This window comes from Achromobacter sp. NFACC18-2 (assembly GCF_900108985.1).
Taxonomy (GTDB): domain Bacteria; phylum Pseudomonadota; class Gammaproteobacteria; order Burkholderiales; family Burkholderiaceae_B; genus Achromobacter.
In genome coordinates this window covers 1-55174 of record NZ_FNYM01000024.1, presented here as the reverse complement: position 1 = coordinate 55174, position 55174 = coordinate 1, and the positions used below count along the sequence as shown (strand labels likewise).

The window sequence follows — 55174 nt, the reverse complement described above, 5'->3', positions numbered from 1 at the left end:
CTGATGAATTCGTAGTCAGCCATATTCGTGCTCCGTCGTTGTGGGCCAGCCGCTGCGCATCGCGGACCATCGCGGACCATCTCGGACTTGGCGGCTGGCAATGACGACACGGTAGGCGCTACAGTGCGCAAATACACCGTCCCATTTCCACGGAGTGGAATTGCATGAATACGCCCCCCAAGCCCTCAACGCCGTCCGGCGACAGCCGGCGCTTTACCGGCGTCAGCCAGAACCGATCGCTGGAGCGCGGCCTGGAGATTCTTCGCGCGTTCAAGCCCGGCACGGATCTGCTGGGCAACGGCGAGCTCGCCGAACGCACCGGCCTGTCCGCCGCCACGGTCAGCCGCCTGACCCAGACCCTCGTGACCAGCGGCTTTCTGGAACACGACCGGCGCGCGCGCGCCTACCGCCTGGCCGCGCCCGTGCTCAGCCTGGGGCACGCCATGCGCGCCGCCTCGCCCGTGCTCCGGGCGGCCACGCCCCTGATGCGCGATCTGTCGGTCAAGCTGCGGATGAACGTGGGACTGGCCAGCGCCGACCGCGCCGAGATGGTTTACCTGGAATCCATCCGCTACAACCGCAGGGCGTCGCTACGCACCATCGTCGCGGGGCAGCGGGTTCCGATCGAACTGACCTCGCTGGGCCGCGCGTACCTCGCCACGCTGCAGGCCGGCGCGCGCGAGACGTTGCTGGACCAGATCCGGCGCACCTATCGCAGCGCCGCCTGGAAGCCCATCCGCGCGGATATCGACGCAGCCATCGCCACGGTGGCGGCGCAGGGATATTGCGTCGCGTCCTGGCAGCCCGGCGTGGTGGCGATGTCCACGCCGCTGCGCGGCCAGGGCGAACTGGCGCTGGCGCTGAACATCAGCCTGATCACCGACGATGCGCCGTCCGTGGTCGCGCGGCAGCACGCGCAGGACCTGCTGGCGCTGAAGGCCAGGATCGCGCATCAACTGGAAATCCAGGCGCCGGCCGATTGAGGGCGGCCGGATTCGCCTGGCGCGGGCGCCGACGGCGGCGGACCCGCCCGCCATCCGCGCCGCCCTCCCTCAAGGCGCCGCCGGCCTGATGTTCTGGTTGTGCCGGAAGAGGTTCTGCGGATCGTAGCGGGTCTTCACCTGCACCAGCCGGTCGTAGTTTTCCCCGTAGGCCGCGCCCACTCTTGCGGTCTCGTCCTGGGTCAGGAAGTTCACGTAGACGCCGCCCTGCGAGTACGGCTCCGTGGCCTTGAAGATGTCGCGCGTCCAGGCGATGCAGCGCTCGTCGTCCTGCGGATCGTCCCAGCGTCCGTGCACGTTCATGGCGAACTGCGCCGCGCGGTGCGGATACGCCATGGCGGTCACGGGCACGCGCATCGCCGCGCCGGCGATGTGGCCGAAGAAGATCTCGCACTGCGGCGAAGGCACGTCGCGCACCGCCGCCACGACCGCGTCGATCAGGCCGTCCTCCAGCACGCCCAGGTTGTGCGATTTCCAGTAGTTGCGGGCGCCGGGCGTCAACAGGGGATCGAAGGCCTTTTGCCAGGCCGCGTAGGGCATCGGGCCGAGTTGTTCGCCGTAGGGTTCGCCCAGCGCGCGCACCGCCTCGACGGCCTGCGCTCCCTGGTCCAGGCTGCCGGTGTAGCAGGCGGCGAAGGCGACGATGGGCTTGCCATGCGCGGAGGGCGGTAGGAACGGCAAGGGCGGGGCCTGTCTCAGGACCGCCCACACCGTCAGTTCCTCGGGCATGGATTGCAGCGCGTCGCGGTATCTCGCCAGCGCCTGCCTGCCCTGTTCGAGCGGCACCACGACCAGCCCGCCATAGACCTGCGGACCCACCGGATGCAGCTGGAACTCGAACATCGTGACCACGCCGAAATTGCCGCCGCCGCCGCGGATGGCCCAGAACAGGTCCGGATTTTCCGATTCGCTGGCCCGCAGGAGCTGGCCGTCCGCGGTCACCACGTCGGCGGACACGAGGTTGTCGATCGTCAGGCCGAACCTGCGCGTGAGCCAGCCGAAGCCGCCTCCCAGGGTCAGGCCGGCCACGCCCGTCGTCGAATTGATGCCCAGGGGAACCGCCAGGCCGAAAGCCTGGGCTTCGTGGTCCAGGTCCGCCAGGGTCGCGCCGGGTTCCACATACGCCCTGGCGCGCTCGGGGTCGATCCGCACCGACTTCATCGGCGACAGGTCGATCATCATGCCGCCGTCGCAGACGGCGGTCCCGGCGATGTTGTGGCCGCCGCCGCGCAGGGACACCGTCATCCGGTTTTCACGCGCGGCATCGACAGCGCGCCGCACATCGGCCACGCCCGCACAACGGACGATGACCGCAGGGCGGCGGTCGACCATCGCGTTCCAGATCTTGCGGGCCTCGTCATAGCCGGCGTCGCCCGGCAACAGGACCTGGCCTCGCGCCGTCGCCTGCAGGTCGGCAATGCGCGCCGCATTCGCCTGCGGGTCATCGTTACTACTGCTGGACAGTTTGTTCATCACACATCTCCTTGAAGGCGATGCATTCACAAACAGCGTCTGAAGCTCCGGAATGGGTCCGGAGCGAGCCGTCTATCGGATCGGGCGCGACATGGGATTTGCCTCCTGTGAAAGGGGCCATGACCCTAGGCACGTGATTGCCCGGCGTACGCCGCGCGGGGGAAGGCGGCAGACGCCCTGTTTCGTGCGCCGGAGCGTGCGTGATGAAAAAAGTATAGGCCTTTGGCCGCGAGCCCAGCAGCCCCTAGGCCTCGTTTTTCAGGACGCCGCGCACATTGAGCGCCGCCAGGCCCAGTTGCAGTGCAATAAGCGCCCAGGCGCCGTCATGCAGGCCCCACGCCACCCACAGCACGTTGCTCAGCAGAAAGACCCAGAAGCCCGCCGTGCGCCGACGGGCGCTGCGCGACGCGACCAGCCACGCGGCGCCCAGCGACGCCGCCATGGCCGGCCACTGCAGGAAGTCCCATAGCGCGTCCAGGGTCATAGCCTGCCGTCCTGCGATGCGCTAGGGGACGGGCTCAAGGCTTGGACCGGGCGCCCTGCCCGCGATTGCGCTGGCTCTGCTGGTCTTGCCCGGTGCCTATCTGCGAGACATGGCCCTCTTTCTTGCTGCGGTTCTGCGTGTCGCCATGACTGGCCTGGGCCTGGCGGGGCGTGTCGTCTTCGCTGCGGTTCGGGGCGTCCTTGTCCCGCGTGGTGTCCTTTGGCTTGGTCATCGTCTGCTCCTGTCATCGGGGCCGTATCGGCCCATGGGGTTTTGGGGGCTGCTGTGTCCGGGCGCGCCGGTCATGCCGTCTTCCCGGGGACGCCGCCGGCCCCCGCGGCGCTGGCGCCCGGGCTCGCAACGCGGATGCGGTTGTCGACGTCATTCACGCCGGCGCATTCCACGGTGCAATCCTCCACGTCGTGTTTGGTGCGGCGTTGCGGCACGGTGCCTTCCAGCACGACCCGGCCGTCGGTCACCGACACCGACACATCGCTCACGTCCAGGCCGCTGTGGGCCAGGGCCTCGCACACATTCTCGCGAACCCGTTCGTCCGAACGGACGTAGCCCTTGGGATCGGTCCGGCGCGAGCCGCGGTCGCGCCACGCCGTTGGTCCGCGGTTGTAGCCGCCGCGCTCGGCGGTCTCGAACGACATGGGCTCCTCGCTCCACGCCGGACGGTCCCCGTAGTACCCGCCTTCGTCGTCGCCGAACGATGTAGGGCCGTCATAACCCGGGTCGCGGCCGCCGGGGTCCCGGTTGCCGCCGCGCGGGCCCCGTCCGGAGCCGCTGTCACGGTCCCAGCCTCCGGCTGCCCGGTCGCGTCCGCTGTAGACCTGCTGGCGCTGGAACGCGGGGTCTTCGTTCGAAAAGCCGCCATAGCTGCTCTGGCCAGGATCGTCGCTGCGGCTGCGCACCGGCTCGCGGGTGTTGCGCGCGCCGCCCTGGCGCGTGCCGGCGCCCTGGTATCCGAAGGAGGGCGCGGGGTCCTGCCATGGCTCCCGGTCGCCGCGATATCTCGACGTGTTCCTCGGATCTCTGCTCATGTCGTGTCTCCCGTTGCAAGTTGCAAATCCTGCGGGTCCGGCCTGGGCCATCTGCCGCGTTGCCGGCCCGCCCCCTGCACGCAGCAAGTGCTGTGCCGGATTTGCGCGCCGGGACATGCGCCATTGGGGTCCCATGCTGAATGGCCGATAGGCCAAATGCGGCCGCGGTGATAAGAATGGGGAACCATGCGGTGACGAAGGCGCGGTCAGGCCGCCCCCCCGCATCCGGCACAACGACACACGACATTCAGGAGATGAACAATGGCTTCGGGATCCAGGCTGTCCGATGTAATCGTAAAACTTCCCGATCGATCGACATGCCGCGTACAACGGCGTTTGATCGCAAAACGGACCAAGGAAGCTTCTGGCGTTCCCATCTACGTCTGCACCCTGCCCACGGGCGAGCCCGTCACATGGCTGGGCGGTGGAAAGTACCGCTTGCCCTGCGGCGCGGTGGGCGTGGCCGTGGCGCACAAACCGCCGGACAGATAGGCCGATATCCGGCCGGCACACGGCTTGCTGCGCACCCGGGCGATGCACCAGGAGGGACGGACATGAATGCCATCGAACGGGTCGCCGCCTGCATGCACGCGCATTCGCTGACACGCGTGACGGCCGAATCATGCATGGCCGGCCTGATCGACTATCACAGGCAGTGGCGCGAGGGCGCGCGGCCATCCGCAACGCGTTCCGGCTGAACGCCGGGGCCTGCCGCGCGCTCGTCGCGGCCCTTGCGCAGCGCACTGGCGAATCCGCCTTCGACGCGCGAGTGCGGCCGCGCACTGGTCGTCACGCGCGGCAGGCAACTCCATGCGATGCGCGCCCCGCCCTGCTCCAGCCGGTCGACCAGGGCCTGGTCCTCGCTGCACGCCAACGCGGCGAACCCGCCGATCCGCCGGTACGCCTGCGCCGCAACGCCCAGGTTGGCGCCATGCACGTGACGGTGGCCGTCGCAGTCCTGGTAGTGCCGCACGAAAGCGCGTTGGGCGCGCTGCGCGAGCGCCCCATGGGCCTCCCACCCGGTCACCGATACGGTTCCGCACACCACTTCCGCATCCAGCGAGAGCTGATCGGCCAGCCAGGCCGGCGACACGCGGCTGTCGGCGTCGGTGAAGGCGAGCCAGCGCGCACCGGCCCGCAGCAGATGCTGCGCGCCCGCAGCGCGCGCCATCCCCACATTGCGCGCCTGGATGGCCACGCAATCCACGGGCCACGCGGCCGCAAAGGGCGCCGTCCGGTCCATGCAGTGATCGAGCACCACGACGATCTTCACCGCTTCCCGTCCCAGCCGCCGATGGCGCGCGGCGCGCGTGACCGCGCGCAGGCAGTCTTGGATGTGGCGCTCCTCGTTGTGCGCCGGAATGCATACTCCGATCATGGCTCGCTTCCTTGGGGTTGTCTGCGCCAGAGATCCAGGCGGAACTCGGCCTCTTCGTGATGGACCCGGCGCGTCAGGCCGGGCAGCGCGCCGATTGCGGCATGCAAGGTGTCGGTGGGCTGCAGGCGATCGTCGAAATCCGGCCGCCAGTGGCAGGCCACGATCTCGCCGCCGGGCGCGAGCGACGCGTCCACGCCGCGCAGGAACCGGGCCAGCGCGGCATCGTCCAGGTAATACCCGACCTCGGACAGCACGATGAGATCGAATCCGCGCGCCGGTGCGGCGGGCCATTGCCGCGGCAGGTCCAGCAGCAGCACGTCCACGTGGTCCAGGCCTTTTTCCGCCATGCGTGCGCGGCAACGCGCGGCGGCGGCGGGCGCAATGTCGGCCGCGCTGACGCGCGCGCAGCGCAGGGCCAGGCACTGCGTCAATTGCCCCGCGCCGCAACCCGGCTCGAAGGCATGGCGGTAGCGTTGACGGCCCAGCGCCGCCAGCAGCAGGCGGCGCTTGCGACGTTCGTACCAGGCGCTCGACACGCGCCAGGGGTCGGGATCGGCGCGGTACAACTGTTCGAAATGGTCTGCCGCTACAGGGCCCATGGCGCGCCTTCCCGCTTGAGCACCGCCTGTCCGTGCGAGGCCTGGTCGCGCTCCGCATGGCTCTGCCGGATGTAGACGGGCAGATCGGCCATCGCTTGCGCAAAGCCCGCGTCGCGGCACAGCGGCCCGGCGCCCAGCGCGCGCGCGGCGCGCTCCATCACCTGCGCCGCGGCGGATTCCACGGCCAGGCGTGCGCGCACACACTCCAGCGCGCACGCCTCGCGCGGATGCGCATCGATGACCGCGGCGGTCTCGCGCAGCACGGCCCGCGCCATCGCCATGGCCACGTCGATGGCGCCCAGGTGCGCCAGCCGGTGCGGATCGGCGCCCGCTGCTGGCAACGCGCCGCGCAGGGTTTGCGCGATGCGCTCCAGGCCCCCGTACCAGCACGCCGCGACGCCCGCGCCGCCATGATGAAAGCCGGGGCGATGCACGTACGCGCCCGGCTCGCCGACGAGCGTGCAGGGCACGTCGTCGAACACCACATCGACGCTGGCCGACGCACGCATGCCCACGGCATGCCAGCCCGCGTCGGTCACCGCGACGCCCAGTTGATCCAGCGCCACGGCGGCAAGACAAGGCTCGCCCGCCGGATTCCATCCGCTCACCAGGGCGTGCGTCACCGACGCGGCGCCGGAACACCAGCCCTTCACGCCGCGCAGCCGCGCGGCGCCGCCTGGCTGCGGCACGATCTCGACACGCTGGTCCGGCGGTTCGGCGCACCACACGCCCCAGCGGCTATGCGCCGGTGGCGCGGACGCGCGCAGCTCGGCCAGGATCGCCAGCGCGTCGGTGTGCCCCTCATACAGCTTGGCCAGGCTGAGGTCCGCCGCGGCCACACGGGCCAGCGCCCGCCAACGGTCCAGCGTGCGGCCGGACGCGGGCAGCGGCAATCGATCGCACCCCTGGTCGACCAGGACGCGCAGCCATCGACCAGCATCCATCGCGCTGCGCACGCCGCCCACGGCCTCGCCCAGCGCCTGATGCAGCGGCGGCAAGGGGGATGCGAAGCCTTGAGAATGGGTCATGGAAAGGTCGATGGCGCGGCGTGGAGAATGCCCCGCATGCAGCAAACGCCGTGCCCATCGTCACGCCGGTCGCGGCGTCCATCCCAGCGGCAACGCGTCGCCTTCCACGCACGCGACCAGCGCCGCGCCCTGCCCGCCCTGCACCGCGTGTCCGCCCGTGAAGTCGGAGAACGCGGGCAGGACGGTCATCGCGGGTCGCAGCCAGAAGGCGGGCCAGCTTCGCGGCACGCCGGGCACGCGCGTCTTGGGATGCACGTGCCCGGCGATCACATGGCGTCCCTGCGCGTCCGCCTGCGGCAGGTGCCGGAACAGGAACGGACCGTCGGCCCACGCCTGGCCCAGTTGGCGCATGCCCAGGGCCGCGCCGTCCAGCGCGCGATCGTGATTGCCCGCCAGCACGGCCACGTCCAGTTCGGGATGGGCCTGGCGCCAGCCGATCCACGCATCGCGCCAGGCGGCCTGCGCGGCCGGGCCGTGCAGCACGTCGCCCACGATCAGCAATTCGCGCGCTGCCGTTGCCGCCACCAGGTCCGACAGCCGCCGCAAATCGTCCAGGGTGGCGCCGCGCGGGACCGCGATGCCGGCCTGTCGAAAGACATGGCTTTTGCCCAGGTGCAGATCGGCAATCACCAGCCTGGCGCGCGCCGGCCAATGCAAGGCGCGCGCGCCAAGCAGGACGACGCGCTCGCCCGCCAACGTCATCGCCAGTCCCGCATCAGGCGTCGCGGGCATAGCGCTTCTCCAACTGTTCGGCCGCGCGCCGGACGCGCGCCTGCCAGGTTTCGGTGCTGAGCTGCCCGCGCAGGCTTTCCGTCCAGAGCGGAAACGACAGCGGCGTCAGCGCCCCCGGTTCGCGCAGCGCCAGTTCGCGGCGCTGGCAGTCCTGCAGCGCCGCCATCAGGCGCGGCGCTTCGAGCTGCAGTTCGAAGACCTCCCGTTCCGCCTGCGCCAACAGCAGATGGTCGGGGTCGTAGCGGCGCAATACGTCGTAGAGCAGGCCGCTCGAGGCCTGGACCTGCCGCAACGAACGCGCCGCCTGTCCGGGCAGCGACGGCGTCAGCAGGCCCGCCACGCGCGCGATCTCCCGGAACTGGCGACGCGCCATCTCGCCCAGGTTGACGCCGTCGCGCAGGTCGTCGGCCATGCCGTCGGGACTGAGCAGCGCGCGTAGCAAGGCGTCGTCCAGCGCGGCGGGCTCGGCCAGCGTCAGCATCAGTCCGTAGTCATTGACGGTGTAGGAAAACGTGTTGGCCTGCCGCCTGCCCCAGCGCAGCGCGACCATGGCGGCGATGCCCTCGTGGACCGCGCGGCCCGCGAACGGAAACAGGAACACGTGCATGCCGCGCCGCGTGCCGATACGCTCGGCCACCAGCCGTCCCCGGTCCGGCAGCGCGCTGGCCCGCGCCTGGATCCGCAGCAGGGGCTCGACGGCGCGCATTTCCGGATGCGTGCCGGGATGGGAGTACAGGCTTTCGACTTCGCTTGCGAGCTGCGTGGACAAGGGCATGCGCCCGCCCTGCCAGGTGGCGACCGGACCGTCGCCGCCCTTGGCCCGCCGCACGTAGGCGGTCATGCCTTCCAGCCGCACGAGCTCAAGCGTGCGGCCGGCGAACTGGAAGCGGTCGCCGCGCCGCAGGCGGGCGAGGAACCCTTCCTCGACCGAACCGAGGCCGCCGCCGCGCAGGTACTTCACCGCCACCGCGCCGTCGGCGGTGATGGTGCCGATGGAGAGCCGGTGCCGGAACGCGATGCGCCGGTCATGCACGCGGTAACAGCCGTCGTCGTCGCGCACCACACGCCGATAGTCCGGGTATTTCTCCAGCGCCCGGCCGCCCTGGACGATGAAGTCCAGCACGGCCTGCCACGTCGCGGCATCCAGCGCCGCATAGGCATGGGTGCCGCGCACTTCCTGGTAGAGCGCATCGCCCTCGAATCCGCCGCCCAGCGCCAGCGTCACGGCATGCTGCGCCAGCACGTCCAGGCTGCCGACCGGCGGCGGCCGCGACTCGATCTCGCCGCGCGCGATCGCCTGCCGGGCCGCGGCATACTCGATCAGTTCCAGCGCCTGCGCGGGCACGCAGACCACGTTGCCGGACTCGCCCGGCCGGTGCTTGGACCGCCCGGCGCGCTGCAGCAGGCGCGCCACGCCCTTGGGGCTGCCGATCTGCAGCACCTGATCCACCGACGGGAAGTCCACCCCCAGGTCCAGGCTCGACGTGGCCACCGCGCAGCGCACGGTCCCGTCGCGCAAGCCCTGTTCCACTGCGGCGCGCAGCTTGGGATCCAGCGAGCCGTGATGCAGCGCCAGCGTGCGCGGGTCCTCGGGCCAGATCGACTCCAGCGCGCGGTGCCACAGCTCGGCCTGCGCGCGCGTGTTCGTGAACAGCAACGTCGTGGGCACGTCGAAGAGGCGCTTGAACACCCGTTCCAATTGCGACAGCCCCAGGTGCCCGGCCCACGGCAGCGCGCGGCTGCGTTCGGGCAGCAGGGTCGATATCTGTATTTTGCGCGGCCGCGCGCCCGCCACCAGCGCGCTGGCGGGCGCATGCGGCAGCAGCACCGCGCGCGCCTCGTCCAGATTGCCCAGCGTGGCGGACAGGCCCCACGTGCGCGCGCGGGGCGACAGCCGCCGCACGCGCGCCAGGCACAGCTGCAGCAGCACGCCGCGCTTGTTGCCCAACAGCTCGTGCCATTCGTCCACCACGATGCAGCGCAAGGCGCGAAAACGCAGCGACGCGTCGGCATAGGACAACAGCAGCGCCAGCGATTCCGGCGTGATCACCAGCACATGCGCCTTGCCTTGCCGTGCCAGCCGCTTGTCGCGCGCGCTGGCGTCGCCCGTGCGCAGCGCAACCGTCCACGCCAGACCCGCTTCCTGCACGGTCTGCGTCAGCGCCCGCGCGGTGTCCGCGGCCAACGCCCGCAGCGGCGTCACCCACAGCACGCGCGGTCCTTCGCCCGTGGCCGCGGCGGCCGGCGCCGCGTCGGCCAGCGCCTCCAGCAGCGGCCCGCCAAACGCCGCCAGGGTCTTGCCGCTGCCCGTCGGCGTGTGCAAGAGGCCCGACTCGCCCTGCAGATAGCGGCGCCACGTCTCGCGCTGGAATGCCGCGGGCTTCCAGCCGCGCGCCGCGAACCACGCGGCAAGCGGCGCATCCCAGCCCCGGGCCGCGCCGCTCATCGCGCCAGCGCCTTCAGGGTCTCGAGCTGGTCGGCCTGGTCGGCCGGCTTGTCATGCCGCCAGCGCAGGATCCGCGGAAAGCGCACCGCCACGCCCGACTTGTGCCGCTTGGACAGGTTGACGCCTTCGAATCCCAGTTCGAACACCTGCACGGGATCGACCGAGCGCACCGGACCGAAGCGCTCGCGCGTGTGCGCGCGCAGCCAGCGGTCGAGTTCCAGGATTTCCCGGTCGTCCAGCCCGGAGTAGGCCTTGGCGATGGGCACCAGCGCATCGCCATCCCACAGGCCGAAGGTGTAGTCGGTGTAAAGCGTGCTGCGGCGTCCGTGACCGGACTGCGCATATAACAGCACGGCGTCGATGGTGAGCGGATCGATCTTCCATTTCCACCAGTCGCCGCGGCGCCGCCCGCTCTGGTAGGGCGCGCTGCGCCGCTTGAGCATGAAGCCTTCCACGCCGCGTTCGCGCGACTCCGCGCGCAGCGCCTGGGCTTCGTCCCAGCCTTGCGGCGCGATGACGGGCGACAAGCGCAGGCGCGGATCCGGATGCCTGCGCAACAGCGATTCCAGCCGCTCGCGGCGCTCGGATTGCGGCAGTTCACGCAGGTCGGCGCCCTCCAGTTCCAGCAGGTCGTAGGCCAGCAGCCGCACCGGCGCCTCGGCCAGCCACTTGGGACCGGGCTTGAGCCGCTGGATGCGGGTCTGCAGGGCGGAGAACGGCATCGGCCCGGCGTGGTCGTCGTGCCAGGCCAGCAGTTCGCCGTCCACGACGCAATCGACGTCCAGCGCGGCCGCCGCCGCCTCGACTTCCGGAAACCGGCCATCCAGCCGCTCTTCGCCGCGCGACCACAAGGCCACCTCGCCGCGCCGCCGTATCAGTTGCGCGCGGATGCCGTCCCACTTCCATTCGATCAGCCAGTCGTCGATCGCGCCCAGCAGGACGGGTTCGCCTTCCAGCGGCGACGCAAGAAAGAAGGGATAAGGCTGCTGGCGGTCGCCGGGCAGCTCTTCGGCGCTGAGCAGGTCGCGCAGGAACGCGGGGCTGGGCGACCACGCGCCGAGCATGCGCTGCGCGATGCGCGCGATGGGCACGCCCGACATCTCGGCCAGCGCCTGCTGCACCATGCGCTGCGACACGCCGACGCGCAGCGCGCCGGTCAGCAGTTTGTTGAAGACCAGCCGTTCGGCATACGGCAGGCCCCGCCACGCCGACACGATGACCTCGCGGCGCTCGGCCTCGTCGCGATTGGCGACGGGCACGAGGATCTCTTCGATCCAGTCGGCCAGGCCGCGATCGGGCGCGGGCTGGCCGGGGTCGGGAATCAGCAGGGCCAGCGTCTCGGCCAGGTCGCCGACCTGGTCATAGCAGGCGTCCACCAGCCACGGCGCGGTGTCGCTGGCCGTTGCGACCCAGGCCCGCAGCTCTCCGACGCCCGCGATCTTGCGCCGCGCGCTGGTGATCTTGCCCCCCGCCAGCAGGTACAGCGCCCACACCGCGTCACGCGGCGGCGCTTCGCGGAAGTACGCCACCAGCGCCGCGCGCTTGTCCAATGTGGCGGTGCTGCGGTCCAGCTCCTGATACAACGCCGCGAATCGCTTCATGCCTGCGTCCGTTTCCCTGTCTTGGCCTGTCATCCCCGCCGCGCGGGTTCAATCGTCCTCGCCGTACTGCGTGACGAGCGTCTCGGCGGCGATCCCCGACTCGTTCAGCGTGCGCACCAGCGCCTCGGTATCGCCATGCGTGGCGATGACGCGGCGCGCGCCGCACTCATGGACGGTGCGCAGCAGATCGGGCCAGTCCGCATGGTCCGACACGACAAAGCCGCGATCCATGTTGCGCCGGCGCCGGTTGCCGCGCAGCCGCATCCAGCCGGATGCAAAGCCGTGCTGCGCCTTGCGAAAGCGCCGCAACCACGCGCTGCCGGCCGCCGAAGGCGGCGCCAGGATCAGCTCTCCAGCAAATCCCGTGCCCGAGGCGGCGGGTGCGGCGTCGGCGTCGATGACCAGGCGGGTGTCCGCCATCGCCACGCCCGCCTTGCGGTACACGTCCACGCCCGCGGCAATCGCGCCATGCAGATAGACGGGCCGGTCCACGAAAGGCATCAGCTCGGCCAGCACGCGCTGCGCCTTGCCCAGCGCATAGCAGTACAGGATGGCGGCCTCGCCGCGCGCGGCGCAGTGATCGCGCCATTGCACGATGTCGCGCGCCACCTCCGCCGCGCTCGGCCAGCGATAGATCGGCAGGCCGAAGGTGGCCTCGGTGATGAAGGTGTCGCAGGGCACGACCTCGAACGGCGTGCAGGTGGGATCGGGCTGGCGCTTGTAGTCGCCCGACACGACCCAGACCTGGCCGTCCGCTTCGATGCGCACCTGCGCGGATCCCAGCACGTGGCCCGCCGGATGCAGCGACACGCGCGCCTCGCCCAGCGTGAAGGTCTCGCCGTAGTCATGGACGCGATAGTCCTGGTCTCCCAGCCGCCATTGCAGGATGGGCAATCCTTCGGCGCTGGTGTGATAGCGGCCCATGCCCGAGCGCGCATGATCGCCGTGGCCATGGGTCAGCACGGCGACGTCGACGGGCCGCCAGGGATCGATATGAAAGCCGCCGGCCGGGCAATACAGGCCTTCCGGACGCAATTGCACGATGTCGCGCATGGCATCTCCCGATAGGCGCGGCGCGAGGGCTTCGCGGCCGCATGCCTACTCTTATACCTTGAAGGTCCGTCCGGTCCGCAAGTGCAATGCCCAGCCCTCGATAACATCCGATGAGGAATTACATCTTCAGTTGCAGACGGCGCATTCGTTGTCAAAGTACTGTCGACGAGTGCCCATTCAAGGAGAAAATATGCGTACGAATCACATCCTCGCGTTGATTGTCCTGGTCGTCGTCGTTTCGGTCGCCGTGTCGGTCGTTCCCTGGTAGCGCGTTCCGGGGGCAGCGAGTCCAGCCATGCCTCGGAACCTTCATGCCCCTGCCCTTTGCGCTTTCCCTGCTCGACCAGACCTTGCGCGGCGTCGCGCGCCGCTATCGCTTGCAGGAAACGCCCGAGGCGGCGAGCGGGCCTGAAGCTTCCGATCCGGCGACCGCCCTTGCCGTCGCCATCGAACATGCCCGCGCCGCGCTGGGCGCGGGCAGCGCGCCCGCCGAGGACACGCGCCGCGGGTTCATCGATGCGCTATCGCGCCTGATCCACGGGGCGTTGCGCGCCGATCCCGCCTTTCAGGCCATGGTGCTGCGGCACCGCTCGCCGCAGGTCCGGGAATATGCGTCGCTGTGCGCGCATGCCTCGCCGGACCACCGCGGCGTACGCACCGCGGTCGATGCGCTGGCCCATCCCGGCAAGCGGCGCGGCATGCCCGACGGGCCGCTGCGCGACGCGCTGGCGCAACTGCATGCGGCCGCCGCGGCCGGCGACTGGTCCGCCCTGGCGCACGAGGCCGCCCGTCTCCTCGCCACGCTGGCGCCGCGCGATGACGCGGGCCCCAATGGTTCGCCACTTACCTGCGGTCTTCAGCGGCTGCTCGACGACCCCGCGCTGACGCGCCTGCGCCGGCTTGACGGGCTGGCGTCCGATCCGCTCGTGCAGCGCTACCAGATGCTTTGGGCGCGGCAAGGTCCCCGCCCCGGCACCGCCGAGGCCGCCGCGCAGGGCTTGGCTTCGCGCCGCCGCGGCATCGCGGTCGAAACGCTGGCCGAACGAACGATCGCGGCGCTGGCCGATCGCCTTGCCGCCACGACCGGCGATGGCTTCCGTGTGGCCACCTCGATGCGCGTCCCGGCCTCGATGCCCGGCAATGCCGAGCGCGCCAAGACCGAATGGGACGTCGTGTTGCTCCGCCAGTCGCCCGGCGAGGACGCGACGCCTGCCTGGGACGTTTGCCTGCTGGTGGAGGCCAAGGCGTCGACGGACGCCGCGTCCACGGACCTGCCTCGCCTGCAGCGCGGCTTGCGCCTGCTGGCGCACGCCGACGCGCAGACGGTCTACCCATTCGATAGCCACCAGGGACCCGTGCACCTGCGCGGCGCCTCGCTCGCCGCGCTGGCGACGGACGAACCCAGCCTGATGCGGACCGTGCTCTATTTCTCCGACGCGCCCGCGGAGTCCGCGCCCCGGCTTCTTGGCGCCGCCAGCCGCATGCAACTGCTGTCCGCCCAGCCCAGCCTGGACTACGCCAGCCTGCTGCTCGACGGCGAGGCGCCGGATCCGCAACGGCTGGAATCCGTCTGGCATCAGTTGCTGGCGTCGCCGCGATGGGGCGCGGTACGCGAGCAGTATCCGCTGCTGCGCCAGGTGCGAGCGCTGATGGTGCACGCGGACGATCTGCAGGCCGCCATCGGACACATCGGCGTGCCAGCGGCGTAGCGCCGCGCCTTACCCCGCGGCCGTGACGGTCCTGCCCCAATCCTGCGCATGGCGCTCGATGTGCGCGCGGAGGAAGTCGGCCAGCACGCGCGTGGCCATCGAAGGAAACCGATTGGGCGCGGTGAGCAGGTAGATGGCGTCGCCCACGCCCTCGGGTTCGAACGCAGGCAGCACTTCCTGCAGCGTCCCGTCGCGAAGCTGGCTCCATACCGCATAGCGGGGCAGCAGGGCCACCCCCAGGCCGGCCAGCACCGCATCGCGCAGAAACGGATAATCCCCCGACTGCAGCCGCGGCGCGACGCGCAGGATCAGCGGGTCGCCATGGGTCTGCTTGAGCCGCAGGTCGAAACGTCGGCCCAGCGATTGCGGCGCGATCAGATCGCAGCGTCCCAGTTGCTCCATCCGCTCTACCGGGCCATTGCGATCCAGGAAGTCCGGCGACGCGCACAGGCACCACTGGATGCCGCACAGCCGCCGCGCGACGTGGTCCTCGGGCGGCGATGACGTGATCTTCAGCGCGATGTCGACCTCGGCGGAAATCAGGTCGCCGATGCCATCGTTGATGTGCACGCGCAGCGCGATGTCGGGATAGGCGCGCGCAAAATCGAGCAGCACGGGCGCCAGGTAAAGATGGCCCAGCCCTGTGGGCAGACGGATGCGGACGTCGCCGCGCACGGTTCCATCCAGGCTGTCGATGGCGGCCTGCACCGCGCGCATTTCATCCAGCAGCCGGATGCCATGCTGGTACAGCAACTGGCCGGCCTGCGTCAGTTCGACGTGCCGCGTGGTGCGCCGGAACAGTTGCGCGCCCAGGTCCAACTCCAGGCGTTTCAGGCGATGCGACATGTTGGACCGCGTCATGCCGCAACGCTGCGCGGCCGCGCTGAGATTGCGCGACTCCACCATCGCAACGAACAGCCTGACGAGATTCAGGTCCGGCATATTGTCAATCATGATTCACCATTCCCGGCACAAACCGGTGGATTGTCCAATGCGTCGGCCGAGTCTAGCATCGTCCTCATTGCCCTTGGACTGTTAGCCGACCCATGCCGACCTCGCCCACCGACCTCTCTTGCGCCCCCTCTTGCGCCCCCTATTCGGGACTGCGCGTGCTGGACCTCAGCCAAGGCATCGCCGGGCCGTACTGCGCGCAGATCCTGTGGCAGCAGGGCGCGGACGTGGTCAAGGTGGAACCGCCGGACGGCGACTGGGGCCGCCACGTCGGCGTGGTGCGCGACGACCAGAGCGCCCTGTCCATCGCCTACAACGTGGGCAAGCGCGGCGTGTGCGTGGATGCGCGCCAGGCGCGGGGAAAAACGCTGCTTGCGGACATGGCCGGGCGCGCCGACATCGTGATCCAGAACTTCCGGCCCGGCGTTGCCGAGCGCATGGGCGTGGGTTACGACGGCCTGGCCGAGCGCCGCCCGGGCCTGGTCTATGTGTCCATCAGCGGGTATGGACCCGACGGCCCCTACGCCCATGCCCCGGCCTCGGACTCCGTGATGCAGGCCGACAGCGGCCTGATGTACGCCAACCAGACGCCCGCCGGAGAGCCGCGCCGCATCGGCCTGCTGATGGCGGACATCGCGACCGCGCTGTATGCGGCGCAGGCCGCCAGCGCCGCGCTCTACCAGCGGGCGCGCAGCGGCCGCGGCCAGCACGTGCAGCTCAATCTGTTCCAGGCCTGCGCCGCCCTGCAGGTCAATGACATCCTCGCCTACGGCATCGCGGGCGAGCGCGAGGCGGTCGCGGTCAGCGCGCCCAACGGCGTGTTCCAGACCGCCGACGCGCGCCTGTCGGTCCTGGCGTTGAACAATGACCAGTTCGCGCGCCTGTGCCGCGCGCTGGAACGTCCCGAATGGCTGGCCGATCCGGCGCTGTCCAGCAACGCCGCGCGCATGGCGCAGCGCGAGCGGCTGCATCGGGAGATGGCGGAGCAACTGGCGCGGCAACCGGCCGCGCATTGGGAGGAACGCCTCGCGCGCGAGGACGTGCTGCATGCGCGGGTGCGGGACTACGATGCCCTGGCCGCGCATCCGCAGGCGGCGCACCTGGGGCTGCTGGAGCCGCTGGCACAGCCGGGCGGCACGCCCCTGCCCTATGCGCGCGCGCCCGGCGCCCCCGCGCGCAGGCCGCTGCAGGCCGCGCCTGCGATCGGCCAGCACACCGTGGAGGTGCTGACCGAATGGGGCGTGGCGCCAGCGGAGATCCAGGCCATGCTGCAGGCCGGCGTGCTGCGCCAGGCCGACGCCGGCAAGGAGTCCCTGTGATGCGCGCCCTGGTCTGCCACCGCCACGGTCCGGTCGAGGACGTGCTTGTCGACGAGATCGCCGATGCCCCCGCGCCGGGGCCCGATGACGTCACCCTCGCCGTCGACTACGCCAGCGTCAGCCACGCGACCAAGCTGTTGATAGAAGGACGCTACCAGAGCCGCCCGCCCCTGCCCTTTGCGCCCGGCACGGAAGCCGCCGGCCGCGTCATCGCATGCGGCGCGAACGTCACGCGCATCAAGCCCGGGGACAGGGTGGTGGCGCTATCGCGCTGGGGCTGCTATGCCGAGCGCCTGACGGTGCCTGAATACACCGTCTATCCGGTGCCCGACGACCTGCCGCTCCTGACTGCCCTGCCCATCCCCATTTCGTACGGCACCGCCTGGGCGGCGCTGCTTTGGCGTGCCGCCATGCAGCCGGGCGAGACGGTGCTGGTGCTGGGCGCCGGCTCCGGCGTGGGCCTGGCGGCCGTGGAGATCGCCTCGGCGCTGGGGGCAACCGTGATCGCCTGCGCCAGCACACCGGCCAAGCGCCAGGCCGCGCTGGACGCCGGCGCGTCGCACGCCTTCGCGGCCGACGAGGACATGGCGCAGGCCGTCAAGGCGGCAAGCGCCGGGCGCGGCGCCGACGTGGTGCTGGACGCGGTGGGCGGCGACGCCTTCGAACGCAGCGTGCGCGCCGCGGCGGCCAATGCGCGCATGGTGTCGGTGGGTTTCGCCAGCGGCCGCATCCCCGAGGTGCCGCTGAACCTGCTGCTCGTAAAAAACATAGCCCTGCATGGGTTTTTCTTTGGCCGCTACATCGGCTGGACGCCCGCTGACGAACGCATCGTCCACGCGCCCGCCGTGCAGCGGACCATGGCCACCCTGTTCGACTGGGCCCGCAGCCAGCGGATCCGGCCGGCCGTAACGGCGATCTATCCGATCACCGGTCTTGCCGCAGCACTCGCCGCCCTGGAAAGCCGACAAGTCGTCGGCAAGGTGGCGATCACGATAACGACGGAGACAACCCCATGCATGCCAACGACTTCCGGCGCGCCGCCCGGCCCCGCCGCTCCCGCGTAGCGCCCCGCCTGCGCCATCTCGCCGCCACGGCGCTCACCCTGGGCTGCGCCTGCCTGCCCCTGGCCGCGCCGGCCGCCGACGCCTTCCCGAGCAAACCCATCACCATGGTCGTGCCCTATCCGCCAGGCGGTCCGACCGACATCGTGGCGCGGCTGGTGGCGGCGGAAATGTCCAAGACCATCGGCCAGAACATCATCGTCGACAACAAGCCCGGCGCCAGCGGCATGATCGGCGCGGATCTCGTGGCGCGCGCCGCGCCGGATGGCTACACCTTCCTGGCCAACGCCTCGCTGCACGTCATCAACCCGTACATCTATGCGTCCATGCGCTACGACGCGTTCAAGGACTTCGTGCCCATCACGCAACTGGCCGATGTGCCGCTGGTGCTGGTGGTGCCGCAGGCATCCCCGGTCCGCACCGTGCAGGACCTCGTGGCGCAGGGCAAGGCCCAGCCCTTGAACTTCGGATCGGCCGGATCGGCGTCCGCGCAGCAGCTCGCGGGCGAGTCGTTCAAGGTGCGTTCCGGGCTGCGGATGCAGCACGTCCCCTACAAGGGCAGCGCCCCCGCGCTGACGGACCTGGTGGGCGGACAGATCCAGCTGATGTTCGACTCCATGCCTTCGGCGATGCCGTTCATCAAGTCCGGCAAGCTGCGCGCGGTGGCCGTCACCACCGCCCGCCGCGTGGACGAACTGCCCGACGTGCCCACCATGGCCGAATCCGGTTTCCCCGGCTTTGACATCAGCACCTGGTATGGCCTGTGGGCGCCCAAGGGCACGCCGCCGGCCATCGTGGCCAAGCTCTCTGAACACGCGGCCCGCGCGCTCAAGCAACCCAACGTCGTGACGCAATACGCCGGCCTGGGCGCCAAGCCGGTGGGATCGGACCCCGCGACATTCGCGCGCTTTAACGTGTCCGAGGGAGAAAAGTGGCGCGACATCGTCAAGGCGGCGCAGATCGTGCCGCAGTAGTGGAAATCGCGGTCTGGCTGGCGTTTACCGGTCGCAGCGCTGCGGCACCTTGCGCGGGGTTTCCGTGTAGCCCAGCGCCGCCACCCTGCGCAGCAGGTCGGCGTAGACCGCGTCGTCCAGGCAGGGCACGCGCGCCATGACCCAGACGTAATCGCGCTTGGAACGGCCGATGATGGTGGTCTGGTAGTCCTCGTCCAGGTAGGCGATGACGTACTCGGCCTTGATGGGCCAGATGAACTGCATGCCCCAGACCGCGTTGCCGGTGTCCGGCCGCACGGTGGCGACCGGGTGCATGGTGTCGACCGGGGCGTCGAAGCTGCCGTCGCGGTAGCGGAAGTCGGTCTGCACCCGGCCGTCCGGCAGCCGCCGGTAGCTTTCGACCGCGTCGTAGGCGTTGCGCTCGGGCCAACTGGGAATGTGCGCGATCACAAACCAGTCGCCCATGAAGCGGTCCAGATCCACCTGGGCCACCGGCGGCATGGGCGGCGGCGACGCGCAGCCGGCCAGCAGGGCGGCCGCGGCGATGTACAGGGTTCGCAGCATGATGGTTCTCCTCAGGGCCGCGTGTAGCGGTAATGCGCCACGCCCCATTGCTGGCCGGCGTCATAGCCGAAGAGCTCGGCGCACGCCATCCAGAACATGCGCCAGCGCTGGTTCCACAGTTCGGCCAGCGGCGCGCCGTAGGCCTGCCCCAGCACCGCCATCGCCTGGCCGCGCCGCGCATCCTGGTTGGCGAGCCAGTGGTTGGCGGTGCGCGCATAGTGCGTGCCGTCGAGGAACCAGCGATCTTCCAGCTGCAGGTCGCGCTGGAAGTGCAGCAAGGTATGCGCCGACGGCATGATGCCGCCGGTGAAGAAATGCCGTCCCATCCAGTTGTCGGCCCCCTCGGTCTCGAACGGATAGGCGCGTTCGCGGTGCGCGAAGATGTGCACGAACAGCTTGCCGCCGGGCCGCAGCCACTGGGCGATGCGCGCCAGCAGGTCCTGGTAGTTGCGCATGTGTTCGAACATTTCCACGGAGACGCAGCGGTCGAAGGCGGCGCCGGGCAGCGTCAGCACATTGACGTCGCACGTGACGACCCGCACGTGCGACCAGCCCCGCTCGCGGCAGCGCGCCTCGATGTGCTGGCGCTGGGTGGCGGAATTGGACACCGCCGTGATGCGCGCGTTGGGAAACTGCTCGGCCATCCACAAGGTCAACGAGCCCCAGCCGCAACCCAGCTCCAGGATGTCCTGGCCGTCGGCCAGCCCGGCGCGCTCGCCGTACAGGCGCAGCATGGCGAGCTCGGCCTGGTCCAGCGTTTCGCCGCCGGTCGGGTAGTAGCAGCTTGAATACTTCATCCGCGCGCCCAGGCACAGCTGGAAGAAGGCGGTCGGCAATTCGTAGTGCTGAGCGTTGGCGGCGTCGGTATGAATGGCCACGGCGCTGGCGCGCAGCCCGGCGATGAGCTGGCGGTCGCGCTCGGTCCAGGCGTCGATGCCGCCGGCATATTCCTGCGCCAGTCGCTGGGCGCACAGGCGCCGCATGCCCAGCCGCAGCAGCGCGTCGGGCAGCAAGCCGCGTTCGGCCAGCCCGAGCAGGCCGGGCGCGGGGCGATCGGCGGCCAGGGGAGTGTCGTGCAAGGTGGCGGTCGTCATGGCGTGCCTCGTCAGTGTTTGGGAAACCAGGGAAAGAAGGCCGACGTGCGGTGCTGATAGTCGCGGTAGTCGTCGCCGCGCGTGCGCAGCGCCTGCTGCTCGGTGAACGGAATGCCGCTGATCCAGCGCAGGAACACGTACATCAGCACCGGTCCCAGCCAGGCCATCCAATGCAGCGGCGACCCCCAGGCCAGGGCGACATAGCCGAACCAGTGGCACCATTCGAAGAAATAGTTGGGATGCCGCGAATAGCGCCACAGGCCCTCGCGGCAGGTGCGGCCGCGGTGGGCGGGGTCGTCGCGGAAGCGGTCGAGCTGGCGGTCGGCGATCACCTCGCCGGACAGCGCCGCCAGCCAGATCAGCAGGCCCAGGACCACCGGCCAGCCTTGCGCCGGACTGGCGCCGACCGCCAGGAACGGCAGGCAGAACAACATCACCAAACCGGCCTGGAACATGAACAGGCCGAAGAACTTGCCCTGGTGGCCCTGCCAATGCTCGCGCAGCGCGCGATACCGTCCGTCTTCGCCCTGGCGCACGCGGCGCCACAGATGCCAGGCCAGCCGCAACGACCAGACGCCCGCCATCAGCGCCAGCGCCAGCCGGGCCGCGACGCTGCCCGTGCCGGTGGCGGCGATCAGGCAGGCGGCCGCGCCCATGCCCAGCGCCCACACCACGTCGACGATGCCGGCATTGGCGCGGCGGCGCTGCCAGCCCCAGGCCAGCGCCATCGCGACGATCATGCCGGCCGCGATGCATAACCATTGCTGCCAGATCGTCATGATGCCTCCCGGTTCCAGCGCCGCGCGCCCGCGGTCAGCGCCGGCAATGCCAGCGCCCAGCCCGCCGCCAGCGCGGCGGTGGCGCGCCACGCCGGCGGTTCGAATTGCACCGCCTGCCAGCCACGCGCGGCGCCCCAATAGGCCAGCGGTCCGCCAATTGCGCCGACCGCGCAGGCCAGCCAGGGCCGCGGGCGCAGATAGGCGAGCGAATGGTTCAGGGTCAGCGCGAACGCCGCCCACAACGCCAGGATCCAGGCCGGCGCAAGCCAGCCGTCGGCGGCATAGCGCGCCCAACCCAGCGCGGACAGCGTGCCGTCCAGCGCCATGCCGCAGATCACGGCGGCCCCGGCCAGGCGCAGATCGGCGCGCGCCGTGGCCGACGCCGCCAGCTGGGCCACGATGAAGACCAGGGCGGCGGCCACGCCCGGCCAGGCCAGGCCGTGGCCCGCGCCGATCACGGCGCTGAACCACACGAGCTGGTAGCCGATCAGGTTGGCCCAGAACCGCATCATGCGTCCTCCCTCACCCAGCGCGCGCCCGTGACACGCGCCTGCGGATGCGTCAGCAGCAGGTGCGCAACGCCGATCGAGCGCTCGCGAAAGCCGCCTTCGCAGTACGCCAGATAGAACTCCCACAGCCGGCAAAAGCGCGCGTCAAAGCCTTGCGCCCGCACCTGCGGCAGCCGCGCCAGGAAGCGCTCGCGCCAGATCTGCAGGGTGCGCGCATACGACAGGCCGAAGTCTTCCAGGTGCACCAGGGCCAGGTCGCAGGCGCGCGTCTTGGCGCGCAGCATGGCGTCGATCGACGGGATGAAGCTGCCCGGAAAGATGTGGCGCTTGATGAAATCGACCGACGCCAGCGCCTGCTGGTAGCGGTGGTCTTCGATGGTGATGGCCTGGATCAGCGCGCGGCCGCGCGGGTCGAGCAAGTTGGCGACCTGGCGGAAATAGGTCTCCAGGAAGTTCGCGCCGACCGCCTCGATCATCTCCACCGACACCAGTTTGTCGTATTGCCCCTGCAGGTCGCGGTAGTCCCGCAGCACGACTTCGACGCGGTCCTGCAAGCCGGCGGCGCGCACGCGCTCGACCGCCAGGTCGTGTTGCTCGCGCGATAGCGTGGCGGTCGTGACATGGCAGCCGTAGTGGCGCGCCGCGTGGATCGCGAAGCCGCCCCACCCGCTGCCGATCTCCACGACGCGGTCCGTGGGCTGCAGTTCCAGCTTGCGGCAGATCGTCTCCAGCTTGCGATGGGAGGCCGCTTCCAGCGTGTCGTCGCCGTCGGCCCACATTGCCGAGGAATACATCAGGTCGTCCGACAGGAACAACCCGAAGAAGGTATTGCCCAGGTCGTAGTGCGCGGCGATGTTGCGCCGGCTGCCCGCGCGGGTGTTGGCATTGCCCGCATGCCAGCGCCGCAGCGCCCAGCCGGCCAGCCGCGCCAGGCCGGATTCCATGGCGTCCAGCGTGTCGCGGTTGCGCACCAGCAGGCGCACCAGGCCGACCAGGTCATCGCAGCGCCACAGGCCGTCGCCATAGGCTTCGCCCGCGCCGACGCTGCCTTGCGACGCCACCAGCCGGTAGAACCCCAGGTCGCTCACGGTCAGCCGCACGCAGGGATCGCCCCGGCCCAGCGTGACGCTGCCCAGGCTGTCCTCGATCAGCAGCTGGCCATGGTCCAGCGCCGCCAGGCTGGCGAACAGGCGCTGGCGCAACAGGCGGTCGAGCGGGCCGGCGCGGCGGCTGGCCGCGATCGAAGCGTGTTCAGAGGGCGTCATGGGCTTCATTTCGGTTCTCCGTTGGGCGTGCGGGGATGGTCGTAGACGGGGTTGCGCTTGAGCCACAAGCGCAGCGCCTGCCAGTGGATGGCGCCGATGACCTGCAGCGTCATCAGCGGATAGCGCCATAGCAGCCGGGCCAGCGCCGCGCCGTCGAGCGCCCGGCGTTGCAGATCCAGGCGGGCGTCGAACTGCGCCACGCCCTGGCGGCTGACGCGCATGTGCACGCGCAGGTCGTCCGCCGGTGCGGTGAAGCGCCAGTCGTAGGCGCAGTCCATGGGCATGAAGGGCGACACGTGGAAGCGCTTGTCGAAGCGCCAGGCCAGCGCCGCGCCCTCGCGCTCGGCGGCGGTGGCCGGCAGCACCACGCAATGGCGCTGCTTCCAGGGGGTGTTGGTGATTTCCGCCACGATCGCGGCCAGCGTGCGGCCGTCGGCCTCAAAGCAGTAGTAAAAGCTGACCGGGTTGAAGACATAGCCCGCGTAGCGCGGATGCGCCAGCAACCGGATCGGCCCGGCCGGCACGTCCCCCAGGCTTGCCCGCAGGCGTTCGCGCACGGCCTGCGCCAGCGGCAGCCCGCCGTCCGCGTCCAGGTAGTCGGCGCGGCGCCATTGCGCCAGGTTGGGCCGTTCGACCGACCACAGCCAGCGCCCCTGGAACACCTGGTCGATCTCGTCCAGGTCCAGGTAGAGCTGGGCCATGCGGTAGCCGAAGCCATGCGCATGCGGGTGGTGGCGCCGGTGCGTCACCCTGCCCTCGTAGACGGCGCTTTGCAGCGTCATGCCGCCTCCCGGGCCCACGCCTGCGGCCGAGACTGGATGGCGCGCACGACGTCCAGCGCGCTGGCCACGCCATCCTCGTGAAACCCCCAGCCCCAGTAGGCGCCGGCGTACCAGGTGCGCCCCCGGCCCGAGATGTCCGCGCGGCGCGCCTGTGCGGCCACCGACGCATGGGTGTAGACGGGATGGTGATAATGCATGCGCGCCAGCACGTGCGCCGGGTCGATGGCGTCGCTGCGGTTCAGCGTCACGACGAACGGCCGCAGCGACTCGATGCCCTGCAGCAGGTTCATGCAATAGCTGACCGAGCATGGCGCGGCCGGGTCGGCCGGCACATAGGCATTCCAGGCGGCCCAGGCCTTGCGTTGGCGCGGCAGCAGGCGCGCGTCGGTATGCAGCACCACGTCGTTGTCCTGGTAGGCGATGGCGCCCAGCACCTCGCGCTCTTCTCGCGTCGGGTCCGCCAGCAGCGCCAGCGCCTGGTCGCTGTGGCAGGCGAAGATCACTTCGTCATGGGGTTCCTGACCGTCGCGCGTGACCACCTGGACGCCGGCGGCGTGCCGCCTGACGCTGCGCACGGGACAAGCGAGCCGCTCGCGCACCGTCCAGCGCTGGCGCATCGCATCGATGTAGCGGCGCGATCCGCCCCGCACCACGCGCCACTGAGGCCGGCCGCTGATCCGCAGCATCTGGTGGTTGGCCATGAACTGCACCAGGTAGCGCGCCGGGAATTCCAGGATGCGGGCCGCCGGCGACGACCACAGCGCCGAGGCCATCGGGATCAGGTGATCGGTGCGGAAGGCGTCGCCATACCGGTGTTGCGCCAGATAATCGCCCAGCGTCGGGCCCGGATCGGGCGAGTCCAGCAGCGCGGGGGCCTGGCGGTAAAAGCGCAGCAGGTCGCGCACCATGCCCAGGAAGCGGGGCGACACCAGGTTGCGCCGCTGGCAGAACAGCGTGTCCAGCGAGGTCGCGTTGTAGGCCAGGCCATCGGCCTCCTTGTGGACCGAAAAACTCATGGTGGTGGGCTGCGACGCCACGCCCAGTTCATCCAGCAGGGCCGTGAAGTTCGGGTAGTTGAGCGGGTTGTGGACGATGAAACCGCTGTCGACCTGATACGGCCGGCCGTCCAGCTCCACCGCGTGCGTGTGCGTATGCCCGCCCAGGTAGTCATTGGCCTCGTACAGCGTGACCTCGTGGTCGCGGCCCAGCTTCCAGGCGCAGACCAGTCCCGCGATGCCCGAACCGATGATCGCGATGCGCATGTTCACTCCTTGGCGGCGGCCAGAGCCCAGGCCGGCACGGGTTTGAGGTCCCAGATCAGGCCGGCGGCCGCCAGAAGGCGCAGGCCGTACCAGGTAATGTCGATCTCGCGGGCGCGGAACCCCTGCCGCGCCGAGCCCGGATAAAAGTGATGGTTGTTGTGCCAGCCCTCGCCGAAGGTCAGCAGCGCCAGCCAGGCGTTGTTGCGGCTGTCGTCGTCGGTGTCGTAGCGGCGCTTGCCGTAGCGGTGCGCGAGCGAGTTGATGGTGACGGTGGCATGAAAGAGCGCGACGGTCGAAACGAAAAAGCCCCAGACCAGCATCTGCGGCCCGTCGGTGCCCAGGCCGGGCGCCACGCGCTCCAGCAGCGCGCCCAGGCCATAGCAGCCCAGGGCCAGGGCGAGCGGCACCGCCGCGTCGTAGCGGTCGAGCCAGCGCAGTTCGGCGTAGCCGCGCAGGTCCGGCACGCGCGCCAGGTCGGTGGCGAAGGCGCGGCGCGTCAGGAACCAGCCCATGTGGCTCCACCAGAATCCATGGCGGCGCGGCGAATGCAGGTCCTGTTCGCCGTCGGCATGGCGATGATGGTGGCGATGGTGGGCCGCCCACCACAGCGGCCCGCGCTGCGCGCACGATGCGCCCAGCACGGCGAACACGAGTTGCATGCCGCGCGAGGTGCGGAAGGTGCGATGCGAGAAATAGCGGTGATAGAACCCGGTGAGGGCGAACATGCGCACGGCGTACAGCGCCGCCGCCAGCGCCAGCGCCGCGGGCGACACGCCGGTCCACAGCGCCCCCAGGCAGCCGATGTGCAACAACGCAAAGGGCAAGGCGCGGGTCCAGTCGATGCGATCGGGATCGCCGCCCGGCGCGTCCTGCGCCTGCGTATCGACCCATCGCCTGATCGAAGCGGTCCAGCCTGCGAAAACGGAGCGCATCATGATGTCCTGTGTGAAACGTGTCGGGATATACGGGCGGGCGGCCGCAACGGATGCGTCGGATGCATCAGTGAAAACCCTTATTTCTGGCGCACCGCGTTCGGGCAGGGATGGGCCACGAACGCGTCCAGGTCGTCAAGCACCGGCGCGCGCCAGCGCAGCGGGCGCGACAGCGTGCCCACCAGCAGCTTGTGGCCGAGGTCGGGGTAGGTCACCAACCTGGCGCACGCGCCGGCGGTTTGCAGGGCGGCCGCCAGGCTGGCGCTGTTGCGGCGCGGGTCGACCGTGGTATCGGCCGCGCCGGTCAAGAGCAGGCCGGGCGGCGCAGCCGCGCTGACGTGGTGGATGGGTTGCGAGTCGGGCGGCGTGTCCGGGTAGCCGAACACCGGCCGCAGCGTGCGCGAGACGATGGGCAGGAAGTCATAGGGCCCGGCCAGGCCGATCCAGCCCGCCAGCGCCGCGGGGCTGGAGCCGGCGCCGCCCAGCCAGCGCCCGTCCAGCGCCAGCATGGCGGCGATGTAGCCGCCGGCGCTGTGGCCGGCGACGAAGACGCGCCGCGGATCGCCGCCATGGTCGGCGATATGGCGCTGGGTCCAGGCGACCGCCAGGGCGGCGTCGCGCAGGAAGTCCGGGTAGCCGGCTTCGGGATAGAGCCGGTAATCGACAATGACCGCGACCATGCCGCGCGCCGCCAGCGCGTCGCCGACGAAACGGTAGTCGGCCCGTTCCCCGCTGCGCCAGCTGCCGCCGTAGAAGAACACCACCACGGGCGCATGCGCCGCGCCGGGCGGCCGATACACGTCCAGCCGCTGGCGCGCCAGCGGACCGTAGGCCAGTCCCGCCGAGACCCGGTGGGCGTCGTCGGGCACGGCGCCATTGAGCACCGTCAGGGGCGAACAGGCGGCCAGCAGGCCAACGGCCAGCGCGGCCAGGACCACGATGGCAAGCAGGCCGCGCGGGCCTGCGGTAATCCAGGAAGACATGAGGGGCTCCGCAATGGGATACCCCTCTATACGCGTTCCGGCCCGCTTTGGATGCGGCTCAGATCTTGAGCACGTCGCCGCTCATGATGACCGGCCCGGTCGGTTTGCCCGACGGCGATCCGCCGGGCGGTTCAAGCGTGATGGCCAGCTTCTGGATGCCTTCCAGGCCCTGGCTGCGCCGCAGCGCCGTCTGGCCATCGGGCGCCACCACGCCGACCGATTGCGGCGCCTGCCCGGGCGGGATCACCCACAGTTCCAGCGCCTTGCCGCCGGCGCGCGAGGCCAGGTCCTGCAAGGCGTGGACGTGCAGGCCGCCGCGCTCGTCGGCCCGCACCACCAGCATGGCCTGCGCCTCCGGGCTTTGCAGCACCGCCATCAATTGCGTGCGCGCGGCGCGGTCGACCTGCATCGGGTAGACCACCACCCCGGCCACCAGCACCGCCGCCAGCGCGCCGCTGAGCACGCGCCAGAAAGCCAGGCCCTGCCAGCCGCGGGCGCCGCCCGGCTTCAGGCGCGCTTCGATGGCGCGCCAGACGCGGCGTGGCGGCACGCGGGTAGGCAGCGACCACAGCAGCGGATAGATGTCGTTTTCCCAGTCGCGCACCTGGCGGCGCAGGTTGGCGTCGGCGGCCATCAGGCCCTCGAAGCGACGGCGCGCGCCGCCCCGCATGGCGCCGGCCACGTAGTCGGCGGCAAGCCGCGCGCGCAGTTCGGGATCGCTGTAGTTCATGACAGGCACCTCTTGAGCCGGTCCATGCCGCGCCGCACCCAGCTCTTGATCGTGCCCAGCGGCGCCTGCAGGCGCCGGGCGATCTCGCTGTGGCTGAGGTCATCGAAGAAGGACAGCGCGATGGCGGTGCGTTGCTGCCCTTCCAGTTGTTTCAGGCAGTCGGCCAGGCGCTGGCCGTCCTGGTCGCGTTGCAGGCGCTCGAAGGGGCCGGGCGCGTCGTCGGCCCAGGCCTGCGTCAGCTCGCCGTCGGCGTCGGGACGCTCCAGGTCCGGCCTGCGCAGCAGGTCGATGCAGCGATTGCGCACGATGCGCGTCATCCAGGTCATGACTTGGCTCTGCTCCGAAGAATAGCGGGCGGCGTTGCGCCAGATATTGATGAAGCTGTCCTGGAGGACTTCCTCCGCCCAGTCGCTTCGCCGCAATATACGTACGGCAAGCGCAAATAGATGCGGGGACGTCTGTTGATAGAGTTCGGCCAGCGCGGATTCCTGGCCGCGGGCGCAGTCCTGTATCAATGCCTGCAGACGAAGCGGGTCGGGCATGGCGGCTATCCGGGTCACTGATGATGCGGCCGCGCGCGGGAAACCGGCGCGCGGGAGGGCGGAAGTCTTCGTGCGCATGATACAGGCAAGTCCCCCGCGCTGGCGGCGGCGATCTTTAAGGCCGGCCGCGCGCACGGCCTGGGGTAATCCCCCATAAGCAGGGGGTGGCCGCTGGATAAGAATTCATGGTTTTCTCACTGATTTATTCCCACGGCCGCCTCGCATCTGGCGAGCAGTCCACATTAGGCATCAGGGGTCCCTGGCATGAAGGCGTTTTTCCACGACGATCAAAAGCTGCACCATCCGCAGACCTACTTCTCGCGCGGCAAGATGCGCACGCCGCAGGAGGTGCCCTCGCGCCTGGACGGCCTGGTGCAGGCGGCCCGCAAGCTGGGATTCGACGTGCAGGCCCCGGCCGACCACGGCGCCGGGGCGCTGGCGGCGGTGCACAGCCTGGACTACCTGCGCTTCCTGCAGGACGCCCACGAAGACTGGATGAAGCTCCCCGGAGACTGGGGCGGCGAAGTGGTGTCCAACGTCTTCGTGCGCGAACCCAACGCCCTGCGCGGCGTGCTGGCCAAGGCGGGGCGCTATCTGGCCGACGGCAGTTGCCCGGTCGGCCCGAAGACCTGGCATTCGGCATACTGGTCGGCGCAATGCGCCATCGCGGGCGCCGAGACGCTGCTGGCCGGCGACCGCCACGCCTACGCCATCTGCCGGCCGCCCGGCCACCACGCCCGGCGCGACGCCGCGGGCGGCTTCTGCTACCTGAACAACGCGGCCATCGCCGCGCAGCGCCTGACGGCCCGCTTTCCGCGCGTGGCCATCCTGGACACCGACATGCACCATGGCCAGGGCATCCAGGAGATCTTCTATCACCGCAGCGACGTGCTCTACGTGTCCATCCACGGCGATCCCGAAAACTTCTACCCGGTGGTGGCGGGCTTCGAGGACGAGCGCGGCGCCGGCGAGGGCCTGGGCTACAACATCAACCTGCCGATGCCGCACGGCTCGCCCGAATCGGTGTTCTTCGACCGGCTGGCGCAGGCCCGCCGGGCGATCGAACTGTTCCAGCCCGATGCCCTGGTGCTGTCGCTGGGCTTCGACATCTTCGAAAAGGATCCGCAGGCCATGGTCAGCGTGAGCGAAGACGGCTTCGAGCGCCTGGGCCGGGAAGTCGGCGGCCTGGACCTGCCGACGCTGATCGTGCAGGAAGGCGGCTACTACATCGAAGGCCTGGAATCCAACGCCCGGCGATTCTTCACCGGCCTGGGCGCCGCCTGATCCGGCGCGGGCCGTCCCGCTACGCGCCGCGGCCGACCGGCAGGCGCATCGCCACGCGCCGCTGCGCGGGCAGGCCGTGGCGCGCCTCGGCCTGCAGCACCTCGTGCAATCGCGAGCCCGGCAACGCCGGGTCCGGCTGGAATCCCAGCCGCGCATACCAGGCCGCATTCCACGCGACATCGCGGAAGGTCGTGAGGGTGACGGCGTGCATGCCCGCGCGCAGGGCATGCTGCAGCGCCGCGCGCACGAGCTGCCTGCCCACGCCCTTGCGCTGATGGCCGGCGTCGACGGCCAGCTCCCACACGTGCAGGTCGTCGCCGAAGGCTTCGGCGGCCAGAAATCCGCACAACTGCCCCGCGTCCGTTTGCGCCACCCAGGACGTTCCCTGCGCGATCAGCCGCTGGTGCGCGGCGTCGGACATCGCGTCATCGTCGGCGATCCATTCCAGGCCCGCAACGCCCCGAAACAGCGCGCCGGCCGACCGCTCGATGGCGGGCAGCAGGGCGGCGTCTTCAGGGCGGGCGGGGCGTATCGGCATGGGATGGCGGGCGGTTGAGTTCTGGCGGCCGTGATTCTACGCCGCCCCACGCCGCGCGGCAGGCGCGGGGCCATGCCGCCACGGCGCGCCATGTTGCAGTATTCGCCGGCAATCCGGTGTTTAATCGGCGCTCCCTCGCGGGATACGCCGACCGGGCGACGGCGCCTGCCGCGCCCGGCGGCCTTCACAACAAGATCACCAGGATTTCGCACGTGTTTCATGTCATCACCGGCCTTATCGCGCTCTACGTCATCTGGCGCTTCGTCTGGCCCCTGCACTGGCCCGCCGCGGGCAGGATGCTGCTGGCCGTATTGGTGCTGCTGTCCGCCGAGCACCATCTCATCACCCGCAACTTCTTCGGGACCATGGCCTCGCCCGAAGTGCCCGCAGCCGTGCTGATGGCGCTGGGCGCGGCGTTCGGCGCGGTCATCCTGCTGGCCCTGTTCCTGTTCATCCGGGACGCGGCGGGGCTGGCCCTGTCCGTCTTTTCGCGCAGCCGGGGACGCGCCCTGCTCGCCTGCCCGCGCCTGCGCACGGGGCTGGCGTGCGCCGCGATGGCGCTGTCCGTGCTGGGCGTCTGGCAGGCGGTGCGCGTGCCGGAGGTCAAGACGATCGAAGTCGCCCTGCCCCACCTGCCGCGCGCGTATGACGGCTTTCGCATCGTGCACCTGACGGACCTGCACGCCAGCCGGCTGCTTCAGGCCGACTGGATGCGCGCGGTCGTCGCCCGCGCCAATGCGCTCGAGCCGGACCTGACGCTCATCACCGGCGACCTGGTCGATGGCACGCCCGCGGCGCGCGCCGCCGACGTGCAGCCGCTGGCCGACCTGCGCGCGACGCATGGCGTGGTGGCGATCCCGGGCAATCACGAGTACTACGCCGAATACCTCGGCTGGCTGCAGGCCTTCGAGAAGCTTGGCCTGCGCATGCTGCTCAATGCGCACATGACCCTCGAACGCGACGGCCAGCCGCTCGTGCTGGCGGGCATCACCGACAGCATGGCGGCGCGCGTGGGCCAGCCGCTGCCCGATATCGATGCGGCCATGAAGGGCGTGCCGCCCGCGTCGGCGGTGATCCTTTTGAGCCATCGCCCGGTCGGCGCCGAGCGCCATGCCCAGGCCGGCGCCGGCTTGCAGCTGTCCGGCCATACGCACGGCGGACAGATCCTGGGTCCGCACCTGCTCACGCAGTTGGCCAACGAGGGCTACGTGTCGGGCATGTACCAGGTGGGCGGCATGCAGCTCTACGTGAGCAATGGGGCGGGCCTGTGGCCCGGCTTTCCCATCCGGCTGGGCCGCCCGTCCGAGATCACGCAAATCGTGCTGCGCGCCGCCCCGCCCGCCTGACGCCAACGCCGGGGTGGCGGCCTGGCGGCGCGCCCCTTCCTTGTCGGGGATCAGGCCGTGGCGCGCTGCGCCTCCTGCAGCGCGCGCCACAGGATCTTGCCCGTGTTGGATTTGGGCAGCGCATCCACGAACTCGACGATGCGCGGCGCCTTGTAGGCCGCCATGCGCTCGCGGGCCCAGGCGATCACCTCGTCTTCCCGCGCCGTGTCGCGCGCCTCGGGCCGCAGCACCAGCAGCGCCTTCACGGTTTCGCCGCGGCAGGCATCCGGAACGCCGATGACACAGGCCTCGTGCACGGCCGGATGCTCGTACAGCGCATTTTCGACCTCGGCCGGCCAGACCTTGTAGCCGGAAGCGTTGATCATGCGCTTGAGGCGATCGGTGATGAAAAAATAGCCTTCGTCGTCCACGCGTCCCAGGTCTCCGGTACGGAAATAGCGCGCGCCGTCCAGCATGAAAAACGCCTCGTCGTCCGCCGCCGGATTGTTCCAGTACCCCTGCATGATCTGCGCGCCGCGCGTCACCAGTTCTCCGGTCTCGCCGGGCGGCAGTTCTTTCAGCGTGGCCGGGTCCACCACCCGCGTGTCCACGCCGAAGGTCGGCACGCCGATGCACTGGCGCTTGTTGCGGTGCATGGGATTGCAGTGCAGGAACGAGGCGCTTTCGGTCAGGCCGTAGGCTTCGTTGAAGACGATGCCGTAGCGGTTGGCCAGCATGCCCGCCACGGCCTCGGGCATGGGCGCCCCGCCGCCGCACAGCAGCGCCAGGGCGGACAGGTCGTAGTCTTCGATCCCCGGCTGCGCGAAGAAATCCACGATCATCGCCGGAGCAGCCGCCCACACGCTGACGCGATGCCGCGCCATCAGTTGCGCGGCCACCTTGCGGTCCCAGCGCGGCAGCAGCACCACCGTGGCGCCCAGCAGGATCGGCAGGTTCATGCAGTTCTGCATGCCCAGCAGGTGGAACATCGGCGCAACGCCCATGATGATGGCCTCGCAAGTCAGGCCCCGCCACAGTTGCGACCCCGTGGCCGCGGCCGCCAGCGTGCCATGCGTGTGCCGGCAGCCCTTGGGCCGGCCCGTGGTGCCGGACGTATACGGCAGCAGGCACAGGTCCTGCGCCCTGGCCCGGTGAGGCAGCGGCGGCGCATTGACCGCCATGGCGCCATACCAGGGCACGCCGCCCCGGATGTCCGGCATGCGCCGGGGCGCAGCGATCTCGGCCGGCGGCGCAACCGCGCCGTCGCCCGGCCCCAGATAGTCCGAATAGGCATGCACGATCACGCGGTCCAGCCGGCCGTCCCGCGTGAAGTCCGCCAAGCGGCCGGCCAGTTCCTGCGCCGCGAACGCGACCCGCGCGCCGCTGTCTTGAAGATAGTGCGCCAGTTCGTCCGGGGTGCTCATCGCATTGACCGGCACCACCACGGCGTCCGCGCGCAGGATGGCGTAGTAGGCAATGATGAACTGCGGACAATTCTGGCTGAACAACAGCACCCGGTCGCCCGCCTTGATGCCGGCCCCGTGCTGCAGATAGCCGGCCATGGCGTCGACCTCGCGCTTTAGGCGCGCATAGTCCAGCGTCGTGTCGTAGAACACGATGGCGGGCTTGGCGGGATAGCGCGTGGCGGACGCTTCCAGGTTGAAATACAGGCTGGACTGCGGCTGGCTGATGGCCAGCGGCAATCCCTTGGGCCAATACCGATGATGCGCTTGCTGCATGCCCTGGGTCTCCGGTTCCCGCGTCGTCGGCGCCGCCTCAGGCGACCAGGCCGCGCGCGATGATTTCTTTCATGATTTCGTTCGAGCCGCCATAGATCTTGCCCACGCGGGCATCGGCGTACATGCGGGCGATCGGATACTCCAGCATGTACCCGTAGCCGCCATGCAGCTGCAGGCATTCGTCGATGACCTGGCAGTTCATCTGCGTGGTCCACCACTTGGCCATCGCGGCGGTCGGCAGGTCCAGCGTGCCGTCCAGTTGCCGCGCAATGCAGTCGTCGACGAAGCGCGCCGCGATCGTCGCGACCGTCTCGCATTCGGCCAGTTTGAAACGCGTGTTCTGCAGGTCGATCAGCGGCTGCCCGAACACCTGGCGCGTCCGGGTGTAGGCGACGGTCTCGTCGATGGCCCGCCGCATGGTGGCCACCGCGCCCACCGCGATCAGCAGGCGTTCGCGCGGCAGTTGCTGCATCAGTTGCGCAAAGCCGCGGCCCTCCTCTTCGCCCAGCAGGTTGCAGGCCGGCGCCCGCACCGCGTCGAAGAACAGCTCGGCCGTGTCCAGGCTTTTCTGGCCCAGCTTCTCGAGCAGCCGGCCGCGGCGAAAGCCCGGCAGGTCCCGGGTTTCCAGCATGATCAGCGATATTCCGCGCGACCCGGCCGCGGGATCGGTCTTGACCACCACACAAATCAGATCGGCGTGCAGGCCATTGGTGATGAAGGTCTTGGCGCCATTGACGACATAGGCGTCGCCATCGCGCGTCGCCGTGGCGCGGATGCTCTTCAGGTCGGACCCCGCGCCCGGCTCGCTCATGGCGATGGCCCCGACGAGCTCGCCGGTGGCCATCTTCGGCAGCCAGCGCTGCTTCTGGGCCTCGGTGCCGTAGTTCAGTATGTAGTGGGCCAGGATTGCGCTGTGCACGTTGTTGCTGAAGCCATGGACCATCGCGCGCGCCTGCTCGGCCGCCACGATGGCCTCGTGCGCGAAGGTGCCGCCGCCGCCGCCATAGGCCTCGGGCATGCTGACGCACAGCAGCCCCATGCGCCCCGCCTTGCGCCAGATCTCGCGATCCGCGTGCTGTTGCTTGCGCCACCTGGCTTCGTCGGGCGCGAACTCCTTTTCGAACAGGCGCCGGGTCGAATCCTGGAACAGCGTCAGGTCGGCGTCCATCCAGCTTTTTTTCGGGGTATCCATTGGGGTATCCATTGGGGGCTCCCGCAGCGTCAGGGACGTCCGCCGCCCACGACCAGCACCTGGCCGCTGACGTAGTTGGATTCGGGCAGGCAGAACAGGTACACCGCGCCCGCCGCCTCTGCCGGCGTGCCCGCGCGGCCGATGGGAATCAGGCTTTCGGCGTTTTTGAGCACCTGCGGATTCACGCCCACCTTGATCTGCCGGCCCTGGATGTCCAGCGTGGCGTCGCCGTCGGCGGCGGCTTCGGTGAGCCGGGTCTTGATCAGCCCGAAGGCCACGCTGTTCACGTTGACCTTGTAGCGCCCCCATTCCTTGGCCAGCGCCCGCGTCAGGCCGTTCACGCCGGCCTTGGCCGCCGCGTAGTTGGCCTGGCCCGCATTGCCCATCACGCCCGAGGTGGACGAGATGTTCACGACCTTGCGAAAGACCTCGCGGCCCTCGGCGGCCTCGGCCTTGGCCGCTTCGCGGATGAAGCCAGACGCGGCCCGCAGAATGCGGAACGGCGCGGACAGGTGCACCGCCAGGATCTCGTCCCATTGTTCGTCGGTCATCTTCTGGATCACGTTGTCCCAGGTATACCCGGCGTTGTTCACGATGATGTCCAGCCCGCCGTAGGCGTCCAGGGCCGCCCCCACGAAGCGGTCGGCAAAGCCGGATTCGGTGACGCTGCCCGCGCAGGCCACGGCCTGCCCGCCCGCCTTGCGGATCAGCGCCACCGTGTCGTCGGCGGGCCCCGCGTCCAGGTCGTTGACCACCACCCTGGCGCCCTCGCGCGCCAGTTTCAGCGCGATTTCCTGGCCGATGCCGCGCCCCGATCCGGACACCAGCGCCACCTTGCCTTCAAGCGTACCCATGCCTTGTCTCTCCATGCTTGTTCTCCATGCTTGTTCTCCTTATGCGGCCTGATACAGCGTGACGACGCACGCGCCGCCCAATCCCAGGTTGTGCTGCAGCGCCAGGCGCGCGCCCTCGACCTGGCGCAGGTCCGCCTGGCCGCGCAGTTGCCAGACCAGCTCGGCGCACTGCGCCAGGCCCGTCGCGCCCAGCGGATGACCCTTGGACAGCAGGCCGCCGGACGGATTGGTGACGACGCGCCCGCCGTAGGTGTTGTCGCCTTCCACGATGAATTTTTCCGCCGTGCCCTCGGGCGTCAGGCGCAGGCCTTCGTAGGTGATCAGTTCGTTGGCCGTGAAGCAGTCGTGCAGCTCGACGACATCCACGTCGGCCGGATCCACGCCCGCGGCCTCGTAGACGCGGTCCGCCGCGGCGCGCGTCATGTCGTAGCCGACCAGCTTGCGCATGTCGCCGGCGTCAAAGGTCGATGGCAGGTCGGTCGTCATCGCCTGCGCGGCGATGCCCACCGCGGGGCGCAGTCCGTGGCGACGGGCGAAATCGTCCGAGCACAGAATGGCCGCCGCCGCGCCGCAGGTGGGCGGGCAGCACTGCAGCCGGGTCAGCGGGTCGAAGATCATGGGCGCGGCCAGCACTTCGTCCAGCGTCACGGTCTGGCGGAACACGGCATACGGGTTGCGCGCCGCGTGCTGGCGCGCTTTGACCGAAATGCGCGCGAACGTGTCCGCACGGATGCCGTGCGCTTTCATGTAGTCGCGGCCGGCGCCGCCGAAGAACTGCGCCGCGCGCGGCTTGTCGGCGTCGTAACCCTGGAGCTCGGTCATGGACGCCGCGAAGGCCTGCAGCGGCGACGGGCGGTCTTCATACACGCCCTTCAGCGCGCCAGGCACCATCTGTTCAAAGCCCACCGCCAGCGCGCATTCCGCGGCGCCGCTTTCGACCGCCTGCCGCGCCAGGAACAGGGCCGACGAACCGCTGGCGCAATTGTTGTTGACGTTGAATACGGGGATGCCCGTCAGGCCCACGCCGTAGACCACCGCCTGGCCGGAGGTCGAATCGCCATAGACATAGCCCGCGTACGCCTGCTCCACGGACTCGTAGGGCAGTCCGGCGTCCTGCATGGCGTCGCGCACCGCGCGCATGCCCATGACGAAATAGGGTTCGCTCGCGCCGGGCTTGCTGAACGGGATCATGCCGACGCCGGCCACCCACACTTTTCGATTCATGCCTGCTTCTCCTGAAGAGTCGACGCGGCGGACGCCGCGCTGGGGAATCCATGGCCCTGCCGCAGCACGGACTTCAACACCTTGCCCGCCGCCGACATGGGCAGGTCGTCGCGGAATTCATAGCTCTTGGGGCACTTGTAGGGCGCTAGGACCTTGCGGCAATGCGCGTTCAACGTGGCGGCATCGGGCGCTGCGCCCGGCCGCGCCACGATCACCGCGTGCACGGCTTCGCCCCACCGTTCGTGCGCCACCCCGATCACCGCGCAGCGCGCCACGCCCGCATGCCGCGCCAGGGCGGCTTCCACTTCGGCCGCGTAGACGTTTTCGCCGCCGGTGACGATCATGTCCTTCAGGCGGTCCACCACGTACAGATAACCGTCGTCGTCCTGGCGCGCCGCATCGCCCGTCAATAGCCATCCGTCGGCAAACATCCGCGCCGTCTCGTCGGGCCGGTTCCAATAGCCGGCGACGACCATGGGACCGCGCACCGCCAGCTCGCCCACCGCGCCGGGCGGGACGTCCTGGCCGTCGGCCGCCAGGATGCGCACCTCGACCCCGACCGCGGGACGGCCCGCCGACAAGGCGCGCGGCCCGCCCTGCCGCACGTCGGCATTGAGGGCCACCAGCGCCGAGGTCTCGGTCATGCCGTAGGCATGCACGAATTCCGCATTGGGAAAGGCGTCCAGCGCCCGGGCCAGCAGCGCGGGCGCGATGGGGGACGCGCCCCAGATGACGCGCTGCACGCCGCCCAGCCGGTAGGTCGCGAAATCCGGCGCATCCAGCAGCATCTGGATCATGCTGGGCACCAGCAGCACTTCGGAGACGCCATCGTCCTGCAGGGATTGCAGCACCGCCCCGTGATCGAATCCCCGCTGCATCACGACCGACGCGCCCGCCAGGAACTGCCCCATCAGCCGGCCCAGTCCGGCCACGTGGAAAAGCGGCGCCACCAGCAGCACGCGGCTGTCCTGCGGCGTGGGGACGGTGGCCAGCCGGGCGACGGCGGCGCTCCACAGATTGGCGTGCGTCAGCATCGCCCCTTTGGGCATGCCGGTCGTGCCGCCGGTGTACAGAATGGCGGCCAGCGCGTCGCCGCCCGCGCGGCAGTCTTCCAGGGCGGGCGCGGCCTCGGCCAGCGCATCCAGTTCGGGCAGCGGCAGCGCCTGCGCCGCGCAAGCCGACAGGCTGCCGGCAAGGCGCGGCGACATCGCAGGGTCCGCCAGGGCCAGGCGCGCGCCGCCGTCCGCCAGGCCCTGCGCCAGCTCGGCGTCGTTCCAGCGCGTGTTCAGGGGCTGGATGACCGCCCCCAGCCACCAGCACGCGAGCATGGCCGACACGTACGAGGCGCTGTTCGCGCCCAGCAGCGCAACCCGGTCGCCGCGACGCACGCCGTAGTCCCGCAGCACGGCGGCCTTGCGGGCCGCCCAGGCCAGCAGTTCGGGATAGGTCCAGGCGCGAGCGCCTTCACGCAAGGCGATCGTGCGGGGATACAGCCGGCTTGCCCGGTGCAGGCCCTGAGTCAGATACATAAGCCCGTGTTCCTCCTGCGGCGCGCCGGCGTGCCGGCTCGGTGTCTCGTGCGGCGCGGCGTCTGGCGGCCGGCCGGTGTCCAGTCCGTAGGTTCCCGCCGGCCGGGCGGCGCGGCAATGGCCGCAGGCGTCAATCCGATTGGCGGAAAGTGTCAGTCCATGGGCGGCCGGCAGGCCGGACCGCACACGAGCCGGTTGCGGCGGTATTCGCCGGGCGACACGCCCGTCCATTTCTTGAACGCGCGGTGGAAGGTGCTGGGCTCGGAAAACCCCAGTCGCTCGGCGATGTCCATCAGCGATAGATCGTGCCGTCCCAGGTATTCGACCGCCGCATCGCGCCGCAGGTCGTCCTTGAGCACCTGGAATCCCTGGCCTTCTTCGCGCAGGTGGCGCCGCAGCGTCTGCGGCGTCATCGACAACTGCGCGCTGACCTGCGCCAGCGACGGCAGGTCGGCCGACAGGTCGTTGCGCAGCAGGCGCCGGATGCGGTCGGTGAGCGTTGCGCGATCCTGGTACTTCACCAGCAGATCGAATGGCGCATTCGCCAGGAAGGCCTTGAGCGCCTGCGCGTCCTGCACCACCGGCAGCGCCAGCCAGCGCGACTCCAGCCGCAGGCCCGTCACCTGCTGCCCATAGTGGACCGGGGCATGGAACACCCTGTGCGCGTCGGCGCTGCGTGTGCCGCCGTTGTAGTCCACGCCCAATATCGGAATGCGGCGCCCGGCCAGCCAGTTCGCCACGCCCAGCGTGAAGAACAGAAAGGTGCGCTCGGCGTACCACTGCGTGCAGCGGCGTTCGCCGCGCGCATCCAGCACGACGCGCGCGGCATCGCGGTCCACGCACAGACGCGCGGTGAAGTCGCGCAGGACGCCGTGGTAATAGCGGAACGCGACGCGCAGCGCCTGCCCCACCGTGGCCTCCTGCAGCGCGAGCCGGCAGGCATGGGCGAAGGCGCCCAACGGAACCGGCTGGCGGCCCATGCCCAGGAAGTCGTCGCGCGTGGCGCGCCGCAGCATCCGCAGGATCTGCGCGAACTGCGCCTGCGACACGCGCGCCATCGGCGCCTGCAGCAGCGCGGGCGGCACGTCGGCGCGCAACAGCACCCGGTCGACGTCCACGCCGCGGCGGCGTGCGCCTTGCAGGATCTGGGCGACATGCCCCACGGCGATGGTGTGATGCGTCATGGCGATTCCCGAGGCGGGGTGGACACCGATGGCGTCGATGGTAGCGAAAGGTCCGCCGGCAAGAAATGCCCGGCGTGAGCATTCCCGCCAAGCGAAATCAGCGATTTCGCCATTGGACCGCCGCAAAGCCGCGCCTAGACTGGCTTGAGCCGATTCCCGGCCGCCTCTTCGTATTTACCGGAGTCCCTCTTTGGATACGCCGAACACCGCCCCGCTCGCGGACATCAGGATCCTGGACTTGTCGCGATTGCTGCCCGGCCCGCTGGGCGCGCAGTACCTGGCGGACCTGGGCGCGGACGTGATCAAGATCGAAGACACGCAGGCCGGCGACTATGCGCCGCCGTCGCTGCGCGCGGTGTGCAACCGCAACAAGCGCGGCCTGCGGCTGGACCTGAAGCACCCCGACGGCCAGGCCGCGCTGGCGGCGCTGGCGCGCGAGGCGGACGTCGTGATCGAGAGCTTCCGGCCCGGCGTGGCGGCCCGCCTGAAGGCCGACTATCCCACCCTGGCCGGCCACAATCCCCGGCTGGTGTACTGCAGCATCACCGGCTACGGCCAGACGGGTCCCTTGCGTCACGCCGCCGGCCACGACCTGAATTATTCGGCCTATGCCGGCGTGGCGGACCAGATGGGCTGCGGCCCGGACGAACCCGCGCTGTCCAACGTGCCCGTGGCCGATATCCTGGGCGGCTCGCTCACGGCGGCGATGGGCATCCTGGCTGCCCTGCTCGACGCGCGGCGCACCGGCCGCGGCCGCTGTCTAGACATCGCCATCGCGGACGGCCTGCTGGCCAGCGCGGCGGTGCCGCTGGCCACCCTCAACGCCCACGGCGCCACCCGGCCCGCCGGCGGCGACACGCTCTCTGGCGCACTGGCCTGCTACGGCCAATACCGCGCGCAGGACGGCCGCCATCTGGCGGTGGCGGCGCTGGAACCCAAATTCTGGACGGCGCTGTGCCAGCGCCTGGACCGCACGGACCTGATTCCCCTGCACCGCGATGCCGATGCGGCGCAACAGGCCCATGTGCGCGCAGAACTTGAACGCCTGTTCGGCTCGAAGCCGCGGGCGCATTGGCTAGCCTTGCTGGACGGCGCGGATTGCTGCGTGTCCCCGGTGCTGACGCTGGCCGAAAGCCTGGCGCACCCGCAATTCGTCGCGCGCGGCATGGTGCGGCAGGTCCGGCACGACGCCTACGGCAGCGGCGCGCAGATCGCCAGCCCCGTGAAAATGTCCGGCTTTCAGTTCGCCATCCATCGGCAGGCGCCCCTGCCCGGCGAACATACCGACCAGATCCTGCGCGAAGCCGGCTACGACGACGCCGCCATCGCCAGCCTGCGCGCGCGCGGCATCGCGCGCTAGGCGTTGCCTTTCCCGGCGCGCCTGACGCCGCCGGAAACCTGCTGTCTGCTGTGCCCATAACAACCAGGACGGAGACCACCATGACGCATCCCATTTGCAGCACCGCTTCGCCCAGACGCCGCAGCCTGCTCAAGCTGGGGCTGGCCTTGCCCGCGGCGCTTGGCCTTTGCGCGCCCGCGCGCGCCGCCGCGTTCCCCGCGCGGCCCATCACGCTGATCGTGCCCTTTCCCGCGGGCGGCGCCACCGACACGCAGATGCGCGCCCTGGCGGTGGCGGCCTCGCGCGAACTCGGCCAGCCGGTCGTCATCGCCAACCGGCCCGGAGCGGGCGGCACGCTGGGACCCGCCGCCATGGCGCAAACGGCGGCGCCCGACGGCTATACGGTGTCGGTGGTGGTGGGCACCTTGTTTCGCTATCCCTTCCTGCAAGCGGTCAACTACGACCCGCTCAAGGACTTCACCTACGTCGCCTGCATGACGGCCTACTCCTACGGCATCGTCGTGCGGCAGGACGCGCCGTGGAAGACGCTGGACGACCTCATCGCCGATGCGCGGGCCAACCCCGACAGGATCAGCTATGGCGCGACCGGCACGGGCGGCTCCGGGCGCATCGCCATCGAACGCCTGTCCCGGCTCACCGGCGTCAGGTTCAACTTCATCCCCTACAAGGGCGCGGCTGAAGAAACCACCGCGCTGCTGGGCGGACATATCCAGATGGTGTCGGATGCGGGCTGGGGTCCGATGATCGACACCGGCAAGGCGCGGCTGCTGGCAGTGATGGGCGACGCGCGCGCCCGGCGCTTGCCCGACGTGCCCACGCTCACCGAGCTGGGCTATCCCATCGTCGCCTCCAACCCCGTCGGCATCGCCGGACCCAAGGGCATGGACCCGGCCATCGTCGCCGTGCTGCAGCAGGCATTCCATCGCGCCTCGCGCGACGCGGAATACAACCGCGCGCTGGAAAGCGCCGACCAGCCGCACATGCTGATGGACTCGGCCGCCTATACGGACTACGCCATCCGGCAGGTGGCGCAGGAAAAGCAGTTCGTGGCCGAACTGGGCTTGAAGACGCAGTAGCGGCCGCGCCCGGCCGCGCGCCTCATGCCCCCGGCCGGGCGACCGTTCAGCCCGCCTCCGGCGCCAGCATGCTGTCGCGCAGCCGCAGCACCGACGCACACGACGTGTCGCGATGCGTCACCAGCGACAGGGACAGCGCGCCGTGCGCATCCGCATCGGTCAGGGACACGAAGGCCACGTGCGGCGTGGAGTACGCGCGCGTCACGCCCGGCACCAGCGCGACGCCCATGCCGCTGGCGACCAGGCTGACCAGCGTCTGCACCTGGATGGCTTCCTGGCTGATGCGCGGCGAAAAGCCCGCCTTGTGGCACAGCGCCAGCGTCACCCCGTTCAGGCCGGGCACCTTGGCCGGCGAATACAGCACGAAGTTCTCGGACCGCATGCGCGCCAGCGCAACGGGGCCGGCGGCGGCAAGCGGATGCCCGGCGGGCACGGCAAGGATGAGATCGTCGCGCTCCACCACCCAGGAATCCAGCTCGCTGTCTTCGGCCAGCGGCCCGCGCACCAGGCCCGCGTCGATATCGTTGGCGCGCAGCATCGCCACCAGCCCCACCGTGCTGTCCTCGCGCAGGTCCAGTTGCACGTCCGGGTACTGCGCGCGAAACACGGGCAGGCAGCGCGGCAGCAGCATGTAGGTGGCCGAGCCGACGAAGCCCAGGCGCAGCGTGCCCCATTCGCCCAGCGCCACGCGGCGGGCGGCCTGCCGGGCCTGCTCGGTGTGGAACAGCGCGCGCCGCGCGTCGGCCATCAACGCGTCTCCGGCAGGCGTGGTGGTCACGCCCTTGGCGCCTCGCACCAGCAACGGCACGCCCACCGCATGTTCCAGTTTCTGGATGGACACCGATAGCGCGGGCTGCGCGATGTGCAGCGCGTCGGCCGCGCGCCGGTAACTTCCCAGTTCGGCAATCGTCACGAATTGCCGAAGCTGGCGCAAATCTATAGCCATAACAGATTCCGTATCAAGTAATACCGAAGCCATATTAGACGCGTATGAGCGGCGCCGATAGCATGGCCCCCATGACAACCTCTCCCTCTCCCCGCGCCGCCGCGCTGGACGGCGTGCGCATCCTGGACCTGACCTCCGTCGTGTTCGGCCCCTACGCGTCGCAGATCCTGGCCGACTATGGCGCGGACGTGATCAAGGTGGAAGCGCCCGGCGGCGACTCCACCCGGCGCACCGGCCCGTCGCAGGAGGCCGGCCTGTCCGCGATCTTCCTGGGCCTGAACCGCAACAAGCGCAGCATCGTGCTGGACCTGAAACAGCCGGCCGCGCGCCAGGCGCTGCTGACGATGGTGGACCAGGCCGACGTGCTGATGCACAGCATGCGCCCCGCCAAGATGGCCGCGCTGGGCCTGGACCCCGCCACGCTGTGCGCCCGCAACCCCCGCTTGGTCTACGCGGGCCTGTACGGCTTCGGCGCGGGCGGCGCCTACGACGGGCGCCCGGCGTACGACGACATCATCCAGGGCCTGTCCGGCCTGGCCGACCTGGTGGGCCGCCAGACCGGCGCCCCGCGCTACCTGCCCACCGTCGCCGCCGACAAGACCTGCGGCCTCGTCGCCGCGCACGCCATCCTGGCCGCGCTGTTCCAGCGGGAGCGCACGGGCCTCGGCCAGGAGGTGGAAGTGCCCATGTTCGAAAGCATGGCGTCATTTGCGCTGGTGGAGCATTACTACGGCCGGCACCTGGCGGACGAGCCCGGCGCACCCGGCTATCCCCGCGTGCTGACGCCCTGGCGCCGGCCCTGCCAGACCGCCGACGGCCACGTCTGCCTGATGCCCTACACCGACGCGCACTGGCGCGACTTCTTCATCGCCGCCGGCCGGCCCGACCAGGCCGACGATCCGCGCTTTGCCGACATCTCGGCCCGCACCCGGCACATCGAGACGCTCTACGAGCTGCAGGCCGGCATCGTCGCCGCGCACGACACGGCCTACTGGCTGGCCCTGTGCGAACGCCTGGAAATTCCCGCCGCCCCCGTGAACCGGCTGGAGGACCTGGAAACCGACCCGCATCTGCAGAGCGTCGGCTTCTTCGTGCCGCTGCAAAGCGCCGCCGGCAGCCGCTATCGCTTCGCGCGCAACCCCGTGCGCCTGGCGCAATCCGAGGTGCCGCCCGCCATGCCCCCGCGGCTGGGCGAGCACACGCGCGAGGTGCTGCGCCAGGCGGGCCTGCCGCCCGCCGACATCGCGGCGCTGCTCGATACCGGCGCGGCCCGCGACGCGAGCGATCCCCTTCCTGAAAACGCCAAGGACCCCGCATGACCCAAGACCGCACTTCCGCCCCCGTCGCCCAACTCGGCCAGGGCTATTACTGGCAGGCCCTCGTCGTCGGCCAGCGCTTCCAGACGTTTCGCCGCACGGTCACCGAGACCGACATCGTGAATTTCATCAGCGTCACCGGCATGCTGGAAACCATCTTCATCGACGCCACCTACGCACACGGCGCGATCCAGGGCCGCCCCGCGCCGGGCGCGCTGACATATGGGCTGATCGAGGGCCTCATCATGCAGGGCATGGTGCAGGGCACGGGGCTGGCGCTGCTGGAAGTCCACAAGAAGATGCTCGCGCCCGTGGTGGCCGGCGACACCGTCTGGGCCGAGATCGAAGTCACGGGCGTGCGTCCCACCTCGCAGCACAACCGCGCGGTCGTCACCTCCGCCATCGAGGTGCGCAACCAGCACGGCAAGCCGGTGATGGCCTACACGGCCGTGCGCATGCTGGCTGGCAGGCCCGACTGAGTCCGCGCCGGACGGCGCAGTGTCCCGTAGAGGACACGGCCGCCCGGGCGTCATCCGCAGTACCCATAACAGCACAAGGAGACAAACCATGAAAAAAACAATGCTGGCCGCCACGCTGGCCATCCTGGCGCTGGGAGGCGCCGCGAGCGCGCAAGCCGCCTGGCCCGACCGCCCCGTCACGATGGTGGTGCCCTTCCCGCCCGGCGGGCCGACCGACCTGGTGGCGCGCGTGCTGGCCAAGCAGCTCACCGAACAGCTCGGCCAGACGGTGGTGGTGGAGAACAAGGGCGGCGCCAACGGCAACATCGGCATGCAGTACGCGGCCGCCGCCAAGCCCGACGGCTACACGGTGCTGTACAACACCTCGTCCATCGCCCTCAGCCCCAACCTCTACCGCTCGCTGCCCTTCGATCCGGTCAAGGACTTCGCGCCGGTCTCGACCACGGCCGTCATTCCGCTGGTCCTGCTGGTGCACCCATCCGTGCCCGCCGACACCGCGTCGGCCTTCGTCGACTATGCGCGCAAGCACCCCGGCAAGCTGTCGTACGGCTCGGCCGGCGCGGGCAACGTCACGCACCTGGGCGCGCTGCTGCTCCTGCGGTCGCTGGACATCGACGCCGTCCACGTCCCCTACCGCGGCAGCGCCCCCGCCATGACGGACCTGGTCGGCGGCCAGGTCCAGGTGATGACCAACACGCTCAACGATTCGCTGGGCTTCATCCGCGAAGGCAAGCTGCGCGCGCTGGCGGTCACCAGCGCGTCGCGCAGCGAACAGTTGCCGGATGTGCCGACGGTGGCCGAAACGGTGGCGCCGGGCTTTGGCATGGGCGCCTGGCAAGGCGTCGTCGTCCCGAGCGGCACGCCCGCGCCCGTCATCGACAAGCTGAACGCCGAGATCCTGCGCGCGCTGAAGTCGCCGGAAATGCAGAAGCAGCTCAAGGTGCAGGGCGCGCAGGCGCTGGGATCGACACCGCAGGAATATGGCGCCTACATCAAGAGCGAGATCGCGCGGTGGGGAGAGGTGGTGAAGGCGGCGAATGTGAAGCTGGATTAACTAGCGCGGGGGGACGAAGGGTTTGAAGACGAACTTTTCGCCATGCTCCTCACAGTCGGCTGCCAGCTGTTTCCACGCCCGGGTGCTCAAGGTGCGTGGGAACATGGCAGCCCGGTCGCCTTCTTCGAAGGTATCCCTGCCCCACTTCACGCCGTCGCGGTCGTTCATGAGGCTTGATTCGCGGATGCTTTTATCCCGGTTGCCATGCCACTGAATCAGGCTGTCGTCTTCGCCCCAAAACAGCCAGACTTGCGAGCCGCCGGCCTTCCATCGGTATCCCACCAGGCAGAAATGATTCGTCTGTCCGTTTTTATTCAGGTATGCCAACCGGTTTGCGATGGCCTTTTCGGGTTGCTGGTAGTAGGGGCTGGCCGAGACGGTAAACCGTTCGTCCGGCGTGATGCGGAAAGGCGCGTCGGGCAAATCGCCCGCGGCGGCCAGCGTAGGGCACGCCAACACCAGCATTGCTAGCAGTGTCTTCATGGAGAGGCTCATTCAACGGATCTTGAGGACGTTGGCTCGGTAGGCCGGCGTCAAGGTGTAGAAGTCCTGGCCGCCTTTTGTTCGAAAAAAGACGAAGTTGGGTCCTGGGCTGCCCGACAAAGCTGTTCGCCAAGCGTACAAGCCAGTGGTGCACGGATCGGCGACAGCCTCAGTGCTTTGCGCGACGTCAATCGCGGCGCTAACAAACCGCCGATAGCGTTGATAGCGGGCATCGGAGGCGTCATTGGCGACGCTCACGGCTTCATCGATCCGCCGCTTCAACGTGGACGGCAGCAACGGGTAGGTATCGAAATCAGCGACCTGCCCCGGTATCCTGACCACGTCGGCAAGATTCTGGATCGCCTTGGGATCCACGGAAGCGGGCCTCAATGAAAAATGCTGAGCGCCTGCACGCAGCCGATTCTGCAAGACGCGCTTGATCCATCTCATGCTCTCCAGCGCGTCCGCCTCGCCGGCGTAGTATTCATCTTCGGGACCCGCGGCTTCCGCGATCAGCAGCCTTGCCAGCAATCCGGCTTCAGTGCCTTCATTCGGCAACCGCAGTTCCGGCACGATCCTGACCCTGAGCCGCCGCGTGCCGGCATCAATCCTGCTCAAGGGCTGTTCGTTGACGTACGCGACCACTTCCACCACGCTCTCCCACTGCGAATGCGTGGCAAGCGAGACCAGCCTGATCGACTGCTCTCTGTTCCTGTCATCCGGGTTGATTGCCTCGACGCGAAGCAAGGAAGGCGGGTTTCCCTTGAACACAAGGTGCTTCTTGTTCGGCCCCAACCCCAGCACTTTGAGAAGCAGCGCGTTGCCCTGAACCAAGGCGATTTCAGGGGGAAGCGAAGAACGGTCGTTACGAATCAGCGTTGCCATGCAGGGACCCACCTCGCGTGTCCAGTTGGCGGCTCGAAACAGCCACCCACGTTATGGTCACGCGCGGGTCCGGCGCGGGATATCAGCGGCGTCTGAAATCGCCGCTATCCCCGATAGCCCCCGCCCCCGGACGGGAACGGGAACGGGAACGGGAATGCGGCTACCGTCCCGCCGCCTTCGCGCTCAGCCCATTGGCCACGCCCATGTCGGTCTTGGGCACGTCGCGCAGCAGCACGCGGACGTCTTCGCCGGAGATGTCGATGCTGGCGCACACGGCCTGGTTCAGCGCGGCGATCAGAGCGGCCTTCTTGGCCTCGTCGCGGCCTTCGATGAGGTCCACGTCCACGCGCGCCATGCGCTTGCCTATCTCGCCCGCGACGATCACGTGTTCCGCCGGCACTTCGTGCAGCACGATGCGCACGCTGGGCAAGGGCGCCGCGATGCTTTCGACCACCGCGTTGGACGCCGCCTTCAGCAGCGTGGCTTTCTGGGCGGCCGTGTGGCCTTGCATGATCTGGATGTTCAAAATGGGCATGGCGGTTTCCGATGTTTCGATAAAAGGAAAACCGGCCGAGCCGGCCGGCCAGCCATCATATCGTGACTGCGCCCGCGTGCAAGGGCATGCACGCGGGCGCAGTATGTGGCCGCAGTCAGGCTGGCGGGAAAGGCCGCGATCAGGCCGCTTTGTCGTGGCGCTCGGTCTCGGCGTCCGCCTGCGGCGGGGTCGCGTCGGCCACGGCCGGCGTTTCCACCTGGGCCGGCGTTTCGGTCAGGGCCGGCGTCACCAGCTCCACGACCTTCTTGCGCGACAGCATGCCCAGGAACTCGTCGTCCTCGCCCGTCACGGCGACCGGTTGGTCGCTGTGGACCAGTTGGGCCAGCACTTCGCCCAGGCCCGCAGTGGCGGGTACCGAGGCCAGGTCCTCGACGAAGCGGGACACGTCGCGCGCGCCTTCCTGCATCGCCGTCGCGGCCGCCTTGGCGGTCAACACACCCGCCAGCCGCTTGCCGTCCAGCACCGGCGCGTACTCATAGTTCAGCGCGTTCATGCGGTCCACGGCGTGCGCGGGGCGCGAGCGCATCGTCAGCGTCAGGCGCGCCGGGTTCACGGCGTGCGTGGCGTTGAGCACCTTGGTGCGGTTCACGTCCTGCAGGAACGACTGCACGTAATCGTTGGCCGGATTCAGCAGGATGTCCTCGGGCGTGCCCTCCTGCACCAGTTCGCCGTCCTTCAGGATGGCGATGCGGTTACCCAGGCGCAGCGCTTCGTCCAGATCGTGCGTAATGAAGACGATGGTCTTGTTGAGCTTGGCCTGAAGCTGCAGGAGCTGGTCCTGCATTTCGCGGCGGATCAGCGGGTCCAGGGCGGAGAATGCCTCGTCCATCAGCAGGATTTCGGCATCGGTCGCCAGGGCGCGCGCCAGGCCGACGCGCTGCTGCATGCCGCCCGAAAGCTGATGCGGGTACTGGTTCTCGAACCCCGACAGGCCCACCTGCTCCAGCCATTCGCGGGCGCGCTTCTCGCGCTCGGCCTTGCCCACGCCTTGCACGGTCAGGCCGTAGGCGGCGTTGTCCAGCACGGTGCGGTGCGGGAACAGCCCGAAGCGCTGGAACACCATGCTCATCTTCTTTTGACGGAAGACTTCGAGGTCGCGCTTGTTCAGGCTGACCACGTCCACGCCGTCAACCAGGATGTGGCCCGCGCTGGGCTCGATCAGGCGATTGAAATGGCGGATCAGCGTGGACTTGCCCGACCCGGACAGGCCCATGATGACGTAGATGCTGCCCTCTTCGATGGACAGGCTGATGTCGCGCAGGCCCAGCGTGTGGCCGCTTTCGGCCAGCAGCTGTTCCTTGCTCATGCCGCCCTGCGCGGCCTGCAGCCACTTCTTCGGATGCGATCCGAAGATCTTGTAGATGTTCTTGACTTCGATCTTGCTCATCGCTGGCCTCCCATGCGCATGCGCTGTCCATACGATTGCGTGATCCGGTCGAACAGCACGGCCAACACCACGATACCCAGGCCGGCCAACAGGCCCCGGCCCACTTCCAGGCGGTTGATGCCCAGCAGGACTTCATAGCCCAGCCCGCGCGCGCCGATCATCGACGCGATGACCACCATCGACAGCGCCATCATCGTGGTCTGGTTGATGCCAGCCATGATGTTGGGCAGCGCCAGGGGAAGCTGCACGCCGAAGAGCTGCTGGCGCGGATTGGCGCCAAAGGCGCGCGACGCCTCCAGCACTTCACGGTCGACCAGGCGGATGCCCAGGTCGGTCAGCCGGATCAGCGGCGGCACGGCATAGATGACCGTCGCGATGATGGCGGGGATCTTGCCCAGGCCGAACAGCATGACGACGGGAATCAGGTAGACGAAGCTGGGCATGGTCTGCATCACGTCCAGCACCGGCAGCATGATCGAGCGCAGCCAGTTCACGCGCGCCATCAGCACACCGAGCGGGATGCCGATCAGCACCGACAGGCCGGCCGCCATGATCATCAGCGCCAGCGTCTGCATGCCGGCGTCCCACAGGCCCAGCACGCCGATCAGGCACAGCAGCGCGCCCATCGCCAGGCTCAGGCCGATGCGGCGGCTCACGCCATACGCGATCGCCACCGTGACCGCGACGACCGCCCACCAGGGCGAACTGCGCAGCAGTTGCTCCAACCACACCAACGCGTGCAGGACCGGCTGGGACAGTTTCTCCAGCGTATCCGCATAGTTGGTGACCAGATGATCGACGAAACCGTCGATCGCCCCTCGTACCTGACGGGCGGGAATAATTTCAGGAAACATGCATTTGACTCCATTCTGGCGCGCTCGCCGCCCGTGTCGCCACCGGGCACGCCGGCGCAGCGGAAAACAACGAGACTGAGACGGGTGCCTGGCACCGGGACGGACCGCCAGGGGCGGGGGTCCATCCCACATCGGTGCCCGGCACCGGGATCACTGCCACCGCAGGTGGCGGCACAAGCACGCTTGCCAGGCCGGGCGCTCGCGCCCGGCCGGCGGCCATCCCGGCAAAGAGGTCCGGTCCCTCCAGGGGCCGGTACGCGCCACCGCGGCGCGCAGCCAGGATCACAGTGCTTTACAGCGCGCTTTGGACGCGCCCGGCGACGTCGGCGGGGACCCACTTGGTCCAGACGTCGGGTTTGTTTTTCAGGAACCACTTGGCCACGGCGTTGGATTCATCGCCGGACTCTTCCATGTGGGCCAGGGTTTCATTGATGACCGGCAGCGGCACCGAGACCTTGGACAGGAACTCGGTCAGCTTGGGCGCATCCTGGGAGAACTTCGTGTTCACCGCCGTGAAGACGGGATTGTCGGGATAGGCGCTGGGCTCGGGCTTGGCGCACTTGGGCGAGGTCAGGCACTTGTGCTTTTCAGCGTCGTAGGGCGGCATGTCCAGCTTGACCAGGTCCATGGCGCCGACCAGCGGCGTGGGCGACCAGTAATAGAACACGACGTTCTGCTTGCGCTTGTAGGCCGACATCAGGGCCGCCTTCTGCGCCGCGCCCGTGCCGGGCGAGTACAGCGTGTAGGTGTCGTCCAGCTTCAGGGCATGGAACAGGTTGTTGCTGGTGACTTCGCAACCCCAGCCTGCCGGGCAACCGTAGAAGCGGCCCTTGCCGGGCTCTTCCGGATCCTTGAATTCGTCCTTGAACTTGGGCAGATCGGCCGCGGACTTCAGCTCGGGCAGGCGCTCGGCCGTGTAGCGAGGGATGTACCAGCCTTCGGCGCCCATGTACAGGTCGCCGATGCGCTTGACCTTGCCGGTCTTCTGGGCGCGATCCCAGGGATCGGCCACGCTGTTCAGCCAGATCTCGGTGTTGATGTCCAGATCGCCGCGCTCCAGGGCGGCCAGGGCGGGCAGGGTCTCGGTGGGCAGGGTTTCGGTCTTGCAACCGTAGCCCTTTTCCATGATGAAACGTTCGACGTCGACCAGGACCAGATTGGATTCCCAGTTCATGGCGCCAAACATGACGGGCCGCTTGAGTTCACATTGCGAGGCATCGGCGGCTTGGGCCGATCCGGCAAATGCAAACAGGACGGCCGCGGCGGCCAGGGTCTTGACAGGGGTAAAACGCATTGGCTTTTGCCTCCATAGGTTCAGGCACACACGCCAGGAACAGGCCCTGGGCGGCACCATGGAGCTAAGGGGGTTGTGCGGAAGACGGGCTGAACCGCCAATACAAACCGACACTAGCAACAAGACGGCCCGCGAGGATCGCGGCGTCTTGCAAGACAGGGAGCATCAGAAAGGATTTCCTGAATACCCACAGAAAGAGAACAAACTGAACGAAGAAGGCGGCATCTTAAACGAAATTGATATGCAGACCAACCCCAGCGGTGAATGAAACAGATACATTCGGCCTAAATTCTGTCAGGGATAACCCGGACCCTCACAGGGAAGGCACGCGGTTTCTCCTGGGGAAATTCGCCCCCCTGGCGTGGAAACATTTAGTTAACAATACGTGCCTATTAATACGTTCAGGCGGTTCCAGAGCGGCCGAAAAGTCCGCCTTTGGCTCCAAACCAACGCAATTTTTACGCACAGATAATGGAGCCAAAGCAAGCAAACCGCGACATCACCGCGCCGCCGGTTCCCCATACATGTAATCCCGCCGCCACGGATACGAAGGCCCCGCCGGCTCGTCCAGATCGTCCGCCCTTCCCCCCGCCGCCGGATGCTGGGCAAGGACCTGGTGCAGCGCGATCCATCCATGTTCGAAGGCCATCGCGCAGCCGGCCAGATACAGCCGGTACGCGCGCAGCGCGCGCTCGCCCTGGCCGGCGCCCAGGATCTGCGCCGCCTCCGGCAGCCGCGCCTCCAGCCCGTCGCTCCACGCCCACAGGGTGCGCGCGTAGTGCGGGCGCAGGTTTTCCACGTCCAAGTCTTCCAGGCCGCCATTGGCCAGCGCCTGCATCACGACACTGATGTGCGTCAGTTCGCCCCCGGGGAAGATGTATTTCTCGATGAACTCGCCCATGCCATTGCCCAGTTCCGCGTTGTAGACGCCCGCGGCGGTGATGCCATGGTTCATGATCAGACCGCCCGGCTTGAGCAGGCGCCGCAGCTTGGCGAAGTAGCCGTCGAGTTGCGCGCGCCCCACGTGCTCGAACATGCCCACCGACGCGATCTTGTCGTAAGGCTGGGCCTCATCCAGCTTGCGGTAGTCGAGCAGTTCCATGCGCACACGTCCGGCCAGCCCCTTTTCCTGGATCAGCCGGACCACGTGCGCATGCTGGTTGCGCGACAGCGTGATGCCGGTGGCGTCCACGCCGTAGCGTTCGGCAGCCCACAACAGCAGCCCGCCCCACCCCGCCCCGACGTCCAGGAAGCGTTCGCCCGCCCGCAGGCGCAGCTTGCGGCAGATGTGGTCCAGCTTGGCCTGCTGCGCCTGCGCCAGCGTCATGCCGGGTTCGCGGTAGTAGGCGCAGGAATAGACCCGGCGCGGATCCAGCCACAGCGCGTAGAAGTCGTCGGACAGGTCGTAGTGGAATTCGATCTGCCTGGCGTCGCGCGCGACCGAGTGCCGCCAGACCGACATCACCTTGCGCACCAGATCGGTCAGCCAGCCGCCGCGCGCCGCCTCCATCGGCGATCCCGGCAGCAGCGCCGCGGCCACCGCCATCACATCGCGCATGCTGCCCTCGATGTCGATGCGGCCTTCCACGTAATCCTGCCCCAGCACGCCCACCGCGCCTTCGGCCAGATGGGCCAGCGCGGCCTTGTCGTGCGTCACGAACCGGACGCGGGGATCGGCAGCGCCCAGCACCGCGCCGTCAGGCAGCACCAGTTGGACCGGGACAGGCACCGCCTGGAGTTTGCGTTCCACGATAGATAGCAAAGGACTCACGGCCTTTCCTCCGGATACGTAAAGACGCCAGAAACGCCATCGGAAAACACCTGCAATCTTGCTGTAAGCCAGCCCATGATAAAGTCACCGGCTTGGCGCGAACAGTGCGGCGGTATTTACGGCCGCGGCAACACGATCCGCGCCCTGTCCCTGCGCTTACCGCGATCTACATGCCCCCAACACAAACATCCCGCAGCAGCCTGCCCGGTTGGCTTATTCTCATGGGTGCGCTGACGGCCATCGGCCCGTTCGCCATCGATATGTACCTGCCGGCGTTTCCGACCATCGCCGCCAACCTGGGCGTCTCGCGCGGCGACGTCGAACGCACGCTGGCGGCGTACCTGATCGGCCTGGCGCTGGCGCAGGTGTTCTACGGCCCGATGGCCGACCGCTACGGCCGCAAGCCGCCGCTGCTGGTGGGCCTGACGCTCTTCATGATCGCCTCGCTGGGGTGCGCGCTGTCGGGCTCGGTCGAAGCCCTGACCGGCTGGCGCGTCGTGCAGGCCATGGGCGGCGCGGCCGGCATCGTGATCCCGCGGGCGGTCATCCGCGACCACTACGAAACCCACGAAGCCGCGCGAGCGATGTCGCTGCTGATGCTCATCATGGGCCTCGCGCCGATCCTCGCCCCGCTGATCGGCGGCCAGTTGCTGACCATTACTTCCTGGCGCAGCCTTTTCTGGGTGATGCTGGCGGGCGGCGCGATGCTGATGGCCGCGGTCATCCTGATCATGAAGGAGTCGCTCGCGCCCGAACGCGCGGTGCCGTTGCGCTGGAGCACCATCCTGCAGAATTACCGCGGCCTCTTCGCCCACCGCGGCTTCATGTCGCACAGCCTGGCGGGCGGCTTCGGCCAGGCCGGCATGTTCGCCTACATCATCGGTTCGCCCCGCGTCTTCATCGAACTCTACGGCGTGCCGCCCCAGTACTACGGTCTGCTGTTCGGCACCAACGCGCTGGCGCTCATCATCTGTTCGCAGATCAGCGCCCGCCTGCTGCGCACCCACACGCCTCGCCAGTTGCAGCAGCGCGCGCTGGTGGCGCTGGCCTGCGCCAGCCTGGTGGCCGTGGCGCTCACGCTGGCCGGCCTGCTGACCCTGCCCCTTCTGATGCTGTGCCTCGTCTGCTACATGGGAAGCCAGGGGTTCGTGAATCCCAACTCCGCGGCCTTGGCGCTGTCGGACCAGGGCAAGCGCCTGGGTGCGGCGTCCGCGTTACTGGGAACGCTCCAACTGTCCTGCGGCGCGCTCGCCGGTTTCGCGGTCAGCGCCTGGCAATCGGACAGCGCCCTGCCCCTGACGACCACCCTGGCGGCTTGCGCCTGCCTGTCCTGGACGGCGGGCCGTGTGGCGCGTTCGCACACGGCCTAGCCCTGCGGCTTGATTTGGGTCGCCTTTTCGTATTAGAATCGCGGTCTTCACATGAAGTTTCCCGTGCGGGACTACTATGCTTTGTAGTTCAGCACTCTGACCCCCAACCGCGTGTTGTTGCATTGTTGAATGCAAGCGGGTGGCAGGCAGCGGGTATAAGCACTGGGGCGAAATCACTTTCCCCCTCATCCACTAAGACTGGGTGGCCGGCCAAGACAGCGCGCAGCGCGATCTTCACAGCCCGGCGGCTAAACCCCCGTCTCCCCCCCGAAGCGATGCGCGGCAAGAACGACACTAAAGAGGTGCATCCATGGCACGCGTATGCCAAGTGACCGGCAAAGGCCCGATGGTGGGCAACAATGTTTCGCACGCGAACAACAAGACCAAGCGTCGCTTCCTGCCCAACCTGCAATCGCGCCGGTTCTGGGTTGAAAGCGAAAACCGCTGGGTTCGCCTGCGTGTTTCGGCCAAGGCCATCCGCACGATCGACAAGAACGGCATCGAAGCCGTGCTGGCCGACATGCGTGCCCGCGGCGAACTGGCCTAATCGGCCTCCCCGCCAATCTACATACTAGGAGCACGACATGGCCAAAGGTATCCGCGAAAAGATCAAGCTCGAGTCGACCGCCGGCACGGGTCATTTCTACACGACCACCAAGAACAAGCGCAACATGCCCGAGAAGATGCTGATCAAGAAGTTTGATCCGGTCGCTCGCAAGCACGTCGACTACAAGGAAACCAAGCTGAAGTAATTCAGCCGGTATCCCGAGAAAAAGGCCCTGCCCATGCAGGGCCTTTTTTGTTGCCCGTGACCGGTCCTGGAATTGGTTGACACCTTTTTGAGAGAAAAAAGGAGAGTCAATTGGAATCAAGGATCAAGCGCACCCAGCGGGACTACAGCCTGGCTTTTAAACTGTCCGTTGTCGAGCAGGTGGAAAAAGGCGAGCTGACGTACAAAGAGGCTCAGCGCCGCTATGGAATCCAAGGTCGGTCGACGGTGCTGGTGTGGCTGCGCAAGCATGGTCGGCCGGGACTAAGCGGCTGGAGCCTGCCGACGGTCAGAGGAGTGGACATGGATCGTCAAGGCAAAGTGCTTACCCCCGAGCAGCGGATCAAGGAACTGGAGATTCAGCTCAAGGAAGCCCGCGAGAAGGCGCAGTTGTTTGAGGCCGTGGTCAATGTGTTGGAGAAGGATTAC

General features: G+C 69.1%; 56 protein-coding genes (1 of these 56 cut by a window edge). 16 read left to right on the top strand and 40 right to left on the bottom strand.

Annotated elements, in window-relative coordinates; translation table 11 throughout:
* Window positions 1–23, bottom strand: partial view of an enoyl-CoA hydratase/isomerase family protein gene (locus BMW75_RS27170; protein WP_092582633.1) — the start only. Its footprint begins 793 nt before the window's first position; the window shows 23 of its 816 coding nt (coding positions 1–23); the start codon lies at window positions 21–23; the stop codon falls past the left edge of the window.
* Window positions 24–164: 141 nt separating this feature from the next.
* Between BMW75_RS27170 and BMW75_RS27165 the strand changes: the two genes are divergently transcribed.
* Window positions 165–983, top strand: a complete 819-nt coding sequence (locus BMW75_RS27165; protein WP_092582632.1) for an IclR family transcriptional regulator — start codon at window positions 165–167, stop codon at window positions 981–983.
* Window positions 984–1052: 69 nt separating this feature from the next.
* Here the strand turns inward: BMW75_RS27165 and BMW75_RS27160 are convergent, their stop codons facing one another.
* From BMW75_RS27160 to BMW75_RS27105, 12 genes are all read right to left on the bottom strand, one after another.
* Window positions 1053–2474 (bottom strand): FAD-binding oxidoreductase, encoded by a 1422-nt coding sequence (locus tag BMW75_RS27160; RefSeq protein WP_092582631.1) that lies wholly within the window; start codon window positions 2472–2474, stop codon window positions 1053–1055.
* Window positions 2475–2718: 244 nt separating this feature from the next.
* Window positions 2719–2958 carry a hypothetical protein gene (locus tag BMW75_RS27155; protein ID WP_092582630.1) on the bottom strand — a complete coding sequence of 80 codons (240 nt, stop codon included), beginning with the start codon at window positions 2956–2958 and terminating at the stop codon, window positions 2719–2721.
* Window positions 2959–2992: 34 nt separating this feature from the next.
* Entirely contained in the window at window positions 2993–3190 is a 198-nt protein-coding gene (locus tag BMW75_RS27150) for a hypothetical protein (RefSeq protein WP_092582629.1), read from the bottom strand.
* A gap of 70 nt (window positions 3191–3260) precedes the next feature.
* Window positions 3261–4004 (bottom strand): BON domain-containing protein, encoded by a 744-nt coding sequence (locus BMW75_RS27145; protein WP_254792138.1) that lies wholly within the window; start codon window positions 4002–4004, stop codon window positions 3261–3263.
* 377 nt (window positions 4005–4381) lie between these two features.
* Entirely contained in the window at window positions 4382–4600 is a 219-nt protein-coding gene (locus BMW75_RS29595; protein ID WP_092582627.1) for a hypothetical protein, read from the bottom strand.
* Window positions 4601–4650: 50 nt separating this feature from the next.
* Entirely contained in the window at window positions 4651–5382 is a 732-nt protein-coding gene (locus BMW75_RS27135; RefSeq protein ID WP_092582626.1) for a glycosyltransferase family 2 protein, read from the bottom strand.
* Window positions 5379–5981 carry a class I SAM-dependent methyltransferase gene (locus BMW75_RS27130; protein ID WP_092582625.1) on the bottom strand — a complete coding sequence of 201 codons (603 nt, stop codon included), beginning with the start codon at window positions 5979–5981 and terminating at the stop codon, window positions 5379–5381. Before BMW75_RS27130 ends, BMW75_RS27135 begins: the two co-directional genes overlap by 4 nt.
* A complete protein-coding gene (locus BMW75_RS27125; RefSeq protein ID WP_175493281.1) occupies window positions 5969–7009 on the bottom strand; it encodes an acyl-CoA dehydrogenase family protein in 1041 nt (346 codons plus the stop codon). The genes BMW75_RS27130 and BMW75_RS27125 overlap by 13 nt, the downstream gene beginning before the upstream one ends.
* A 60-nt stretch (window positions 7010–7069) precedes the next feature.
* Entirely contained in the window at window positions 7070–7741 is a 672-nt protein-coding gene (gene pdeM / locus BMW75_RS27120) for a ligase-associated DNA damage response endonuclease PdeM (protein WP_092582624.1), read from the bottom strand.
* On the bottom strand, window positions 7725–10187 hold the full coding sequence (locus BMW75_RS27115) for a ligase-associated DNA damage response DEXH box helicase (protein WP_092582623.1): 2463 nt from the start codon (window positions 10185–10187) through the stop codon (window positions 7725–7727). Before BMW75_RS27115 ends, pdeM begins: the two co-directional genes overlap by 17 nt.
* Complete coding sequence (locus BMW75_RS27110; protein ID WP_092582622.1) at window positions 10184–11788, bottom strand: ATP-dependent DNA ligase; 1605 nt, start codon at window positions 11786–11788, stop codon at window positions 10184–10186. The genes BMW75_RS27115 and BMW75_RS27110 overlap by 4 nt, the downstream gene beginning before the upstream one ends.
* A 48-nt stretch (window positions 11789–11836) precedes the next feature.
* The gene (locus BMW75_RS27105) at window positions 11837–12841 is read right to left on the bottom strand and encodes a ligase-associated DNA damage response exonuclease (RefSeq protein ID WP_092582621.1); all 1005 of its coding nucleotides are present in this window, start codon (window positions 12839–12841) and stop codon (window positions 11837–11839) included.
* 311 nt (window positions 12842–13152) lie between these two features.
* On the opposite strand from BMW75_RS27105, the gene BMW75_RS27100 reads away from it, so the two are divergent.
* The gene (locus tag BMW75_RS27100) at window positions 13153–14550 is read left to right on the top strand and encodes a 3-deoxy-D-arabino-heptulosonate 7-phosphate synthase (RefSeq protein ID WP_092582620.1); all 1398 of its coding nucleotides are present in this window, start codon (window positions 13153–13155) and stop codon (window positions 14548–14550) included.
* 9 nt (window positions 14551–14559) lie between these two features.
* Here the strand turns inward: BMW75_RS27100 and BMW75_RS27095 are convergent, their stop codons facing one another.
* Window positions 14560–15504 (bottom strand): LysR family transcriptional regulator, encoded by a 945-nt coding sequence (locus tag BMW75_RS27095; protein WP_092582619.1) that lies wholly within the window; start codon window positions 15502–15504, stop codon window positions 14560–14562.
* 92 nt (window positions 15505–15596) lie between these two features.
* On the opposite strand from BMW75_RS27095, the gene BMW75_RS27090 reads away from it, so the two are divergent.
* Genes BMW75_RS27090 through BMW75_RS27080 form a run of 3 tightly spaced genes read left to right on the top strand, consistent with a single transcriptional unit; the run spans window position 15597 to window position 18855 of the window.
* Window positions 15597–16820, top strand: coding sequence for a CaiB/BaiF CoA transferase family protein (locus tag BMW75_RS27090; protein WP_092582618.1), 1224 nt, complete (start codon window positions 15597–15599; stop codon window positions 16818–16820).
* Window positions 16820–17884: an NADPH:quinone oxidoreductase family protein gene (locus BMW75_RS27085; RefSeq protein ID WP_092582617.1), complete on the top strand. Its 1065-nt coding sequence runs from the start codon at window positions 16820–16822 to the stop codon at window positions 17882–17884. The genes BMW75_RS27090 and BMW75_RS27085 overlap by 1 nt, the downstream gene beginning before the upstream one ends.
* Window positions 17833–18855: a Bug family tripartite tricarboxylate transporter substrate binding protein gene (locus BMW75_RS27080; protein ID WP_092582616.1), complete on the top strand. Its 1023-nt coding sequence runs from the start codon at window positions 17833–17835 to the stop codon at window positions 18853–18855. Before BMW75_RS27085 ends, BMW75_RS27080 begins: the two co-directional genes overlap by 52 nt.
* Before the next feature lie 24 nt (window positions 18856–18879).
* Here BMW75_RS27080 and BMW75_RS27075 read toward each other — a convergent pair whose 3' ends face one another.
* The 11 genes from BMW75_RS27075 to BMW75_RS27025 all read right to left on the bottom strand — a co-directional run bounded on the left by BMW75_RS27075 (window position 18880) and on the right by BMW75_RS27025 (window position 28276).
* Window positions 18880–19398: a lipocalin family protein gene (locus BMW75_RS27075; protein ID WP_092582615.1), complete on the bottom strand. Its 519-nt coding sequence runs from the start codon at window positions 19396–19398 to the stop codon at window positions 18880–18882.
* 11 nt (window positions 19399–19409) lie between these two features.
* On the bottom strand, window positions 19410–20492 hold the full coding sequence (locus tag BMW75_RS27070; protein WP_092582614.1) for an SAM-dependent methyltransferase: 1083 nt from the start codon (window positions 20490–20492) through the stop codon (window positions 19410–19412).
* An 11-nt stretch (window positions 20493–20503) separates the two neighbouring features.
* Window positions 20504–21271 carry a DUF1295 domain-containing protein gene (locus BMW75_RS27065; protein ID WP_092582613.1) on the bottom strand — a complete coding sequence of 256 codons (768 nt, stop codon included), beginning with the start codon at window positions 21269–21271 and terminating at the stop codon, window positions 20504–20506.
* Window positions 21268–21783: a DUF2878 domain-containing protein gene (locus BMW75_RS27060; protein WP_254792137.1), complete on the bottom strand. Its 516-nt coding sequence runs from the start codon at window positions 21781–21783 to the stop codon at window positions 21268–21270. The genes BMW75_RS27065 and BMW75_RS27060 overlap by 4 nt, the downstream gene beginning before the upstream one ends.
* Window positions 21780–23054 (bottom strand): SAM-dependent methyltransferase, encoded by a 1275-nt coding sequence (locus BMW75_RS27055; protein WP_092582612.1) that lies wholly within the window; start codon window positions 23052–23054, stop codon window positions 21780–21782. The genes BMW75_RS27060 and BMW75_RS27055 overlap by 4 nt, the downstream gene beginning before the upstream one ends.
* Entirely contained in the window at window positions 23051–23827 is a 777-nt protein-coding gene (locus BMW75_RS27050) for a DUF1365 domain-containing protein (RefSeq protein WP_092582611.1), read from the bottom strand. Before BMW75_RS27050 ends, BMW75_RS27055 begins: the two co-directional genes overlap by 4 nt.
* On the bottom strand, window positions 23824–25089 hold the full coding sequence (locus tag BMW75_RS27045) for an NAD(P)/FAD-dependent oxidoreductase (protein WP_092582610.1): 1266 nt from the start codon (window positions 25087–25089) through the stop codon (window positions 23824–23826). The genes BMW75_RS27050 and BMW75_RS27045 overlap by 4 nt, the downstream gene beginning before the upstream one ends.
* Window positions 25090–25091: 2 nt before the next feature.
* Window positions 25092–26024, bottom strand: coding sequence for an acyl-CoA desaturase (locus tag BMW75_RS27040; protein WP_092582609.1), 933 nt, complete (start codon window positions 26022–26024; stop codon window positions 25092–25094).
* A gap of 77 nt (window positions 26025–26101) precedes the next feature.
* Window positions 26102–27004, bottom strand: a complete 903-nt coding sequence (locus BMW75_RS27035; protein WP_092582608.1) for an alpha/beta hydrolase — start codon at window positions 27002–27004, stop codon at window positions 26102–26104.
* A 58-nt stretch (window positions 27005–27062) separates the two neighbouring features.
* Window positions 27063–27734 carry an anti-sigma factor gene (locus BMW75_RS27030; protein ID WP_076515477.1) on the bottom strand — a complete coding sequence of 224 codons (672 nt, stop codon included), beginning with the start codon at window positions 27732–27734 and terminating at the stop codon, window positions 27063–27065.
* Complete coding sequence (locus BMW75_RS27025) at window positions 27731–28276, bottom strand: RNA polymerase sigma factor (protein ID WP_076515479.1); 546 nt, start codon at window positions 28274–28276, stop codon at window positions 27731–27733. The genes BMW75_RS27030 and BMW75_RS27025 overlap by 4 nt, the downstream gene beginning before the upstream one ends.
* Before the next feature lie 264 nt (window positions 28277–28540).
* On the opposite strand from BMW75_RS27025, the gene BMW75_RS27020 reads away from it, so the two are divergent.
* Window positions 28541–29560, top strand: coding sequence for a histone deacetylase family protein (locus BMW75_RS27020; RefSeq protein WP_092582607.1), 1020 nt, complete (start codon window positions 28541–28543; stop codon window positions 29558–29560).
* Between the two features lie 19 nt (window positions 29561–29579).
* On the opposite strand, the gene BMW75_RS27015 is transcribed toward BMW75_RS27020, so the two are convergent.
* Window positions 29580–30098, bottom strand: a complete 519-nt coding sequence (locus BMW75_RS27015; protein ID WP_092582606.1) for a GNAT family N-acetyltransferase — start codon at window positions 30096–30098, stop codon at window positions 29580–29582.
* A gap of 212 nt (window positions 30099–30310) precedes the next feature.
* On the opposite strand from BMW75_RS27015, the gene BMW75_RS27010 reads away from it, so the two are divergent.
* Window positions 30311–31444: a metallophosphoesterase gene (locus BMW75_RS27010; RefSeq protein ID WP_092582653.1), complete on the top strand. Its 1134-nt coding sequence runs from the start codon at window positions 30311–30313 to the stop codon at window positions 31442–31444.
* Between the two features lie 50 nt (window positions 31445–31494).
* Here BMW75_RS27010 and BMW75_RS27005 read toward each other — a convergent pair whose 3' ends face one another.
* From BMW75_RS27005 to BMW75_RS26980, 6 genes are all read right to left on the bottom strand, one after another.
* Window positions 31495–33162, bottom strand: a complete 1668-nt coding sequence (locus BMW75_RS27005) for a long-chain-fatty-acid--CoA ligase (RefSeq protein WP_092582605.1) — start codon at window positions 33160–33162, stop codon at window positions 31495–31497.
* A gap of 37 nt (window positions 33163–33199) precedes the next feature.
* Window positions 33200–34354 (bottom strand): acyl-CoA dehydrogenase family protein, encoded by a 1155-nt coding sequence (locus BMW75_RS27000; protein ID WP_092582604.1) that lies wholly within the window; start codon window positions 34352–34354, stop codon window positions 33200–33202.
* Between the two features lie 29 nt (window positions 34355–34383).
* Entirely contained in the window at window positions 34384–35208 is an 825-nt protein-coding gene (locus tag BMW75_RS26995) for an SDR family NAD(P)-dependent oxidoreductase (protein WP_092582603.1), read from the bottom strand.
* Between the two features lie 39 nt (window positions 35209–35247).
* Complete coding sequence (locus BMW75_RS26990; RefSeq protein WP_092582602.1) at window positions 35248–36432, bottom strand: lipid-transfer protein; 1185 nt, start codon at window positions 36430–36432, stop codon at window positions 35248–35250.
* Window positions 36429–37961 carry an acyl-CoA synthetase gene (locus BMW75_RS26985; protein WP_092582601.1) on the bottom strand — a complete coding sequence of 511 codons (1533 nt, stop codon included), beginning with the start codon at window positions 37959–37961 and terminating at the stop codon, window positions 36429–36431. The genes BMW75_RS26990 and BMW75_RS26985 overlap by 4 nt, the downstream gene beginning before the upstream one ends.
* A gap of 152 nt (window positions 37962–38113) precedes the next feature.
* A complete protein-coding gene (locus BMW75_RS26980; RefSeq protein ID WP_076515495.1) occupies window positions 38114–39145 on the bottom strand; it encodes an AraC family transcriptional regulator in 1032 nt (343 codons plus the stop codon).
* Window positions 39146–39335: 190 nt separating this feature from the next.
* Here BMW75_RS26980 and BMW75_RS26975 point away from each other — a divergent pair, with 190 nt between their 5' ends.
* A complete protein-coding gene (locus BMW75_RS26975; RefSeq protein WP_092582600.1) occupies window positions 39336–40505 on the top strand; it encodes a CaiB/BaiF CoA transferase family protein in 1170 nt (389 codons plus the stop codon).
* A gap of 80 nt (window positions 40506–40585) precedes the next feature.
* Window positions 40586–41581, top strand: a complete 996-nt coding sequence (locus BMW75_RS26970) for a tripartite tricarboxylate transporter substrate binding protein (RefSeq protein WP_092582599.1) — start codon at window positions 40586–40588, stop codon at window positions 41579–41581.
* 46 nt (window positions 41582–41627) lie between these two features.
* Here the strand turns inward: BMW75_RS26970 and BMW75_RS26965 are convergent, their stop codons facing one another.
* On the bottom strand, window positions 41628–42527 hold the full coding sequence (locus BMW75_RS26965) for a LysR family transcriptional regulator (RefSeq protein WP_231952184.1): 900 nt from the start codon (window positions 42525–42527) through the stop codon (window positions 41628–41630).
* Between the two features lie 71 nt (window positions 42528–42598).
* Here BMW75_RS26965 and BMW75_RS26960 point away from each other — a divergent pair, with 71 nt between their 5' ends.
* The 3 genes from BMW75_RS26960 to BMW75_RS26950 all read left to right on the top strand — a co-directional run bounded on the left by BMW75_RS26960 (window position 42599) and on the right by BMW75_RS26950 (window position 45376).
* Window positions 42599–43846 carry a CaiB/BaiF CoA transferase family protein gene (locus BMW75_RS26960; RefSeq protein WP_092582652.1) on the top strand — a complete coding sequence of 416 codons (1248 nt, stop codon included), beginning with the start codon at window positions 42599–42601 and terminating at the stop codon, window positions 43844–43846.
* Window positions 43843–44322 (top strand): MaoC family dehydratase, encoded by a 480-nt coding sequence (locus tag BMW75_RS26955; protein ID WP_092582598.1) that lies wholly within the window; start codon window positions 43843–43845, stop codon window positions 44320–44322. Before BMW75_RS26960 ends, BMW75_RS26955 begins: the two co-directional genes overlap by 4 nt.
* Before the next feature lie 88 nt (window positions 44323–44410).
* On the top strand, window positions 44411–45376 hold the full coding sequence (locus BMW75_RS26950) for a Bug family tripartite tricarboxylate transporter substrate binding protein (protein WP_092582597.1): 966 nt from the start codon (window positions 44411–44413) through the stop codon (window positions 45374–45376).
* Here BMW75_RS26950 and BMW75_RS26945 read toward each other — a convergent pair whose 3' ends face one another.
* The 7 genes from BMW75_RS26945 to BMW75_RS26915 all read right to left on the bottom strand — a co-directional run bounded on the left by BMW75_RS26945 (window position 45377) and on the right by BMW75_RS26915 (window position 52606).
* Entirely contained in the window at window positions 45377–45859 is a 483-nt protein-coding gene (locus tag BMW75_RS26945; RefSeq protein WP_254792135.1) for a hypothetical protein, read from the bottom strand.
* 12 nt (window positions 45860–45871) lie between these two features.
* Window positions 45872–46744 (bottom strand): hypothetical protein, encoded by an 873-nt coding sequence (locus BMW75_RS26940; RefSeq protein WP_139208604.1) that lies wholly within the window; start codon window positions 46742–46744, stop codon window positions 45872–45874.
* A 160-nt stretch (window positions 46745–46904) separates the two neighbouring features.
* Complete coding sequence (locus tag BMW75_RS26935; protein WP_076515509.1) at window positions 46905–47279, bottom strand: tautomerase family protein; 375 nt, start codon at window positions 47277–47279, stop codon at window positions 46905–46907.
* Between the two features lie 139 nt (window positions 47280–47418).
* Window positions 47419–48687 (bottom strand): quaternary amine ABC transporter ATP-binding protein, encoded by a 1269-nt coding sequence (locus BMW75_RS26930; protein WP_092582594.1) that lies wholly within the window; start codon window positions 48685–48687, stop codon window positions 47419–47421.
* On the bottom strand, window positions 48684–49541 hold the full coding sequence (locus tag BMW75_RS26925) for an ABC transporter permease (RefSeq protein WP_092582593.1): 858 nt from the start codon (window positions 49539–49541) through the stop codon (window positions 48684–48686). Before BMW75_RS26925 ends, BMW75_RS26930 begins: the two co-directional genes overlap by 4 nt.
* A gap of 292 nt (window positions 49542–49833) precedes the next feature.
* On the bottom strand, window positions 49834–50835 hold the full coding sequence (locus tag BMW75_RS26920) for an ABC transporter substrate-binding protein (RefSeq protein WP_092582592.1): 1002 nt from the start codon (window positions 50833–50835) through the stop codon (window positions 49834–49836).
* A 499-nt stretch (window positions 50836–51334) separates the two neighbouring features.
* Window positions 51335–52606: a class I SAM-dependent methyltransferase gene (locus tag BMW75_RS26915; RefSeq protein ID WP_092582591.1), complete on the bottom strand. Its 1272-nt coding sequence runs from the start codon at window positions 52604–52606 to the stop codon at window positions 51335–51337.
* A gap of 170 nt (window positions 52607–52776) precedes the next feature.
* Between BMW75_RS26915 and BMW75_RS26910 the strand changes: the two genes are divergently transcribed.
* From BMW75_RS26910 to BMW75_RS29805, 4 genes are all read left to right on the top strand, one after another.
* Complete coding sequence (locus tag BMW75_RS26910) at window positions 52777–53976, top strand: Bcr/CflA family multidrug efflux MFS transporter (protein WP_092582590.1); 1200 nt, start codon at window positions 52777–52779, stop codon at window positions 53974–53976.
* Between the two features lie 310 nt (window positions 53977–54286).
* Window positions 54287–54523, top strand: coding sequence for a 50S ribosomal protein L28 (rpmB, locus tag BMW75_RS26905; RefSeq protein WP_076515521.1), 237 nt, complete (start codon window positions 54287–54289; stop codon window positions 54521–54523).
* 37 nt (window positions 54524–54560) lie between these two features.
* Window positions 54561–54728, top strand: coding sequence for a 50S ribosomal protein L33 (gene rpmG / locus BMW75_RS26900; protein WP_003810296.1), 168 nt, complete (start codon window positions 54561–54563; stop codon window positions 54726–54728).
* Window positions 54729–54838: 110 nt separating this feature from the next.
* On the top strand, window positions 54839–55174 hold a 336-nt coding region (locus BMW75_RS29805), incomplete at its 3' end, for a helix-turn-helix domain-containing protein (protein WP_371467764.1).

Excerpts from the sequence above, each read along its gene's own strand:
- BMW75_RS27165 (WP_092582632.1), top strand. The coding sequence starts at position 165 with ATGAATACGCCCCCCAAGCCCTCAACGCCGTCCGGCGACAGCCGGCGC.
- BMW75_RS27160 (WP_092582631.1), bottom strand. The coding sequence starts at position 2,474 with ATGAACAAACTGTCCAGCAGTAGTAACGATGACCCGCAGGCGAATGCG.
- BMW75_RS27155 (WP_092582630.1), bottom strand. The coding sequence starts at position 2,958 with ATGACCCTGGACGCGCTATGGGACTTCCTGCAGTGGCCGGCCATGGCG.
- BMW75_RS27150 (WP_092582629.1), bottom strand. The coding sequence starts at position 3,190 with ATGACCAAGCCAAAGGACACCACGCGGGACAAGGACGCCCCGAACCGC.
- BMW75_RS27145 (WP_254792138.1), bottom strand. The coding sequence starts at position 4,004 with ATGAGCAGAGATCCGAGGAACACGTCGAGATATCGCGGCGACCGGGAG.
- BMW75_RS29595 (WP_092582627.1), bottom strand. The coding sequence starts at position 4,600 with ATGCGCGTGCATGCAGGCGGCGACCCGTTCGATGGCATTCATGTCCGT.
- BMW75_RS27135 (WP_092582626.1), bottom strand. The coding sequence starts at position 5,382 with ATGATCGGAGTATGCATTCCGGCGCACAACGAGGAGCGCCACATCCAA.
- BMW75_RS27130 (WP_092582625.1), bottom strand. The coding sequence starts at position 5,981 with ATGGGCCCTGTAGCGGCAGACCATTTCGAACAGTTGTACCGCGCCGAT.
- BMW75_RS27125 (WP_175493281.1), bottom strand. The coding sequence starts at position 7,009 with ATGACCCATTCTCAAGGCTTCGCATCCCCCTTGCCGCCGCTGCATCAG.
- pdeM (WP_092582624.1), bottom strand. The coding sequence starts at position 7,741 with ATGCCCGCGACGCCTGATGCGGGACTGGCGATGACGTTGGCGGGCGAG.
- BMW75_RS27115 (WP_092582623.1), bottom strand. The coding sequence starts at position 10,187 with ATGAGCGGCGCGGCCCGGGGCTGGGATGCGCCGCTTGCCGCGTGGTTC.
- BMW75_RS27110 (WP_092582622.1), bottom strand. The coding sequence starts at position 11,788 with ATGAAGCGATTCGCGGCGTTGTATCAGGAGCTGGACCGCAGCACCGCC.
- BMW75_RS27105 (WP_092582621.1), bottom strand. The coding sequence starts at position 12,841 with ATGCGCGACATCGTGCAATTGCGTCCGGAAGGCCTGTATTGCCCGGCC.
- BMW75_RS27100 (WP_092582620.1), top strand. The coding sequence starts at position 13,153 with ATGCCCCTGCCCTTTGCGCTTTCCCTGCTCGACCAGACCTTGCGCGGC.
- BMW75_RS27095 (WP_092582619.1), bottom strand. The coding sequence starts at position 15,504 with ATGATTGACAATATGCCGGACCTGAATCTCGTCAGGCTGTTCGTTGCG.
- BMW75_RS27090 (WP_092582618.1), top strand. The coding sequence starts at position 15,597 with ATGCCGACCTCGCCCACCGACCTCTCTTGCGCCCCCTCTTGCGCCCCC.
- BMW75_RS27085 (WP_092582617.1), top strand. The coding sequence starts at position 16,820 with ATGCGCGCCCTGGTCTGCCACCGCCACGGTCCGGTCGAGGACGTGCTT.
- BMW75_RS27080 (WP_092582616.1), top strand. The coding sequence starts at position 17,833 with ATGCATGCCAACGACTTCCGGCGCGCCGCCCGGCCCCGCCGCTCCCGC.
- BMW75_RS27075 (WP_092582615.1), bottom strand. The coding sequence starts at position 19,398 with ATGCTGCGAACCCTGTACATCGCCGCGGCCGCCCTGCTGGCCGGCTGC.
- BMW75_RS27070 (WP_092582614.1), bottom strand. The coding sequence starts at position 20,492 with ATGACGACCGCCACCTTGCACGACACTCCCCTGGCCGCCGATCGCCCC.
- BMW75_RS27065 (WP_092582613.1), bottom strand. The coding sequence starts at position 21,271 with ATGACGATCTGGCAGCAATGGTTATGCATCGCGGCCGGCATGATCGTC.
- BMW75_RS27060 (WP_254792137.1), bottom strand. The coding sequence starts at position 21,783 with ATGATGCGGTTCTGGGCCAACCTGATCGGCTACCAGCTCGTGTGGTTC.
- BMW75_RS27055 (WP_092582612.1), bottom strand. The coding sequence starts at position 23,054 with ATGAAGCCCATGACGCCCTCTGAACACGCTTCGATCGCGGCCAGCCGC.
- BMW75_RS27050 (WP_092582611.1), bottom strand. The coding sequence starts at position 23,827 with ATGACGCTGCAAAGCGCCGTCTACGAGGGCAGGGTGACGCACCGGCGC.
- BMW75_RS27045 (WP_092582610.1), bottom strand. The coding sequence starts at position 25,089 with ATGCGCATCGCGATCATCGGTTCGGGCATCGCGGGACTGGTCTGCGCC.
- BMW75_RS27040 (WP_092582609.1), bottom strand. The coding sequence starts at position 26,024 with ATGATGCGCTCCGTTTTCGCAGGCTGGACCGCTTCGATCAGGCGATGG.
- BMW75_RS27035 (WP_092582608.1), bottom strand. The coding sequence starts at position 27,004 with ATGTCTTCCTGGATTACCGCAGGCCCGCGCGGCCTGCTTGCCATCGTG.
- BMW75_RS27030 (WP_076515477.1), bottom strand. The coding sequence starts at position 27,734 with ATGAACTACAGCGATCCCGAACTGCGCGCGCGGCTTGCCGCCGACTAC.
- BMW75_RS27025 (WP_076515479.1), bottom strand. The coding sequence starts at position 28,276 with ATGCCCGACCCGCTTCGTCTGCAGGCATTGATACAGGACTGCGCCCGC.
- BMW75_RS27020 (WP_092582607.1), top strand. The coding sequence starts at position 28,541 with ATGAAGGCGTTTTTCCACGACGATCAAAAGCTGCACCATCCGCAGACC.
- BMW75_RS27015 (WP_092582606.1), bottom strand. The coding sequence starts at position 30,098 with ATGCCGATACGCCCCGCCCGCCCTGAAGACGCCGCCCTGCTGCCCGCC.
- BMW75_RS27005 (WP_092582605.1), bottom strand. The coding sequence starts at position 33,162 with ATGCAGCAAGCGCATCATCGGTATTGGCCCAAGGGATTGCCGCTGGCC.
- BMW75_RS27000 (WP_092582604.1), bottom strand. The coding sequence starts at position 34,354 with ATGGATACCCCGAAAAAAAGCTGGATGGACGCCGACCTGACGCTGTTC.
- BMW75_RS26995 (WP_092582603.1), bottom strand. The coding sequence starts at position 35,208 with ATGGGTACGCTTGAAGGCAAGGTGGCGCTGGTGTCCGGATCGGGGCGC.
- BMW75_RS26990 (WP_092582602.1), bottom strand. The coding sequence starts at position 36,432 with ATGAATCGAAAAGTGTGGGTGGCCGGCGTCGGCATGATCCCGTTCAGC.
- BMW75_RS26985 (WP_092582601.1), bottom strand. The coding sequence starts at position 37,961 with ATGTATCTGACTCAGGGCCTGCACCGGGCAAGCCGGCTGTATCCCCGC.
- BMW75_RS26980 (WP_076515495.1), bottom strand. The coding sequence starts at position 39,145 with ATGACGCATCACACCATCGCCGTGGGGCATGTCGCCCAGATCCTGCAA.
- BMW75_RS26970 (WP_092582599.1), top strand. The coding sequence starts at position 40,586 with ATGACGCATCCCATTTGCAGCACCGCTTCGCCCAGACGCCGCAGCCTG.
- BMW75_RS26965 (WP_231952184.1), bottom strand. The coding sequence starts at position 42,527 with ATGGCTATAGATTTGCGCCAGCTTCGGCAATTCGTGACGATTGCCGAA.
- BMW75_RS26960 (WP_092582652.1), top strand. The coding sequence starts at position 42,599 with ATGACAACCTCTCCCTCTCCCCGCGCCGCCGCGCTGGACGGCGTGCGC.
- BMW75_RS26955 (WP_092582598.1), top strand. The coding sequence starts at position 43,843 with ATGACCCAAGACCGCACTTCCGCCCCCGTCGCCCAACTCGGCCAGGGC.
- BMW75_RS26950 (WP_092582597.1), top strand. The coding sequence starts at position 44,411 with ATGAAAAAAACAATGCTGGCCGCCACGCTGGCCATCCTGGCGCTGGGA.
- BMW75_RS26945 (WP_254792135.1), bottom strand. The coding sequence starts at position 45,859 with ATGAAGACACTGCTAGCAATGCTGGTGTTGGCGTGCCCTACGCTGGCC.
- BMW75_RS26940 (WP_139208604.1), bottom strand. The coding sequence starts at position 46,744 with ATGGCAACGCTGATTCGTAACGACCGTTCTTCGCTTCCCCCTGAAATC.
- BMW75_RS26935 (WP_076515509.1), bottom strand. The coding sequence starts at position 47,279 with ATGCCCATTTTGAACATCCAGATCATGCAAGGCCACACGGCCGCCCAG.
- BMW75_RS26930 (WP_092582594.1), bottom strand. The coding sequence starts at position 48,687 with ATGAGCAAGATCGAAGTCAAGAACATCTACAAGATCTTCGGATCGCAT.
- BMW75_RS26925 (WP_092582593.1), bottom strand. The coding sequence starts at position 49,541 with ATGTTTCCTGAAATTATTCCCGCCCGTCAGGTACGAGGGGCGATCGAC.
- BMW75_RS26920 (WP_092582592.1), bottom strand. The coding sequence starts at position 50,835 with ATGCGTTTTACCCCTGTCAAGACCCTGGCCGCCGCGGCCGTCCTGTTT.
- BMW75_RS26910 (WP_092582590.1), top strand. The coding sequence starts at position 52,777 with ATGCCCCCAACACAAACATCCCGCAGCAGCCTGCCCGGTTGGCTTATT.
- rpmB (WP_076515521.1), top strand. The coding sequence starts at position 54,287 with ATGGCACGCGTATGCCAAGTGACCGGCAAAGGCCCGATGGTGGGCAAC.
- rpmG (WP_003810296.1), top strand. The coding sequence starts at position 54,561 with ATGGCCAAAGGTATCCGCGAAAAGATCAAGCTCGAGTCGACCGCCGGC.